This window comes from Streptomyces sp. P9(2023) (assembly GCF_032436795.1).
Classification (GTDB): Bacteria; Actinomycetota; Actinomycetes; order Streptomycetales; family Streptomycetaceae; genus Streptomyces.
This window is the reverse complement of record NZ_JAUPWM010000020.1, coordinates 56,142-113,350: the sequence shown is the minus strand read 5'-3', so window position 1 is coordinate 113,350 and position 57,209 is coordinate 56,142. Positions and strand designations below refer to the sequence as shown.

Genomic DNA, 57,209 nt, shown 5'->3' with positions numbered 1-57,209 from the left:
CCGGCCGGGGGCCGCCGACGAGCCCCGCGTGCCGCCCGATCCGCTCGGCCAGGACGGGCTCGGCAGGTTGCTGGCCGGGCTCACCGCCGTCCGCGACGGGGACCTCTCCGTCCGGCTCCCGGAGTCCGCCGGGGGCATCCTCGGCGAGATAGCGGCCGTCTACAACGACATGGTCGACCGGCTCTCCCTGGTCACCTCCGAGGTCACCCGGGTCGCCAGCGAGGTCGGCGGGCAGGGTCTGCTCGGCGGCCGGGCGCGCGAGCCGCGCGTCAGCGGCGTGTGGCGTGAACTGACCTCCGGCGTCAACACCATGGCCGACAACCTGACCTCCCAGGTCCGCTCCATCGCCCAGGTCGCCACCGCCGTGGCTCAGGGCGACCTCAGCCGGAAGATCAGGGTCGACGCCCGGGGCGAGATCCTGGAGCTGAAGGAGACCATCAACACGATGGTCGACCGGCTTTCCTCCTTCGCCGAGGAGGTCACCCGGGTGGCCCGTGAGGTCGGTACGGAGGGCAAACTCGGCGGCCAGGCCACCGTCCGGGGAGTCTCCGGTACCTGGAAGGACCTCACGGACAACGTCAACTCCATGGCCGACAACCTCACCAACCAGGTCCGCAACATCGCCCAGGTGACCACGGCCGTCGCCCAGGGCGACCTCACCAGCCGTATCGACGTCTCGGCGCGCGGCGAGATCCTGGAGCTCAAGACCACCATCAACACCATGGTCGACCAGCTGTCCTCGTTCGCCGCCGAGGTCACCCGGGTGGCCCGCGAGGTCGGTACGGAGGGCAAACTCGGCGGCCAGGCCGAAGTGGAGGGCGTCTCCGGCACCTGGAAACGGCTCACCGAGAACGTCAACGAACTCGCCGGCAACCTGACCCGGCAGGTCCGGGCCATCGCCGAGGTCACCAGCGCCGTCGCCGAGGGCGACCTCACCCGCTCCATCACCGTCGAGGCCCCCGGCGAGGTCGGCGACCTGCGGGACAACATCAACGCCATGGTCGAGTCGCTGCGCGCCACCACCCGCGCCAACGAGGACCAGGACTGGCTCAAGACCAACATCGCCCGGGTCGCCGGCCTCATGCAGGGCACGCGCACCCTGCCCGACATCGCCGAACTCATCATGACCGAGGTGCCGCCGCTGGTCTCCGCCCAGTACGGCGCGTTCTTCCTCGCCCGCCACGACGACCGCGGCACCGAACTCGTCGTGACCGCCTCCTACGGGTCCCCCGACGACCCGGCCGCCCCGCCGCGCCGCTTCCGCCTCGGCCAGTCGCTCGTCGGCCAGGCCGCCCGCGACCGGCGCACCCTCGTCGTGGAGGGCGTGCCGGCCGGCTACGCCACCATCGCCTCCGCCGCCGGATCCGGCGACCCCGCCATGCTGGTCGTCCTGCCGATCGTCGTGGAGGACCAGGTCCTCGGCGCCGTCGAACTCGCCTCGCTCCGGCCCTTCACGGCCCTCCACCGCGACTTCCTCGAACAGTTCGTGGAGACCGCGGGTGCCGTCGTCAGCTCGCTCGTCGCCAACCTCCGTACCGACGAACTCCTCGGCCAGTCCCAACGGCTCACCGACGAACTGCGCTCCAGTTCCCAGGAGTTGCAGGATCGACAGCGCGAACTCCAGCGCTCCAACGCCGAACTGAAGGAGAAGGCGGCCCTGCTCGCAGAACGCAACCAGGACATCGAGTCCAAGAACCTCGTCATCGAACAGGCCCGCCAGGAACTGGAGGCGCGCGCCCAGCAGCTCTCCCGTACCTCCATGTACAAGTCCGAGTTCCTCGCCAACATGAGCCACGAGCTGCGCACCCCGCTCAACAGCCTGCTGATCCTGGCCCGGTTGCTCGCCCAGAACCCGGAGGGCAACCTGACGGAGAAACAGGTCGACTACGCCGAGGTCATCCACTCCGCCGGCTCCGACCTGCTCCAGCTGATCAACGACATCCTCGACCTGTCCAAGGTGGAGGCGGGCAAGATGGACATCCGGCCCGAACGCTTCCCCCTCCACCAGCTCCTGGAGTACCTGGAGGCGACCTTCGGACCGGTGGCCGACGAGCGCGGGCTGACCTTCTCCATCACCGTCTCCTCCGACGTGCCCGAGGAACTCACCACCGACGAGTCGCGGTTGCGGCAGATCCTGCGCAACCTGCTCTCCAACGCCCTGAAGTTCACCGAGGAGGGCGGAGTGGAGTTCGTCATCGAGTACGCCGACGAGGACGAGCCGCCCGTCGCGCTGCGCGGCGGCGGGCCCGTGCTCGCCTTCCGCGTCGCCGACACCGGGGTCGGCATCCCCGCCGAGCGCCTGGACGAGATTTTCGGCGCCTTCCAGCAGGGTGACGGAACCGCGGCCCGCCGCTACGGCGGCACCGGACTCGGGCTCTCCATCAGTCGCGAGGTGGCCGGGCTCCTCGGCGGCGCCCTCGACGTCCGCTCCGCACCCGGGAAGGGCAGCCGGTTCACGTTCTACCTGCCGGCCCCCCGGCCCGCCCCGTCGGTGGTGCGCGGCGGCGAGCCGGGTGCGGGTGCGGGCGTGTCCGCCGCCGACGCCGACCGGGCCGCCGGCGCCGCCGGGACCGTCCCCGACGACGGCCAGGACCCCGTGACGGCCGGCCACACCGTCCTCGTGGTCGACGACGACGTACGCAACGTCTACGCGCTCACCGAGGTGCTCGAAGGCCACGGCGTCCGCGTCCTCCAGGCCGACACCGGCCGGGCGGGGCTCGCCCTCCTGGAGGCGCACGACGAGGTCGAACTCGTCCTGATGGACGTGATGATGGCGGGCCTGGACGGCTACGCCACCACCGGAGCGATCCGCGACCTCCCCAGGCACCATCACCTCCCCGTCATCGCCGTCACCGCGAAGGCCATGCCGGGCGACCGCGCCCGCGCCCTCGCGGCCGGCGCCAGCGACTACGTCGCGAAGCCGGTGGACGCCGACGAACTGATGGCCAAGATCCGCCAATGGCTGACCACGCCGGCCACGTGATCGGGGCGCCCGTCGCCGTACGAGACCGGTCCCGTCACCGTACGCGCACGGCCACGACGCTCGTGTCGTCGTCCGTGTCGCCGGCGGCGGTGTCGAGGAGCCACTCGACCTGCTCGTTCGGCGGGTGGCCACTCAGGGCCTCGGCCTGTGCGGCGAGCTGGGCGAGCCCCTCGTCCAGTCCGTCGTGGCGGCGTTCGATCAGCCCGTCCGTGTACAGCAGCAGGGTGTCACCGGGCCGCAACGCCGTGCGCCGCTCCTCGTACGCGTACGAGGGCACCGCGCCCAGCAGGATGTCGTGCGGCGGGTCCAACAGCCGCGCCTCGCCGTCCCGTACGAGCAGCAGCGGAAGGTGTCCCGCGCTCGACCAGACGAGTTCCCGGTCCGCCGGGTCGTACAGCGCGCAGACCGCCGTCGCCGTCGGGTGGCCGCTCGTGCGCAGCGCCACCTCGTTGAGCCACTCCATCAGCCGCCGCGGCGACTCCCCCGTGCAGGCGAGGCCGCGCTGGGCGTTGTGCAGCGCCACCATGCCGGTCACCGACTCGATGCCGTGCCCGGCCACGTCCCCGACCGCGACGAGGATCTTCCCCGAGGGCAGCGGCTGGACGTCGTACCAGTCGCCGCCCACCCGGTACTCCTCGGCCGCCGGCCGGTACCGGGCCGCCACCACCAGACCGGGGAACTCCTGCAGGTCCGGCACCTCGGGCACGATCGCCTGCTGGAGCTGGAGCGCGATCTGGTGCCGGAGCTCGGCCCGCGTCCGTACGGCCGTCAGCTGGTCGAACGTCGCGTTCAGCGCCGCCTCGACACGACGGCTCGCCGACACGTCCTGGTAGACCCCGGCGAAGCCCGTGACCGTTCCGGCGTCGAGGAGCGGCTCGGCCGCCACCCGCACATGGCGGACCGTTCCGTCGGCGAGCACGATCCGCAGCACCGTCTGCGCCCCGGTGCGCCACTCCGTCAGCGCCCTGAGCAGGTCGGTCAGCGCCGCCCCGTCCTCCGGGTGCACCATCCCGCGCAACCCGAGCAGCGGTACGGGAGGTTCGTCACGGGCCCGGCCGAAGAGCGCGTACGCCTGCTCCGACCACACCGAGCCGCCGTCGCTCAGGCTGTCCTGGAACAGGGCCACGCTCTGCAGCCGCGCCACAGCGCGCTCCGTCGCAAGCCCCGGATCGGTGGCGGCGTGCCACAGCACCACCGTCCGCTCGCTCCCGGCCGGCAGCACCCGTACGTCGAGCAGCGGCGGGGGGTCTTCTTCGCCGGCCCGGTCCTCGGACCCCGGGGGCCCCGACGCCGGGAGCCTGGGCACGCGCTGGGTGCGCGCCGTCCGGTGGGCGCGCCGGGCCAGATGGGCGAGGTCGGCGTGGGCCTGGGGGAAGGCGAGCGCCAGGGACCGGTCCTCGGACGGTGGCGCGCCGCCGAGGGCCGCGACGGCGTACTCGTTGAGGTGCTCGACCGTCGGTCGCGCCGCCGGCGCGACCACCCGGAGCAGCATCGCCGGATGGACCAGGGAGTCGAGGACGTCCACCAGGGCCGGAACGGCCGAGGCCGGCGAGTCGGCCGCGTCGAGGACGGTGCCCGCCACCTCGGTCAGCCCCACCAGGGCCTTTCTCAGGGCCGGGTCGAAGGCGGTCGGCCCCGGCCAGGCGACCAGGGCCAGGCCCACCGTCGCCCCGCGCGACCGCAGGGCGAGGACCGCCCGCGCCGAGCGCCGCGTGGGGCCCGGCAGCACCTCCCCGGCCTCCGCACCGTCGGCCAGCCAGACGGGACCGCCGTCGGAGAGGACCGAGCGGAAGGCGGGCGGGGCGGCCGGGGGGATCCACTGCCAGGCCGCCGCCTCCGCCGCTCCGACGCCGGCGTGCCCGGCCAGGCGCAGACAGCCCCAGGCGTCGCGGCGCCAGAGCCACAGGCTCTCCGCGCCGAGCGGGGCGAGGCCGCCCTCCAGCAGCGCGCGTGCCGCCTCGCCGACGGTGTCCGTCGTCTCGGCCGCGGTGGCCGCCCGCCGTGCCCGCCGCTCGTCGGGGGTGCTGAAGACGACGGGCTCGGCGGGGGCGGGCTCGGCCCGCACGGCGGCGGCCGGGTCCGTCCCCGACATGCCGGCGACGCCGTTGACGATGTCGGCGGAGAGGTCCTCGACGCCGAGGCCGGTGGCATGGGAGAGGGCGGCCAGGTGCTCCGCCGCGTCGGCGGGGGAGGCGCCGAGCTGGGCCGCGAGGACGCCGGTGGCCAGATCGATCAGATGCCGGCGGGTGAGTTCGGCGCGCAGGCGTCTGTTCTCGGCCGCGAGGCCGCTGGTGCCGGGCCCTTCGGGCCCCGCCGCGGACGTCGTCACGACTCCTGCCGTCCCTCCACCGGGTGGGTTGTCCGGGATGATCGTGTCCGCTCCGGATTCTACCGTTCTGGACCGGTGCCGGGTGTGTTCCGCCGCTGCGTGCGGGTACCCGCCTGGGCGGAACGGATCCGGTGCCCGGGCGGGTATGGGATCCAGGTGGGTGTGGGAGGTGTGCGGCGATGGACGAGGCCCGGCTCTCGCAGCGCGAGCGGCGCATCCTGGCCGAGATCGAGCAGGCGCTCAGCGAGGACGTGTCACTGGAGCGCGGAATGCGGACGATGAGCCGGAAGAGGCCGAGAGTCCGCCGGGCCGCCGCTGGTGCCGGCGGCGCCGGCCGCCCGGGCCGCCGCCACGCCCTGGCCCTCTCCGTCTCCCTGCTCGGCATGCTGACCCTCGGCCTGCTGGTCCTGGCGGTCGCCACCGGCGAGCCCGTCCTGATCTGGGCCTTCGCGGCCGCCTGGGTGCTGACCCTGACCGGGCTGCTACGCCTCGTCATCCGCTGGTCCCACCGGCTGCGGCCGAAGTCCTGGCCGAACTGACCCCACACGGAGGAGCGTGTCATGCCCCGCGGATCGAGCTCCAAGCGCGAACGCCAGTACGAGCACATCAAGGAGAGCGTCCTGGAACGGGGCGAGAGCGAGAAGCGCGCCAAGGAGATCGCGGCGCGCACGGTCAACAAGGAACGCGCCCGCTCGGGCGAGTCCGAGACCGCGAGCCGCACGTCGACGGAGGACATGTCCTCCGGGCGGCGCGGCGGGCAGCGCTCGCACAGCGGCGCCGAGGGCCCGACGTACGACCAGCTGTACGCCGAGGCACAGCGGCGCGGCGTTCACGGCCGCTCGTCCATGGACAAGGCGGAGTTGAAGCGCGCCCTCGGGCGTTGAGGCGGTTGCCGGAGGTCTGCCGGTCGTCGGCCAGGGCCCGTTGTCAGTGGTGCCCGGCACGATGGACACCATGACGACGACTCCGGTTCTCGCCGATGCCGCCGCGTACGCGCGTGCGGTCGAGGATGCCACGCACGCCGCTGCCGCCTACTACGCGGGCGGTACGTCCGCGTTGGACGACGACGCCTACGACAGCCTCGCCCGCGCGATAGCGATCTGGGAGGCCGACCACCCCGACCAGGTGCGTGCCGACTCCCCGACCGGCAAGGTCGCCGGGGGCGCGGCGACCGGGGACGTACCGCACACGCGGCCGATGCTCTCGCTGGACAACGTCTTCTCCGCCGAGCAGTTCACCGCCTGGGCCGCCTCGCTGGAGCGCCGGATCGGCCGGACCGTGGAGCGGTGGAGCGTGGAGCCCAAGCTCGACGGACTCGCGATCGCCGCGCGCTACGACCGGGGACGGCTCGCGCGGCTCGTCACGCGCGGCGACGGCACGGCCGGGGAGGACGTGTCGCACGCCGTCGGGACGATCGTCGGTCTGCCCGAGCGGCTCGCCGAGCCCCTCACGGTCGAGGTCCGCGGCGAAGTGCTGATGACCACGGAGCAGTTCGAGGCGGCCAACCCGGTCCGGGTGGCCCACGGCGGCGAGCCGTTCGCCAACCCCCGCAACGCGGCGGCGGGCACCCTGCGCGCCAAGGACCGCCCGTACCGGGTCGAGATGACCTTCTTCGCCTACGACATGCTGCCGCTGGACGCGCCGCGTGCGCCGGGCGGCGACGGGGAGGCGGGCGCGGGCCTGGGCGTGGCCGGCCTCGGCGAGGCGGCCCACAGCGAGCTGCTCGCGCGGGCCGCCGCCCTCGGACTGCACACCTCGGGCGCCACGGCCGTCCCCGGCCGGATGGTGAACGGCGTGGCGGAGGTCCTGGCCCGGGTGGAGGAGATCGCGGCGCTCCGTCCTGAACTGCCGTTCGGGATCGACGGGATAGTCGTCAAGGCCGACCTCGCCGCCGACCGCCGCGAGGCCGGCGAGGGCTCCCGCGCCCCGCGCTGGGCGATCGCGTACAAGCTCCCCGCCGTGGAGAAGGTCACCCGGCTCCTCGCCGTCGAATGGAACGTCGGCCGTACGGGCGTCATCGCGCCGCGCGCCGTCCTGGAGCCGGTGGACATCGACGGCAGCACCGTCACGTACGCCACCCTGCACAACCCCTCCGACATCACCCGGCGCGATCTGCGCCTCGGTGACCAGGTCATGGTCCACAAGGCGGGCGACATCATTCCGCGCGTCGAGGCGCCCGTGGCCCACCTGCGGACCGGCGACGAGCGGCCGATCGAGTTCCCGGAGGCCTGCCCGCAGTGCGGCTCGGAGATCGACCGCAGCGAGCAGCGCTGGCGGTGCGCCCAGGGCCGGAACTGCCACCTCGTGGCCTCTCTCTCGTACGCCGTCGGCCGCGACCAGCTCGACATCGAGGGGCTCGGCGCGACCCGGATCGTCCAGCTGGTCGAGGCCGAGCTCGTCGCCGACGTGGCCGATCTCTTCACCCTCACCCGCGAGCAGCTCCTCGGCCTGGACCGAATGGGGGAGACCAGCACGGACAACCTGCTCGCCGCGCTCGCCACCGCCCGCACCCGACCGCTCTCCCGAGTCCTGTGCGCCCTCGGCATCCGGGGCACGGGGCGCTCCATGTCCCGCCGGATAGCCCGCCACTTCGCCACGATGGACGCCGTCCGCGCGGCGGACGCGGAGGCGATGCGGACGGTCGAGGGCATCGGGACGGAGAAGGCGCCGGTGATCGTCGCCGAGCTGGCCGAACTGGCCGCGGTGGTCGACAAGCTCGTCGCCGCCGGGGTGAACATGACCGAGCCCGGAGCCACCCCGCCTCCCCCGCCGGGAACCACGTCCGGCGCGGACGCCGCCGACCCCGCCGCGGCCTCCAACGCCTCTGCCGACCCAGCCGCCCCGGCCGGCCCGCTCGCGGGGCTGTCGGTGGTCGTCACCGGAGCCATGACCGGACCGCTGGCCGCCCTGAGCCGCAATCAGATGAACGAGCTGATCGAGCGCGCCGGGGGCAGGTCCTCCTCCAGCGTCTCGCAGCGCACCGGGCTCGTCGTCGCGGGCGAGAAGGCCGGCTCCAAGCGGACCAAGGCCGAGGGACTGGGCATCCGCCTGGTGGCCCCGGAGGAGTTCGCCGAGCTGCTCGGAGACTTCCTGCCGGCCTGAAGGGCCTGACCGGAGGGCCCGTCACATCCCGCCGTCGCCCCGCCGGGTCGACCGGCGGCGCCAGAGCCAGAGCGAGAGGGCAGCGCCGAGCGACGCCCCCACCAACGCCAGCGGAAGGCCCGCCCAGGGACCGGAGGGCACGTCGTCGCGGGAGACGGACTTCCGTGGTGCGCTGAGCACGGCCAGGTCCTCGGAGACCGCCGCCGCACCCGTGCGCCGTTCGGTACCCGCGGGCCGGTCCCCGGACCGGCCGGCGTCGCCACGGGCCTCCGGACCCGCCTGGGGAACGGACTCCGCCGCCTTGCTCTCGCGGGGCTTCGCCGCCGGCTTCCCCGTCGCCTTTTTCAACTGCCGGTCCTTCGACCGGCCCAGTACCGGCGTGGGTGCCAGGGAGCCCACCGGCTGGACCCGGCCCGCCGCGTCGAAGCCCCAGTCGAGGAGCGTCCGCGCCTCCTCGTACACCGCGAGCCCTCCGCCCGACTGCGGGTTCATCACGGACACGACCAGCGTCCGTGAGCCCCGTCGCGCGGCGGCGATCAGGGTGTTGCCCGCGTTGCTGGTGTAGCCGTTCTTCACGCCGATCAGCCCCGGATAGCGGGCCACCCCGCCGGCCCCGGTCAGCAGCCGGTTGGTGTTCCGGATGCCGTACGACCAGCCCCCCGCGGGGAAGTTCGCGTACGGCGTGGAGCAGTACCGGACGAACGCCGGATCCTGCAGCCCGGCACGGCCGAAGACCGCCAGGTCGTACGCCGAGGACACCTGGCCCGGCGCGTCGTACCCGTCCGGGGAGACCACACGGGTGTCGCGCGCCCCCAGCGCGCGTGCCTTCTCCTGCATCTGACGGGCCATGGACTCCCAGCCGCCGTTCATCGCCGCCAGCACCCGCACCGCATCGTTCCCCGAACTGAGGAAGACCCCGTTCCACAGGTCGGACACCTTGTACGTGAGGCCGGCCTTGACCCCGACCATGCTGCTGCCGCTGCCGATCCCCGTCAGTTCCGACTCGGAGACGGTGTGCCGCTCCTCCTGCTCGACGCGGGGGAGCGCGGTCACGGCGAACAGGGTCTTCAGCGTGCTGGCGGGCGGCAGCCGCCGGTGCGCGTTCCGCGCCCCCAGGACCTCGCCCGTGGAGGCGTCCGCCACCAGCCAGGACAGCGCGGAGACGGAGTCCGGCGCGGCCGGCGCGCCGGACAAGGGCTGGACCTGGGCGCCCGAGCGGTACAGCCGGGCGGGATCGACGAAGCGTTCGGCAGGAGGCGTGGGTTCGGTGACGGAGGACGCCGTGGCCGCCGGGACGGGCAGCACGAGCAGCAGCGCCGTGGCACCGGCGGCAACATGACGGACAGCTGACATGACGATCATTCAGCCACCGTAGAAAGGGCTGACGGCACCCGCAGATCGAAGTGCGCCGACCGGCGTACGCCGAGTGCCGTATGGGCGTGTCGGGGGAGAGCTGGGGAGTGGTGCGGTGAGGAGTGGCGGGGCGGCGGGCGGTGACTGTCGTCCGCCGCACACCCCACCCCCGCCGCACACCCCAGCCCCGCCGCACACCCCACCCCCGCCGCACGCCCCGCCTCTGCCCCCGGCCCTGCCCGCCGGGGCCCCAGGCGCGCCCTCGTGGGCAGGCGGTGTCCGCGGTGTCCGTGGGGCACGGCATGCTGGTGACGTGTCCTCACTTCCGCACCCGAGCACGCCCGTTCCGCCGGAACCCCAGGAGCGCCGCCCCGCGCCCGATCCACAGGGCACGCCCTTCGGCGTGCCCGCGTTCCGGACCGAACGGCAACCACCCCCCGCCCCCGTCGGCCACATGATCGTCTGCGGGGACGACGCCCTCGCCCACCGGCTGGCCGGCGAGCTCCACGACGTGTACGGGGAGCGGATCACCCTCCTCGTCCCCGCGCGGAGCGAAAGCCCGCAGCAGCTCACCGGCCGCCCCGGCCGTGCCGCCTCGCTCTTCGGCCGGGTCACGGCCGCCGTCACGCGCACGCCCGCGGCCGGCGGGCAGGCGGACCATCTCGGCAGGCCGGAGGGCCGGTCGATCCGGGTGGTGGAGACGACCGAGGTGGACGACACGGTCCTGATCGACGCGGGTGTGGAGCGGGCCGCCGCGCTCGCCCTCGTCCACGACGACGACGAGACGAACATCCGGGGCGCGCTCGCCGCGCGCCGGCTCAACCCGAGGCTGCGGCTGGTCATCCGGCTCTACAACCGCAAGCTCGGCCAGCATCTGGAGACGCTCCTCGACCAGGCCGCCGCCGTCGCCGAACCCGGTCTCGACCCCAAGGAACTCGACGCCGCGACGACCGTCCTCTCGGACGCGTACACGGCGGCCCCCGCGCTCGCGGCCACCGCGGTCGCCGGTACGAGCAAGGTCGTCCAGGCCGGCGGACTGCTCCTGCACGCCGTCGAGCGGACCCCGCCCGCCCGTGGCGAGGTCGCCGACCCGGGACTGTGCACGCTCGCCCTGCTGTCGGCGACCACGAACGACCCGGCCGGCGTCGAGGGCTCGGAACGCAGCGGCCCCCAGGGGCCCCTGCTCCTGCCCGACGACCGGGCCGTCGCCGCCGCCCCAGGCCGCGGCACGGTCGCCCTCGAAGCGATCACGTACGCCGGCCCCACCCTGTCCGCCAAGCGGTTCGGCGCCTCCGTGCTGCCGGTGGGCTCCCTGTTCTCCCGCCGCCTGCGCTGGTCGCTCGCGGGCGTCACCGCCGCCGTCGGGGCGATCGCCCTCGCCACCTGGCTGACCACCGGCCACCACCCGCTGCACGCCGCCTATCTCACCCTCCTCGACCTCTTCGCCATCGGAGATCCGGCCGTCGACGAGACGACCGGCCGGCAGGTGCTCCAGATCCTCGCGGGCTTCGTCGGGCTCCTCCTCATGCCGGTTCTCATCGCGGGCATCCTGGAGGCCCTCGGCACCTTCCGTACCGCCACCTCGCTGCGCCGCCCGCCCCGCGGCCTCTCCGGTCACGTGGTGCTCCTGGGCCTCGGCAAGGTCGGTACCCGGGTCCTCGCCCGGCTGCGCCGGCTGGACATCCCCGTCGTCTGCGTCGAGTCCGACCCCGAGGCCCGCGGTATCGCGCTGGCCCGCCGGCTGCGCGTGCCCACCGTCATCGGAGACGTCACCGACGAGGGTGTCCTGGAGGCCGCCCGGATCCACCGGGCCGACGCCCTGCTCGCGCTGACCAGCATCGACATCACCAACCTGGAGGCCGCGCTCTCCGCGCGGTCCGTCAAGCCCGACCTCCGGGTCGCGCTGCGGCTGTACGACGACGACTTCGCCACCGCCGTCTACCGGACGCTGCGCGCCGCCCACCCCGAGGCCCTGACCCGCAGCCGCAGCGTCTCGCACCTGGCGGCGCCCGCCTTCGCGGGCGCCATGATGGGCCGCCAGATCCTGGGGGCGATCCCGGTGGAGCGCCGTGTGCTGCTCTTCGCGGCGGTCGAGGCGGCGGGCAACCCGCTCCTGGAGGGCCGTACGGTGGCCGAGGCCTTCCGCCCGGGAGCCTGGCGGATCATTGCCCGTGCGACCGGGTCGGCGCCGCTCGGCAGGCACGCGGCGGGCCTGGTCTGGCAGCTGGAGCCGGACCGTGTCCTCGGTGCCGGCGACCGGGTCCTCGTCGCCACCACCCGCCGCGGTCTGGCCGAACTCCTCGGCCGCCACCCCCGGCCGCCGCGTCAGGACCGGCCGGATACCGCCCGTCACGGGATGGATCGGCCGTAGGATCTCGACGCACACGCGCGTCGCTCCGGTCCGTCCTCGCCCCAGGGAGAGCCCGTTGAACGCAACGCCGTACCGCCTCGACCCCACCGGTGGCTGCCCGCACGCGGCCAACGCCCGGCTGCTGGCTCAGGGTGCCGTGACCCCGCTGGTGCTGCCCGGGGAGGTCGAGGGCATGGCCGTGCTCGGTCACGACGCGCTGCGCGACTTCCTCGCCCATCCCGAAGTCGCCAAGAGCGCCGGCCACTTTACCGCCCTGACCGAGGGCCGTATCCCCGACGGCTGGCCGCTGCGTACCTTCGCCACCGTCCAGGGCATGACCACCGCCGACGACGCCGACCACCGCCGGTTGCGCTCCCTGGTCAGCAAGGCGTTCACCGCCCGCCGCGTCGAAGCGCTGCGGCCCCGGATCGAGACCCTCACCGCCGGCCTCCTGGACCGGCTGGCCGAGGCGGCCGACGCGGGCGACGGTGTCGCCGACCTGCGCCGCCACTTCGCCCTGCCGCTGCCTCTCGGTGTCATCTGCGAACTCCTCGGCGTCGATGAGGAGTACCAGGAGCGGCTGCACGACCTCTCCAACCAGGTCGTCGCCACGGACATCGGACCCGAGCAGGCCGTGGCGGCCAACCGGGAGCTCCTGGGTGTTCTCACCGCCATCGCGGCAGACCGCGCCCGCCGACCCGGTGACGACCTCACCAGCGCGCTGATCGCCGCGCGCGACGAGGGCGGCGACCGGCTCAGTCAGCCGGAACTCATCGGCACCCTGGTCCTGATGATCATCGCCGGTCACGAGACGACGCTGAACCTCGTCACCAACGCCGTCCGCGCCCTGTGCGCGTACCGGGACCAGCTCGCCCACCTCGCGGCGGGGCGCGCCGACTGGTCCGACGTGGTCGAGGAGACCCTGCGCTGGGACAGCCCGGTGAGCTACTTCCCGTTCCGCTATCCCACGCGCGACCTGACCGTCGACGGCACGCTCATCCCGAAGGGCACCCCGGTCCTGGCGGGATACTCGGCGGCCGGTCGGGACACGAAGGCCCACGGCCCGGACGCGGACCGCTTCGACATCACCCGCGCCCCCGCCGCCAAACACCTCTCCCTGGGCCACGGCCCCCACTTCTGCATGGGTGCACCGCTCGCCCGCCTGGAGGCGACGATCGCCCTGGAGGCGCTTTTCATCCGCTTCCCCGACCTCGACCTGGCCGTCCCCGAGGAGGACCTGCCCCGACACGCGAGCTTCGTCGGCAACAGCGTCCGCACCCTCCCCGTACGCCTCGCCCGCTAGGGCCTGTCCGACCCTGATCCGCCGGACAGGCCCTACTAGCCCCCGTACGGTTCACCGGCGCCCTCACCCCGCCCGGCCGAGGTCGGCGGTGGGGGAGGCGCGCAGGGCGGAGACGAGGCGCAGCAGCCGGTCCTCGTTCCCGGAGAGGCCCGCCGCGCGGAGTGCCTCGTCGGCCTCCGCCATGGGGTGGGTGAGCATCGCCGCCGCGTAGGGCTCGAGGTGCGGATCGGTCAGCACGGCCTGCGTGGACTCCAGCAGACGGAGGTACGCCTGGGCGGCGGCGCGCTCACGGGCGGTGATCGTGGTCATGTCGGGCTCCCTCTCGACAGGTTGGCGACCTCCACCCTCTCGTACGGGTCTGACAATCGGGCTCAGCCCGTCCCGTCCAGCCTCTGGGAGAGCCGTTCGAGGAAGATCCGCTGGCCCGGCACGAGCAGTGGAGCGGCAGCTTCCGGGGCGAACCAGCCGACCCGGTCGATCTCCGGGAACTCCCGCCGGACCCCCGAACCGCGCGGCCATTCCATGGTGAACGTCCCCGGCACGATCCGGGTCGGGTCGAGATTCGCCTCGACCGCCCAGATCGTGACGGTCTTTCCGGTCGTCTGCCGGGCCTCGCCGAGCGCGATCCGCTCGCCGTCAGGCGCCGGCAGGCCGAGCTCCTCCTCGAACTCACGGCGGGCGGCCGCCTCCGGTGTCTCCTCGGGGCCGTACTCGCCCTTCGGGATCGACCAGGCGGAGACGTCCTTCGACGCCCAGAAGGGTCCGCCCATATGGCCGATGAGCACCTCGAAGCCACCGTCCGACGTTCGGCGGAAGAGAAGGAGCCCTGCGCTGCGCTTGTCCGGCATACCGCCCAGTGTCGCCGAGCGGCTCAGATCCCGCAGCTACTCGCCGACCAGAAGCGGGAGGCGCGGGTGTCCACGTGCGTGTGGTCGCCGTGGCCCGGGTAGCCGGGGCCGAGGATCCCGTTGAAGCCGTGGTTGCGCGCCTGCTTGGCCAGCGTGCACAGCGACGGGGACCCCGTCAGGTCGATGCCGTCGCCGTACAGATGACGGCTGTCGGACGACCCGCCGACCGCCGAGTTGCACGCGTACGAGCGGAAGCCGCTGCTCACGGAGATCGGTACGTCGCCCAGGGCGTGGCGCAGCGCCTCCAGCTTCCACATGGCGCGCAGGGCGTTGGACTTGGCGGTGGCGGCGCTGACGGCGCCTCCGGAGAAGTCGCCGTTGCACTTGTTCAGCTCGGCGTAGGTGAAGTGGATGGGCGTGCAGTCACCGTCCTGGAGCGCGTACAGCTTCGAGAAGGTCGCGGGGCCGGCGACGCCGTCGGCGGCGAGCCCGTACGCCTGCTGGAATCGGGTGACGGCGGCCTTGGTGGCCGGGCCGTAGTCGCCGTCGACGGCGAGCACGGCGCCGTAGCCGGGGTATCCGGCGACACGGATCTGCAGTTGTGTCACGTCCGCCCCGGACATGCCCGAGGACAGCGTGCGGCCCCAGGTGTAGCACGTGTCGGCCTGTGCCGTTCCGGATGTGGCGACCGTGCCCGTGAGGGCGGCGGCCACCACCATGAGCGTGGCGAGCAGCGATCTGATCATGCGCTGGGCCATGACACCTCCGTGTCGGAAGAGAACGGGATCTCCGTCCCCATGTTCCGTCATGAACATGACCACGAGAATGGGGTGAGGTGACGCGCCGGTCAACGGTCCGGGGCACCTGCCAGTGGCCCAGGCCAATGGCGGGTCACACGGTGACCCGCACCGTCACCGGCCCGCCCGCCGGGTCGACCTCGCGCGCCCATCCGGCGGGTACGCGTACCGAGCGGTGCGGCCACGCGGTGCCCAGGAGCCGGCCCCGATGCAGGACCCGTCCGTCCTGTCGTACCTCCACCACCGGACGCGCCAGCGGCTCGCGCACCCGCAGCAGGAACGGTCGTACGGTGACCCCGTCGGCGATCCGGTTGGGCGCCACCCACCCCACCGGGCCCGCCACGGCCAACGGCACCGCCGCGACCGGCCAGGGCGCGCCCGCCAGATGCCGTACGACGGCGTCGGCCGCCGCCCGTCCCTCGGCCGCCGCGGTCCCCGCCGACTCGACGCCCCGCAGGACGTTCCCCGCCGCGAAGACGCCCGGCGTGGCGGTGCGGTGGGCGCCGTCGACCGAGGGTCCGCGCGTGCCGGGGTCGAGGGGCACTCCACCGGCGCGGGCCAGTTCGTGTTCCGGGATCCAGTCGCCGGTGAACACGGCCGTGTCGCACCGGATCGTGCCCTCCCGGCCGTCGGCGTGTCGCACCCGGACGCCCGCGAGCCGGCCCCGGCCAAGGAGTTCGGTCACCGCCGTGTCCGTGAGCAGCGGCGGAGGCGGCAGCGCCCCGAACCGCCGGGGGCCGCGGGGCTGCTCCGTGACCATCGCCACCACGTCCACCTGGGCCCGGCGGAGCGCCCGCACCGCGTGGTGGGCCACCGGCTCGGCACCGATGACGACGGCGCGCCGCCCGAGCCGCTCCCGCCGGATCCCGTAGAGGTGTGTGGACTGCTGGAGCTCGCCGGTCGTGAGCACCCCGGCGGGCCGGGTCCCGGGCACCAGCCGTGCGCTGCGCGGCCGTTCGCGCGCACCGGTCGCCAGGACCACCGCCTGCGCCGCGATCCGCTCCAGTCCGGTCGGGGCCGTGATGTCGAGTGTGAGCGGCCCCGCCCAGCCGGTCACCGACACGCCCGTACGGACGGTGGCGCCGGCCCCGACCGCCGCCCGCGTCAGTCGGCGGGCGTACGCCGGCCCCTCCAGCGGGCGGCCGAAGTCGACCAGTCCGAAGCCGCCGTGCGCGCAGTGGCGCGGTACGCCACCGGCCTCCGGATCGCGCTCCAGGACCTCGACCCGCCACCGGCCCCCACCGACGCCGGCGAGCCGCGCCGCCGCGGCAAGCCCGGCGGGCCCCGCGCCGACCACGAGGACATCCACGAACCGGTTCACCACGGTGACCGCGGGCAGGTCCGCGGGCCGGTACACGACGGTGTCCGCGGCAAGGTCCGCGGGCCGGTTCACCGCTCCAACCACCGGCAGGTCCCCGCCCCCGTTCACCCCTGCGACCACGGGCGTCCCGCTTCCTCGAACATCGACCGGACCGCTGCCCCGCAGGAGAAGCCCTGGCATCGGCCGCCTCGCGCCCGGGTCCGGCGCCGCAGGCCGTCCAGCGTGCCCGGCGGGACCGTAGCGGCAAGTGCGTCCCGGATCTCGCCCCGGGTCACCCGCTCGCAGTGGCAGACGACGGCACCGAACTCCGGGTCGCGGGCGATGAGTTCGGCGTCCCGGTACGGACGCGGGAACGCCTCGCCCAGGTTCGGCATCCGGACCGGGGCGAGCGGCCGCTCCGCCCCCAGCGCGAGGCCGCACTCCGCCAGCAGCTCGACCATGTGCGCCGCGATCGCCAGGGAGGCCGTCAGACCCGTGGACCGGATGCCGCCCGCCGTGACGTACCGCGATTCCGGGTGCGCGGCGCACCGGTAGTCGTCGTACTCCGTCGCTGCCCGAAGCCCGGCGTAGACCGCGGTGACCTCCTCGTCGAGGAGCGCGGGCAGGATCCGGCGGCCCTGGGCGCGGAGGGCCGCCAGCCCCTCGGCCGTGGTCCGGGTGGCCGTCCGGTCGTCGAGGTTCTCCGCCGTCGGGCCGAGCAGTACCTTCCCGTACACCGTCGGCGCGACAAGCACGCCCTTGCCGAGTGCGCCGGGCACGGGCAGCAGGATGTGCCGGATCAGCGCGCGGGCGAACGAGTCGAAGACGATCAACTGGCCGCGCCTCGGCGCCACCGTGAAGTCCCGCCGCCCGAACAGCGCGTCGAACCGGTCCGCGTAGAGACCGCAGGCGTTGACGACATAGCGGGCGCGGACCACCCCGCGCGGGGTGACGAGTCGATGCGGTGTGCCCGGATCGGCCTTCTCCACACGGCAGTTGAGATGAAGGTCGACCCCCGAGCGCACGGCCTGCGTGGCGTACGCGAGGGTCGTCGTCCACGGGCAGATGATCGACTCGCCCGGCACCTCGAGCGCTCCCAGAGCGCCGGGCCCCAAGTGGGGCTCGCGGACCCGCAGTTCCGCCCCGTCCATCAGCCGGGTGGCCCGGTGGCCGTTGCGTACGGCCTTCTCCGCGAGGCGGGGGAGGGCCGCCGACTGTTCTTCGTCCCAGGCGACGAGCAGCGCACCGACCGGCTCGACGGGGATGCCCGCCTCGCGCGCGTAGGCGATGAGCAGGCGCTGACCGTCCCGTACCAGCCGCGCTTCCAGCGAACCCGGCTCGGCGTCGAAACCCGTGTGCAGAATCGCGGTGTTGGCCTTGGAGGTGCCCTCGCCGACGTCGCCGGACGCCTCGACCAGCGCGACCCGCAGCGGCCGGCGGGCCAGCTCGCGCGCGACCGCGCAGCCGACCACCCCTGCCCCCACCACCACGACGTCGTACTCCGTGCCGGGCGCCGAGGTGTCCGGCAGCGCCCCCGCGCGGGTCACCCTCCCGGGCCCGCCGGCCCGCCGCTGTGCCGTCATGCCCGCGACGCCCCCTCGGCTCCGTCGAGGAGCGTCGCCACGGCGGTACGGAACCGGCCCATGCGCTCGGCCGCCTCCGTACCGGACACGGCGGGCTCGTAGACGGCCGACGGCTTCCACTCCGGTACGGCCTCGTGGACGGCGAGGCCCGGGTCGACGCCGAGCCGCGCCACCGCGCCGACCCCGAGCGCCGTGGCGTCCGGCAACGCCGAGACCTCGACCGGGAGTTGGAGCAGATCGGCCTGGGTCTGCATCAGCAGCGCGGAGCGGGTGAGCCCGCCGTCCACGCGCAGGGAGGTGAGCGGTCGGCCGAGGTCGTCCGCCGCGGCGCCCGCCAGCTCCACGACCTGCGCGGCGATCCCCTCGCAGAGCGCCCGCACCAGGTGCCCTGCGGTGGTGTCCAGGCCAAGACCGTGCAGGGAGCCGCGGACGTCGCCGCGCCACCAGGGCGCGGCGAGGCCCGCGAGAGCCGGTACGAAGGTGACGCCGCCGCTGTCCGGCACCGTCCCGCCCACCGTGTCGAGCTCCCCGGCCCCCGAGAGCACCCCGAGGTCGGTCAGCCAGCGCACGGCGGACGCGGCCGTGTACACCTGTCCGTCGAGGCAGTAGTTCGTACGGCCCCGGAGCCGCCAGGCCACACAGCTCACCAGGCCCGAGTCGCCGCGCCGCGGAGTCGCCCCGGTCTGCGCGAGCAGGAACGCCCCTGTGCCGTACGTGCACTTGGCGGCGCCGGGCGCGGTGACGCTCTGCGCGAGGAGGGCGGCCTGCTGGTCCACGAGGAGTCCGGTCAGCGGGATCTCCGGGCCGAACGCGGTCGTGACACCGACGCGCGTGTCCGCGTCGACCACGCGGGGGAGCCGTTCGCCGCCCAGACCGTAGACGTCGAGCGCGGGGTCGGACCACGACACCGTGTCGAGGTCCAGGAGTCCGGTCCGGCCCGCCGTCGCGGCGTCGGTGACGAACGCGCCCGTCAGGCGGTGCACCAGCCACGCGTCACTCGTGGTCACGACGCCCGCGCCGGTGAGATGCCGACGGATCCAGGCCATCTTGGGGGCGGCGAAATAGGGATCGAGCGGCAGCCCGGTCCACCGTCTCAACTCGTCGGCATGGTCGGAGAGTTCGGCGCAGAGCTCGTCCGCCCTGCGGTCCTGCCAGACGAGGGCGGTGGTGAGCGGCTCGCCCGTCGCCGGATCCCAGGCGAGAACGGTCTCGCCCTGGTTGGCCAGACCCACGGCCACGACCGGGGTGCCCGCCTCGGCCAGCGCGGCCCGTCCGGCCGTGACCACGGAGTCGTACAGCTGCGCGGGATCGACCTCGACGAGGCCGCCGGGCAGGTAGCGGGGCCGTACCGGACTCGAACCGGCTCCGATGACGCCGCGTTCGGGGCAGACGACGAGCGCCTTGGTCCCCGACGTTCCCTGGTCGACGGCGAGCACCGGACCCGTCATCTCGTCCTCCCGGTCCCCGAAGGGGGCAGCGCTCCTTGATCGCGGAACCGGCAAGACTGGTGCACGCGCCGCGCCCCGTCAAGCGGTCCGCAGGCCGTCCGTCTGCTCACACGTGAAAGTTGACGCATGCTCATATTCGGTCCGTGGCCGGATAGTTACGGTCAGATCCGAAACTGGATCGAGATCGTCCACGGAACCATATAGTGATCGCCGACCAAAGCCCGGACACCCACCAGGGGGCCGCCGCTCTCATCCACCGAGGAACCATGTCACCCACCGCACGCCCCGCTCCCTGATGGCCGGACACGGCTTCCGGCCCGTCTACCATCCGGCGGGCCACGACCACGCCCTGCGCCACGCCCTCCAGGACCTGCGGACCGGCCGCTGGGTGTCCATGGCCCGATTACTCGACGAGACGCCCGGCTGGGCCGACTGGACGCGGCGCACCCAGGTCCTCGCCACGGTGGCCGCGGGCAGCGACGTCGTGCAGACCTGGCGTACCGAGCAGCCGGACAGCGTCCCCGCGGCCGTGATGCACACCCGCGTCGCCGTCGAACGGGCCGTACGCGCCCACCGCGGCGGCCACCCCCGCACCCGCGAACTGTGGCAGGAGGCCTGGACCGCCTGCCGCGACTCCGCCGAGTGGGCACCCGCCGACCCCGTCCCCTGGATCTGCCTGCTCGCCCTCGCCGCCCTCGACGACCGGCAGCGCATGTCCGAGCACCGGCTCGCCCCGCCCGGGCCCATGCTCCCGCCCGGCCCCTGGGGGCTCCTGGCCGAGGCCGAACGGCGCGACCCGCAGAACCGCGAGGCGCACCACCGGATGCTCCAGTTCCTCTACGCCCGCCGCTCGGGCTCGCTCTCCGAGGCCGTCAACTACGCCCAGTGGGCCGTGGGTTCGGCCCCCACCGGCTCCGCCCTGCACGCCCTGCCGCTCTACGTACGGGTGGAGCGCTACCGCAGGGAACGCGGCCACACGCACGCGCTCGACCTGCACTGGGTCGCCGAGGACGCCCTCCGCGACGCGCAGCACGCCCTGCACGACTGGTTCCTCTTCTGCGGCACCGCAGAGGCCTCCCTCCTCGACCTCAACCACCTCGCGCACGCACTCTTCGGCGCCCAGTGCTTCGCGGACGCCGCCCGCGTCTTCGAGGCGCTCGGGCCCTACTACACGGTGCTGCCCTGGGCCCACCGCACGGACCGGCCGGACGACCGGGGCCTCGCCACCGAGGTCTTCGTCCGCGCCCGGGCCCGTTGCCTGGACCCTTGACGCCCCTTCCCGTCCTCGTTCGCTCAGCCGTGATCGTTCCCTGTTCGTCCCCCTGGAGGTATCGGCATGTCACGCACCGCCCCCGTCGACGAGACACGCAGGCCCCACGCGGGCGGCCTGGACGACGAGGCCCGGCTGAGAGAGCTCGGCTACCAGCCGGTCCTCGCCCGTCGCATGGGCGGCTTCGGCAACTTCGCCATCAGCTTCTCCGTCATCTCCGTCCTCTCCGGATGCATGACGCTCTACGGATTCGGCCTGGGCACCGGCGGTCCCGCCGTCATGCTGTGGGGCTGGGCCGGCGTCGGCCTGTTCGTGCTCTGCGTCGGACTCGCCCTCGCCGAGGTCACCAGCGCCTACCCGACGTCCGGCGCGCTCTACTACATGGCCGACCGGCTGGGCGGCCGGCGCTGGGGCTGGTACACCGGCTGGCTGAACCTGCTCGGCCTGCTCGGCGCGATCGCAGGCATCGACTACGGCGCCGCCCTGTTCACCGGAGCCTTCCTCAACCTCCAGTGGGGCATCGAGCCCACCGCGGGCTCGACCTTCCTGATCTTCCTCGCCATCCTGCTGCTGCACGCCGTGCTCAACCTCTTCGGCGTCCGGCTGGTGAGCGTGCTCAACTCGATCAGCGTCTGGTGGCATCTGGCCGGCGTGGCGGTGATCGTCGGTGCACTGGCGTTCATACCCGACCGTCACCAGTCCGCCGAGTTCGTCTTCACCGAGTTCGTCAACGACACCGGCTGGGCCAACCCGTTCTACGTCGCCGCCATCGGCCTGCTCCTCGCCCAGTACACGTTCTCCGGATACGACGCCTCCGCCCACCTGTCGGAGGAGACCTCGAACGCCTCCGTCAGCGCGGCCAAGGGCATCGTGCGGGCCATCTGGGTCTCCTGGATCGCGGGCTTCGCCCTGCTCGCCGGACTGACCTTCGCCATCCAGGACTACGCGGGCACGCAGAACAGCGCCACGGGCGTCCCGCCGGCGCAGATTTTCCTCGACGCGCTCGGCTCGGGGGGCGCCACCGCGCTGCTGCTGGTCGTGATCGTCGCCCAGCTCTTCTGCGGCAACGCGGAGGTGGCCGCCGCCAGCCGGATGGTCTTCGCCTTCAGTCGCGACAACGCCCTTCCGGGCTCTGCGCTCTGGCGGAAGGTCAGCAGCCGTACGCAGACGCCGGTTCCGGCCGTCTGGCTCGCGGTCGGCGTCGCGGCGCTCATCGCCGTCCCGTCGCTGTACTCCGCCACCGCGTACGGCGCCGTCACCGCGATCAACGTCATCGGCATCACGCCCGCGTACGCGATCCCCATCTACCTGCGCCTGCGCGCGGGGAAGCGGTTCACGCCGGGGCCGTGGAGCCTGGGCCGCTGGAGCCGCCCGATCGGCTGGACCGCCGTGATCTGGGTGGCGCTGGTCACCGTGCTCTTCTGCCTGCCGCAGAAGTCGCCGGTGACGATCGACTCGATGAACTACGCGGTCATCGCGCTCGCGGTCGTCCTGCTGCTGGCCAGCGTCTGGTGGTACGTGGCCCGGCGCTCGTACGGCACGCCGTCGGCGTACGGAACGGCCCACGAGGAGGCGCAGATCGAAGAGGGGATGGTCTGACGGATCCGATGTCCGGGGATCCGCTGCACCCGGGGATCCGATGGATTTCGGATCCTGGCTCCTGGATCCAGGGCCCGGGCGGCGGACTTCGGATATTGGATATCGGAGATCGGACATTGGATCCAGGATATTGGATCCAGGACGGTGGATCCTATATCCCTTCTCAGCCGCTGAACTCGTAGGTCCAGGAGACCCCCTGCGCCGCGCAGTCGATGTCCGTGACCTCCAGCGCGTGCCCGTGCTGGTCGCACACCACCCGGTGGACGACCAGGCGGGGCGCCCCGCCCCCGACCCCCGTCGTGGGCCCCGGCGGCACGCCGATCGACTCCCGTCGGGTGAGCCGGAGTCCGGCCTGGTGCATCCAGTGGTAGAGGAGCCGTAGGTCCGGGCGGAGGACGGAGCCCCTCGTCCGCCGGTACTTGGCGAGTTGCGGGATCTCGGTGAGCGCGGCCCGGGAGAACCAGGACACCGACCGTTGCAGCGGTGTCCCGCCGGGGGACAGGACGACGTGCCGGTGGACGAGGGTCGGTTCGCCGGGGACGAGACCGAGCCGCCCCACCAGGCCGGCCGGGGGTGCCTCCCAGGTGAGCGCGGCGCGCACCAGCGCGTCGGCGGCCTCCGTACCGCCGGGGAAGAGCTGTCGGCGCACCGTCAGGGCCGGTTCGCTCGGCTCGTGTTCGGGGTCCGCGGCGAAGGTGCCACGCCGGTCGGTGACGACGAGCCGCTCTTCGCGCAGCAGTTGGAGCGCGCTGCGGACGGTCTGCCGGTTGACGTGGTAGCGGTGCGCGAGGGACCGCTCGGACGGCAGCCGACTGCCGGGAACGATCTGCCGTTCGGCGAGGTCGCCCCGCAGTGCGGCGGCGACCTTCAGATAGAGCGGGACCACCGCAAGCTGCTCGGGTTCGGGCTCAGTCATGTTCCAACCCCTCTCTTTGCTCAGCGTGACAGTCTGGTCCGCGGGGGTGATCAATTCCTATCATTGGTCTAAACCATTAAGGAAGGGTCGGCGAAGGGACTGTCCGAAAGCCGGACCGCCCCGGAGTGCGCATCGCGCCGTCTGACCTTGTAATGAGGTTCAACCGGAAGCGGCTGCGGAAGAGGCGGGTGAGGCCGGATGACGACACCGGCGGAGCGGGCGGAGGCGGGCCAGGCCGCCCGCAAGAGGGTGCCGCGGTCCTCCCACGGCCGCTGGATACCGTCCTCGCAGCGCCCGGACCCGCTGGGCGTCCTGGAACGGCAGTCCGTCGACCGGGTGCCCGAACTGGTGCCGATCCGGTACGGCAGGATGCTCGTCTCGCCGTTCGCGTTCTTGCGCGGCGCCGCGGCCGTCATGGCCGCCGACCTCGCCGCGCAACGCCACACCGGACTGACCGTCCAGCTCTGCGGCGACGCCCATCTGCTCAACTTCGGCGTCTACGCGTCACCCGAACGGGCGCTTCTCTTCGACGTGAACGATTTCGACGAGACGCTTCCGGGCCCCTTCGAATGGGACGTCAAGCGGCTCGCCGCCAGCGTGGCCGTCGCCGCCCTCCAGAACGGCTCCAGCAAGGCCAAGGCCCACCGCGCAGCCCTCGTCGTCGGCGAGGCGTACCGCACGGCCATGCGCCGCCTCGCCGACCTGGGCGAACTCGCCGTCTGGTACGAGCGGATCGACGCCGACGACCTGGCTCCGCTGGTGCGCCGTGACCGCCGCGCCACGTTCGAGGACAACCTCGCCCACGCCCGGCGCCGCACGAGCCTCCAGGCCTTCGGCAAACTCACCGCCCTCGACGAGAGCGGCACCCGCCACATCGTGGACGACCCCCCGCTCCTCGAACGGGCCACCGACCTCGACCGGGTCACCTTCGGCAAGGTCTTCAGTGACTACCGCAGTTCGCTCTCCGAGGAGCGCCGCCTCCTCCTGGACCGCTTCCATTACGTAGACGCCGCGCGCAAGGTCGTCGGCGTCGGCAGCGTCGGCACCCGCTGCTTCATCCTCCTCCTGGAGGGCCGGGACGACGGCGACCCGCTGATGCTCCAGATCAAGGAGGCCGGCCGCTCGGTCCTGGAGGGGTACCTCCCGCCGAGCGTGTACGGGCACCAGGGCCAGCGGGTCGTCCGCGGGCAGCGCCTCACGCAGGCCGCCAGCGACATCTTCCTCGGCTGGATGACCGGGCCGGAGAAACGGCACTTCTACTGGCGGCAGTTGCGCGACATGAAGGGCTCTGCCGAGGTGGAGACCATGTCCCCGGCGATCCTCCGCGCGTACGCGGGCCTCTGCGGTCGCGCCCTTGCCCGCTCCCACGCCCGCTCCGGCGACCGCATCGCCATCGCCGCGTACCTCGGCTCTTCGGACGTCTTCGACCGCGCCGTCGCCGACTTCGCGATGCGCTACACAGACCAGAACGCCGACGACTACGCGGCCCTGGGCGCGGCGGTCGCCGCGGGCGTCATCGCGGCGGCGCCGGGCGTCTGACGCCCTCGTCGCCGTCCCAACCGCCCGCGTACGCGCCCCGCCGCCGGACCGAACCCCTACGCCCCGCGCCGCACGCCCGGCCCGAACCCCTATGTCCCGCGCCGCACGCCCGGCCCGAACCCCTATGTCCCGCGCCGCACGCCCGGCCCGAGTCCCTATGTCCCGCGCCGCACGCCCGGCCCGAGTCCCTATGTCCCGCGCCGCACGCCCGGCCCGAGTCCCCACGTCCCGTGCCGCACGGCCAGCTGCCCGAACCCCTACGCCCCGCGCCGCAGCGGCGGCTCGGGCGGGGTGTCAAGGACCGGTCCGAAGAGCACCTGCCGGGCCACCGCCGGAGCGAACAGCGCGGTCAGCGGAGCCGTCAGGGTCAGGACCGAGCGGAACGCGCCGCCCACCACAGGGTCCCCGGCAATCCGCGACTGCACCCGCCGCAAGTACCACCCCACCGGCCTGTCCAGCGCGCTCGTGGCGACCGCGTTGCCCGTCGCGCCCGGCATCTTCCGGTCGGCGCCGGCCGCGATGTCCCAGGCCTGCTTCGACGCGCCCAGCAAGGCCTTCTGGACCGCCCGCGTGGTCGGCGTCCGCTTCGGGTCGGCCAGGACCCGGCGCATCGCGACCGCGCCCAGCGCGGCGACGGCCATGCCCTGCCCGTAGACGGGGTTGAAGGCGCACAGCGCGTCGCCGGTGGCGAGGAAGCCGGCCGGCCGGCGGCCCGGACGGTCGTACCGGCGCCGGATGTTGGCGGTCTGACGGAAACCGTGCACCGAGGACTCCGGCGTGGCCTTCGCCATCCACTGGCTCAGGACGGGGTGGGGGAGCTTCGTCGCGAAGGCCTCGAACCCCTTCTCGTCGGTGGGCGGCACGTCGTCCCGGAGCCCGGACAGGGTGACCAGATGCAGCCCGTCGCCGACGGGCAGCAACACACCGCCGTACACCTGCCCGGGGTTGGGGACGAGGTTGAAGCCCAGGGCGTCCATGCCCGAGTCCTCTGGGGCGCGGCAGTGCCACCAAGGCGCCCACCCAGCTCTTCATCGAGAAGATCGAACAGCGCTACTCCGTCGGCGTCGTCGTCGCCACCCTCGCGCTCTTCGCCGTCCCCCTCGCGCTCGGCGCCGACGTCACCTCCACGCTGCTGCGCGCCATGACGTTCATGATCGTCGCCTCGCCCTGCGCGGTCGTCCTCGCCACCATGCCACCGCTGCTCTCCGCCATCGCCACGGCCGGCCGCCACGGCGTTCTGGTCAAGTCCGCCGTGGTGATGGAACGCCTCGGTACGGTCGACCGGGTCGCCCTCGACAAGACCGGCACCCTGACCGAGGGCGCGCCACGCGTCACCGCCGTCCAGGGCGACCCGGCGGCGCTCGCCCTCGCCGCCGCGGCCGAACTGCCCAGCGAACACCCCCTGGCCCGCGCCGTGGTGACCGAGGCACGCGCGCGTGGGCTGCGGATCCCCGAGGCGAGCGACTTCGCCTCGGTGCCGGGCGACGGCGTACGGGCCACGGTCGAGGGCCACGACGTGCGGGTGCGCCGGGCGGACGGCGAGCACGGTGACACCGCCGTCGAGGTCGTCGTGGACGGCGCCCGCGTCGCCGTCCTGACCTTCGAGGACCGGCTGCGCGACGGCGCCCCGGAGGCCGTCGCCGCCCTCACCCGCCTCACCGGCACCCCGCCGACCCTGCTGACCGGCGACAACGCGGGAGCGGCCGGCCGGATCGCCGGAGGGACCGGAATCACCGACGTACGGGCCGGGCTGCTGCCCGAGGACAAGGTCGCTGCCGTACGGGAGTGGGAGCGGGCCGGCTCCCGGGTCCTGATGGTCGGCGACGGCGTCAACGACGCCCCCGCCCTGGCCGCCGCCCACAGCGGCATCGCCATGGGCCGGGCCGGCTCCGACCTGGCCCTGCAGACCGCCGACGCCGTCGTCGTACGGGACGAACTGGCAACCGTCCCCACGGTCGTGGCCCTCTCCCGCCGCGCCCGCCGCCTCGTCGTCCAGAACCTGGCGATCGCCGGCACCTGCATCGGAGCCCTGATCGTCTGGGACCTTGCGGGCCACCTCCCCCTCCCACTCGGCGTGGCAGGCCACGAGGGCTCGACGGTCCTGGTCTGCCTCAACGGACTGCGTCTGCTGCGCGACTCGGCCTGGCGCAAGGCGGCGGCCGCAGGGGAGTGAGGGGTGGGGCGCATTCGAGGGAGCCGGCGTCCGTCCGCCCCGGCGCGCCGGAGGCGCTGCCCGTTCGGTCCAGCGTCCCGCGCTGTACGCCTCCACTGCTCGTAGCGTCGTAACGACAGCCCTCGTATCAAAGGTCGGGAGGCGCGATGAGCTGCCGCAGTGTCGTGGCCGGTATAACCATGGCCTGCGCTTCCGTTGTCCCGTTGGCCGGGACGGCGCAGGCGCAGGATCTCGACTGCCGGAACTTCGCCTTTCGGGAAGACGCGCAGGCGGAGTTCGACAGGGACCGAAGCGACCCGCACCGCCTCGACGAGGATCGGGGTACGGACGACGGCATGGCCTGTGAGTGGCTTCCCAGCCGCAGCGCGGCCACCGTGGTGCCCCTGGACCCCCGGCCGGCGCCACTGGAGCCCACGTCGGCGCCCGTGACTCCAACCCCGGTGCCTCTGACACCCACCCCTGCGCCCCTGACCCCCACCCCTGCGCCCCTGACCCCCACGGCGATGCCTTCGCGTGGTGCCCAGGGCGGTGTCGGCGGGGCCTACGGCCCCTCGGATCTCGAAACCGGACTCGGGCTCGGGCTCGCCGTCGCATCGGTGCTGGCCGGGGGCTACGTGGTGCGCAGGAGCCGGTCCCGGCGGTGACGGTGGTGACGGTGGTGACAGTGGTGCGGGGCACAGCACCGCGACCGCGCCGCTAACCCTCCAGCTCGGCGAGCGCGTGCGTCAGCCACTCCACCCAGAAGCGCTCCAGGTCGATCCCGCCCCGTAGGACGAGATGGCGCAGCCGGTCCGGTTCGGTTTCGCGGCGGGTGGGTGGGAAGTCCCGTTCCTCGATCGCCAGGTACTCCGCCAACTGCCGCTGGTGCAGGTCCAGATGGCGGTGCAGCTCGTCGCGCATGCCGGGCGCCCCGACGACCGCCGCGGCCCGCATGCGCAGCAGGAGGGCGGAGCGCAGCGGTTTGGGGTCCTCGCTCCGGGCGACCCACTCGGCCAGCTCGGAGCGGCCCGCGGGGAGTACTTCGTACTCCTTCTTCTGTCCACGGGCCGGCACCGGAGCGGGCAGGGCGCGGATGTGCCCCGCCTGCTCCAGCTTGCCCAGCTCGCGATAGATCTGCTGGTGCGTGGCCGACCAGAAGTAGCCGATCGACCGGTCGAAGCGGCGCGTCAGCTCGAGACCCGAGGACGGTTTCTCGAGCAGCGCCGTGAGGATCGCGTGCGGGAGGGACATGCACGCATCCTAGGTTCGGGGCGCCGGAACGCTCACGTCGGAACTGTCACGCCGGAAGGATCACACCGGACCGATCACAGGGTCGCGGCGAGGCGCGTGCCCTGGTCGATCGCGCGCTTGGCGTCCAGTTCGGCGGCGACGTCCGCGCCGCCGATCAGGTGCGCCGTACGGCCGGCCGCGATCAGCTCCTCGTACAGACCGCGGCGCGGATCCTGGCCGGTGCAGAGGACGATCGTGTCGACCGGGACCGTCCGCGGCTCGCCGTCGACGGTGAGGTGCAGGCCCTCGTCGTCGATCCGCTCGTACGTCGCGCCCGCGACCATCGTGACGCCGCGGTGCTTCATCTCGGCGCGGTGGATCCAGCCGGTGGTCTTGCCGAGACCGGCGCCGACCTTGGTCGTCTTGCGCTGGAGCAGGTGGACCTGGCGCGGAGGCCGGGGGCGCTCGGGGGCACGCAGACCGCCGCGCGTCTCGTACGAGGTGTCCACGCCCCACTGCTTGAAGTACGTCTCGGGGTCCTGGCTCGCGCCCTCGCCGCCGTCGGTCAGGAATTCGGCCACGTCGAAACCGATGCCGCCGGCGCCGATGATCGCGACCCGCTCGCCGACCGGCGCGCCGTCGCGCAGGACGTCGAGGTAGCTGACGACGCTCGGGTGGTCGACGCCCTCGATCTCCGGGGTACGCGGGGTGACGCCGGTGGCGACGACGACCTCGTCGTAACCGTCCAGATCGGCGGCCGTGACCGGGGTGTTCAGCCGGACCTCGACCCCGCGCTCGTCGAGCTGGACGCGGAAGTAGCGGAGGGTCTCGTCGAACTCCTCCTTGCCCGGCACGCGCTTGGCGACGTTCAGCTGGCCGCCGATCTCGCTCGCCGCGTCGAACAGGGTGACGGAGTGGCCGCGTTCGGCGGCGGAGACGGCGGCGGCGAGGCCGGCCGGGCCCGCGCCGACGACCGCGATCCGCTTGGCGAGCCGGGTGGGGGAGAGGACCAGTTCGGTCTCGTGGCAGGCGCGCGGGTTCACCAGGCAGGAGGTGATCTTCAGGCTGAAGGTGTGGTCCAGGCAGGCCTGGTTGCAACCGATGCAGGTGTTGATGGTGTCCGCACGGTCCGCGGCCGCCTTGGCGACGAAGTCGGGGTCGGCCAGGAAGGGGCGGGCCATCGAGACGATGTCGGCGCGGCCCTCGGCGAGGATCTGCTCGGCGACCTCGGGGGTGTTGATGCGGTTGCTGGTGACGAGCGGGATGGACACCGAGCCCATCAGCTTCTTGGTGACCCAGGTGTACGCGCCGCGCGGGACGGAGGTCGCGATGGTGGGGATCCGGGCCTCGTGCCAGCCGATGCCGGTGTTGATGATGGTCGCGCCGGCCGCCTCGATCTCCTTGGCGAGGGAGACGACCTCCTCCAGCGTCGAGCCGCCGGGGACCAGGTCCAGCATCGACAGGCGGTAGATGACGATGAAGTCCTCGCCGACCTGCTCGCGGATCCGGCGGACGATCTCCAGCGGGAAGCGCACCCGGTTCGCGTAGCTGCCGCCCCAGCGGTCGGTGCGGTGGTTGGTGGCGGCCGCGATGAACTCGTTGATGAGGTAGCCCTCGGAGCCCATGACCTCGACGCCGTCGTACCCGGCGGCCTTGGCGAGCTCGGCGCAGCGGGCGTAGTCCTCGATGGTCTGCTCGACCTCGGCGTCGGTCAGCTCGTTCGGTACGAAGGGGCTGATCGGCGCCTGGATGGCGCTGGGGGCGACGAGCCCGGGGTGGTAGGCGTACCGGCCGAAGTGCAGGATCTGCATCGCGATCCGCCCGCCCTCGGCGTGCACGGCGTCGGTGATGTGCCGGTGCTCGGCGACCTCCTCCTCGGTGGTCAGCTTGGCGCCGCCGTCCCAGGGGCGGCCGGCCTCGTTGGGCGCGATGCCGCCGGTCACGATGAGCCCGACCCCGCCGCGGGCGCGCTCGGCGTAGAAGGCCGCCATGCGCGCGAACCCGTTCTCGGTCTCTTCGAGCCCGACGTGCATGGAACCCATGAGAACCCGGTTGGGCAGGGTGGTGAAGCCGAGGTCGAGCGGGCTCAACAGGTGGGGGTACGGGGTCGAGGTCATCGGGGGCGCCTCCTCGCGCGGAATCGTCACCCCTTGTTCTAAGCGACCCCGACCCGGTTGTGCAACTAGTTGCAGAAGGCTGGCCGAGTGATCTGTACTACTACTCGGTAACCGCTGGGCGCCCATGGCGCGCACGAAGGCGACCCATGGGCGTCGCCGGGCTCAGGGCGTGCGCTGTCGTGGCACCTCCCATGCGGCCAGGTCTTCCGCCGTGCGCGGCCCGCGGGCGTCCGGGGCGATCAGGCCGTGCGCGCGCATCAGGCGCGTGACCGCCATGCCCCAGGGGCGGCGCAGGCGGGCCGCGTCCAGCAGGGCGTCGTCGGCGAGCAGGGCCTCGACCGGGCCCGTCCGCAGACCGTGGGGCGAGAGGACGGCGGCCTCGTCCGCCCAGCGCAGCGCCAGGTCGACGTCATGAGTCGCCATCACGAGCGTCGTGCCCGAATCCCGCCGCCGCCCCAGCACCTCAAGCAGACGCTCCTGGCCGTGCGGATCGAGCCCGGCCGTCGGCTCGTCCATGATCAGGACCCGGGGGCGCATCGCCACGGCGCCCGCGATCGCGGCTCGCTTCCGCTGACCGTACGAGAGCAGGTGCGTCGGCCGGTCCTCCAGTGCGACGATGTCCAGCGCTTCGAGCGCCTCGCGCACTCGGAGCCGTACCTCCTCCTCCGGAAGCCCCAGATCCATCGGCCCGAACGACACGTCCTGCCCGACCGACGCAGCGAAGAGCTGGTCGTCCGGATCCTGGACGACCAACTGCACGGTCGTCCGCAGGCGCGTCAGCCCCTTCCGGTCGTACGACACCTCCTCGCCGTCCAGCCGGAGCGCGCCGCTGACGCAGCGCAGGCCCCCGCTCAGCAGCCGCAGCAGCGTCGTCTTGCCGCCGCCGTTGCGGCCGAGCAGGGCCAGCGCCCGGCCCTCCGGCACGGCGAAGTCGACGCCGTCGAGGACCACCGGGCCGTCCTCGTAGCCGAAGGTGGCCTTCACCAGTTCCACGACAGGGGATGCGGGACTCACGGCAGTGACCTTTCCAGTACGAGAGTGAGGGCGACGAGGCCGGCCGGCAGGCCGGCCGTCGAGGCGAGGAACCGGCCCGAGACCGCGGCCTCGGGCACCAGGACCCGCAGCGTCCCGTCGTATCCCCGTTCCGGCCAGGCCGGCCTGCAGACGCTGCGCCCGGTCGAAGGCGCGGACGAACGCCGTCGCGCCGAGCCCGGCGAGTGAACGCCAGGTCGCCGCCCGCGTGGTCAGCCCCAGCCGGGCCGCCTGTGCCTGTCGGATTTTGGATATCGCATCCAAAAGGAGAAAGCTGATCCGATACATCACCAACGCCACATCCACGACCGGCGCCGGCACCCCCGCCCGCACCAACCGCGGCAGTACATCGGATACGGGCGTGGTGAAGGCGAAGAGCAGCACGCCCAGGGACGCGGACGACGTCCGCAGCAGCAGTTCGCCCGCGTGTACCGGACCGTCCTGCGCGAACACCACCAGTCCCCGGGGCCCGCCCACTTCGGACAGGAGCGGGACGGCGCCCGTGACACAGAAGCTCAGCGGGATGCGGAACGCCCGCCACAGCTGGCGCCCCGGCACCCCGGCCGGACCCAGCAGGACGGCCAGGGTGGCCGCCGCGACCAGCACGGCCCCCGGCCACGCCGGCAGACCGACCGCGCAGAGCGTCAGACCGAATCCGAGCACGGCCTTCTCGGAAGGATGGCGGCGGCACCAGCGACTGCTGTGCGCCGCCGCGTCGATCGGCAGCACCGGCGGCTACTCGTCGCCGGACGCCGGACGCCGGACGCCGGCCGCAGCGCCTTCGCGTCGGCCCGGGCCTCGCCCTGCTTGCGGCCCTTGTGCAGACCGAAGTAGTACGCCAGCACCCCGGTGCCGAGCGCCGCCTGAAGAGAGAAGAGCGCCGACTCGATCTCGCCGGACGGCGGCTCGTAGAGCGGGCTGAACCACGGCTCGTAACCCGGATCGATCTCCGTGATCGCCGTCTCCGCCTCGGCGTCGGCTCCGGTGAACGGCTCCTCCTTGTGGTCGCCGAGCCCCAGGACCAGCGGGAGCACCGCCAGCGCCGCGACGACGAGCAGAAGCAGGCTGTTGATCTTCGCGTTCCGGCTCATCAGGCGCTCGCCTCCGCGGTGTCGGCCTTCTTACGGGACGGGAGCAGGACCCCGAGCCGGGTCAGGTCCCCCTTGCTGGACTGCGACAGCAGCCGCATCACGAGCACGGTCAGCAGACCCTCACTGACGGCGAGCGGGAGCTGCGTCACGGCGAAGATCCCGCCGAACTTGGCCAGCGCCCCGAGCACACCGCTGCCCGGGTCGGGGAAGGCGAGCGCCAGCTGGACGCTGGTCACGCAGTACGTCGATAGGTCGGCGACGAACGCGCCGAAGAACACGCTCACCATCAGCGGCACGTCGAAGCGGCGCAGCAGCCAGTACGTACCGAAACCGGCCCACGGCCCGACGATCGCCATCGAGAACACGTTGGCGCCCAGCGTGGTGAGCCCGCCGTGCGCGAGCAGCAGAGCCTGGAACAGCAGGGTGATCGTGCCCAGGACCGCCATCACCCACGGCCGGAACAGGATCGCGCCCAGGCCGGTACCGGTCGGGTGGGAGCAACTTCCCGTCACCGACGGGATCTTGAGCGCGGAGAGTGCGAACGTGAACGCGCCGGACGCGCCGAGCAGCAGGGTGGACTCGGGGTTGGCCTTGACCTCACGGGTCAGCGCGCGGACACCGTGGACGACGAATGGAGTGGACGCGACGCCCCAGGCGACCGCGTGCACAGGGGGCAGATACCCCTCGGCTATGTGCATGGTCGGGAGACCCTCTCCAGCACCTCGTGGATGGACAACGCACCCTGGCCGGTCTCCTGGCTGACGGGTCATGCCGCCGCGGCTCCGCCTTCCCACACCACCGCGGTCTCCCACGGCGGTCCAGTGGCTTCCCCGGAGGGATGGAGCCGGACTTCCCGATCACAGTGGCGAGGGCCGCACCGGTACCGCACCGGTACCGCACCGGTTTCCCGTACACCAAGGCGCTGTGGCATTAGTGGGTTGACCAGGTACATCACAACACGGGTGCGCCCCCGGACGGTGTGTGACCAATCTCCCGCGCGCCCCCGGCCCGCGCCGCAGGGGTTCCGGGCGCCCCCGGCCCGGGGCCGGGGGCTGCTCCCGGAACGGCTCCCGGACTCACTCCTTCCGGTACGCGTACGCCTCCGTCGCCGCGGCCGCCACCGCGTCCAGGTCGCCGCCCGCACTCGCCGTGACGAGTGCGGCGACGGCGCCCTCGACGAACGGGGCGTCCACGAGCCGCGCCCCCTCCGGCAGCTCGTCGCCCTCGGCGAGCAGCGCCTTGACCGTCAGGACGGCGCTGCCCAGATCGACGAGGAGGGCCACCCCGGCACCCCCGTCGACCGCCTTCGCCGCCTCGACGATCCGCTCCGAGCTGGTGCCGAGCCCCCCGTCGGGGGTGCCCCCGGCGGCGGCGACCGGCGCGGTCGCCCCGCCGCCCGCGAGCCCCCGGGCGAGAGCGGCGACGGAGTCGGCGACGGCCGCGCTGTGCGAGACGAGCACGATGCCCACCTGACCGGTCATCCGGCGGCCACCTCCGCGAGCGCGGCGATCAGGAGCGCCGACGAGGTCGCCCCGGGGTCCTGGTGTCCGACGGACCGTTCGCCCAGGTAGCTCGCCCTGCCCTTACGGGCCCGGAGGGGTACGGTCGCGAGGGCGCCGGCCTCGGCCGCGTCCCGGGCGGCGGCGAAGGAGTCGCCGAGGGCCTCGGCCGCCGGTACGAGCGCGTCCAGCATCGTCTTGTCCCCGACCTGGGCCCCGCCCAGCTGCCCGACGGCGGCGACCCCGGCGGCCAGCGCCGTCGCCAGGTCCTGCCGGGTCACCGACGCGGCCTCGCCGAGCGCCTTGCCGGTGTGGCGCAGCAGCGTCCCGTACAGCGGCCCCGAAGCGCCCCCGACGGTGGAGATCAACTGTCGCCCCGCGGTGGTGAGTACGGCCCCCGGTGTCGCGGGCGGCTCCTTGTCCAGGACCTCGGTCACGGCGGCGAACCCCCGCTTCAGGTTGGCGCCGTGGTCGGCGTCGCCGATCGCCGAGTCGAGCTCGGTGAGGTGGTCTGCCTCCCGGTCGACGGCGGCCCTGGCAGCGGCCAGCCAGCGACGGAAGAACGCGGCGTCGAACTCGTTCACTTCGTTCATCCTTTCCTCACCGGCCCCAGCGCAGAGCAGCCGTCTGCACGGGCGCGTCCCAGAGCCGCAGCAGCTCCCCGTCGGCCTCGCAGAGCGTCACCGAGCATCCGGCCATGTCGAGCGAGGTGACGTAGTTGCCCACCAGCGTGCGGGCGACCGGCACCCCGCGCTCGGCCAGCACGCGCTGCACCTCGGCGTTGAACCCGTACAGTTCGAGCAACGGCGTGGCGCCCATCCCGTTCACCAGGGCGAGGACCGGCCCGGACGGCCGCAGGTCCTCCAGTACGGCGTCGACGGCGAAGTCCGCGATCTCACGCGAGGTCATCATCGCGCGCCGTTCACGCCCCGGCTCGCCATGGATCCCGATACCCAACTCCAGCTCACCCTCGGGCAGTTCGAAGGTGGGGCTGCCCTTCGCGGGCGTCGTGCAGGCGCTCAGCGCGACACCGAAACTCCGCGACCGCTCGTTCACCCGCCGCGCGATCGCCTCCACCCGCTCAAGCGGCGCGCCCTCCTCGGCAGCGGCCCCTGCGATCTTCTCGACGAAGAGCGTGGCGCCGGTTCCGCGCCGCCCGGCGGTGTACAGACTGTCCGTCACCGCCACGTCGTCGTCCACCAGGACCTTGGCGATCTGGATGCCCTCGTCCTCGGCGAGCTCGGCGGCCATCTCGAAGTTGAGGACGTCACCGGTGTAGTTCTTGACGACGAACAGCACGCCCGCCCCGCTGTCGACGGCGGCGGCCGCCCGCACCATCTGATCGGGCACGGGCGAGGTGAACACCTCGCCGGGGCACGCGGCCGACAGCATCCCGGGCCCCACGAACCCGCCGTGCAGCGGCTCGTGCCCGGACCCGCCGCCGGACACCAGCCCCACCTTCCCGGCGACGGGCGCGTCCCGCCGCAGCACGACCCGGTTCTCGACATCGACCGTAAGTTCAGGATGGGCGGCGGCCATGCCCCGGAGCGCATCGGCGACCACGGTCTCCGGGACGTTGATCAGCATCCTCATGGGTACCTCCTGGTGGGGTGAGCAGGCGAGCCGCTGAGCAGGGTTTCTTCTGGCCAGAGCAGGTGAAGCGAATTGTTGATCTCGGCGGTTCGTGACGACTGGGGGCGGTTCTGGGCGGTACTGATGTCGACTCAATGTTGACTCAATGCCGACTCTTCCTGATGATGCATCAGGTTTGGGTCGAGGGAACGAGCATGGCGAATGCGCATCATGGCGCAATTGTCGACGCGCGGTCGTTGGCGCGCACCGGTGCGTCATCGGCCGGATCTGGGGCGATTCTGATTCCAGGGTGCACGGGGAGTCGACGGCTTAGGAAGTGGGTCCCGTCCTATGGGTAGGACCCTCCCGATCGTCGGGCCTCCAGCGCACCCAGCGGCTGGGGCTTTGGAGTCGAGGCTTCTCCGGCCACGCCGGATCATGGGCGGCCGGTGTCAGTGGGGCCTCCTGGACTGCCGCGACCCGATGACCAAGCGCAGCCGAGGGGATCGTGGAGGGTGCAGAGTGTCCTCCCGTGGATCGCAAAGCATCTGCACCGCGTGAGTTAGAGGCAATGCAACGTCAGGCCTGGGCATGCCTCAGTGACGCCGCGATGCCTGCCCACCAGCGGCTGGCGTCGGGATCCCAGGTCCCCGATCGACCTGTTCCCGATGACGCACCACGTGGAGTGCGTGGCGATCCTGGAGCCGGTGAAGAAAGCTGCCTGAGCTGGGGTTTTGCGGGTGCGCTTCATGGGAGGTGTGGGCGTTACGGGCGGCATCTCGACGCTGAGATGACGCTCGTTCTGATGGGGCGTCAGGTGAATTCCGAGGGGGCGGATCGCGGTGCGCACCGATGAACAAGTGCACCCCTTGCTGTGATGTGGCGCGCCGTCTTGGTGCTGGTGCTGGTGCTGACTGCGGCGGATGTGGCGTCGGCGCCACGGGCGCGGTGGCACGGTTGGCCGAGCGGCTCGGGGTCGATCCGGGTGTGATCGGTGCGTACGGGCGTCGGGCGAAGACGCGTACGGAGCATCCATGGTCGGCAACGCGGTGCTTGGGTTGGCGGGTGGCGTCGGCGCTGGAGGAGTTCTTGCTGACGCGGGCGATGGAGCACGACGCGCCGACGCCGTCGTTCCGGCCGGCGTTCGAGTACCTGGTCTCGGCGATGCTGCCCTGCCGGTGGCCGTGCTGACGCGCGCCACGGGCTCCTCGGACGTGGGCTGGGGCGGTGGTAACACCATGCTGATCACCGGTCGCTGCCGCTGTGCTTCCGTCTGGATGCATGCCGAACGGTTACCTCGGTACCTTCGTGCCCGTCATGATCATGACGGAATTCGCGCGAGGAAGGTAACGACATGACCGGATCAGGTCCGCACGAAGCACTGGCGGGAGCCTTCGAACAGCAGCGAGAGCGACTGGTGGCGGTCGCCTACCGGATGCTCGGGTCGCGGGGGGACGCCGAGGACGCGGTGCAGGAGGCGTGGATCCGGCTGGCGCGACAGGACGCGGCTGCGATAGACAACCTGGCCGGCTGGCTGACCACCGTGGTCGGCCGGGTCTGCATCGATGTGCTGCGCTCGCGCAAGACCCGGCCGGAGCTGTCGTACGAGGACCGGCTGCCGGAGCTGGTGGTGTCCGTGGACGGCGGGGCGGCGCCCGAGGACGACGCGATGCTCGCCGAATCGGTCGGGCTGGCACTGCTGGTGGTGCTCGACACTCTCACGCCCACTGAGCGGCTGGCGTTCGTCCTGCACGACATGTTCGCGATGCCGTTCGCCGAGATCGGCGAGATCATCGGCCGGTCCACCGACGCGACCAAGATGCTCGCCAGCCGGGCCCGCCGCAAGGTGCGGGGCACACCGCCGCCGCAGGAGGAGCCGCGACGGCAGCGCGCGGTGGTCGACGCGTTCCTTGCCGCGGCGCGGGGCGGGGACTTCGAGGGGCTCGTGCAGCTGCTCGATCCGCAGGTGACCTGGCGTACTTACCACCCGCAGGGCGTGATGACCTTGGTCGGGGCGGCGGAGGTGGCCGAACCGGTCATGCGCGGCGTCCGGTCGATGACCTCGGTGCTCCCGGTCCTGGTCAACGGGCTGCCCGGGTTCGTGGCCTGGGGTGCGAGGGGCAAGCTGCTCGGCGTGGTGGCGTGCACCGTGGCCGGCGGCCGGATCACCGAGCTCCTAAGCGTGAGCGACCGCAAGCGCCTCGACGCGATGGGGCTGCCCGCGCGACCCGAGTAGCGCACGTCGAGATGTTCAGTGCATGGGGTTGTTACCTCTTGGCGGGGCGCTTCGTCGTAGTGGTGAAAGCAGCCGAAGACGAAGGAGACCGCGATGGAACCCCGTATCAACCCCATGCACAACGAGGTCGGTTCGAAGTGGGCCAGGTGCATCATCTCGTCGAACAAGGCCATCACCGACTCGGCTCTGCCGAAGCCGGTGCAGGAGCTGGTGAAGATACGCGCCAGCCAGATCAACGGCTGCGGCGGCTGCCTCGACATGCACACCAAGGACGCCGCGGCCGCCGGCGAGAGCATGGTGCGGATCAACCTGGTCGGGGCGTGGCGGGAGACGACCGTCTACACCGAGGCGGAGCGGGCGGCGCTGGAACTCACCGAGCAGGGCACCCGCCTCGCCGACTCCAGCGGCGTCACCGATGAGGCGTGGGCGAACGCGGCGAAGCACTTCGACGAGGACCAGCTCATGGCCCTGGTGGCCCTGATCTGCGTGATCAACGCCTTCAACCGGCTGAATGTGATCACCCGGACGCCCGGCGGTGAGTACCAGCCCGGTCAGTTCGGCTGACGCGGACGACGCGGTTCCCCTCAGGCTCTCAGGCGGACCCGGGGCGACCCCCGGGTCCGCCCGCGGCCGCCACCCCCGGACATTGCGCCAAGGACAGGACTCATGAACACCGCACTGTGGATCGCCACCGGACTACTGACCGCCGTCTACCTGTTCTCCGGCCTCGGGAAGCTGTTCGTCCCACGGGAGAAGATGGCCGGGATGGCCGACGCCGCGCGCTGGGTCCTCGACTTCAAGCCCGGCACCCTCAAGGCCATCGGAGCAGTCGAGATCCTCGGTGCCGTGGGCCTGATCCTGCCCGCCCTGCTCGGCATCGCGCCGATACTCGTACCGCTGGCGGCCAGCGGCCTGGCGCTGATCCTGACCGGCGCGACGATCATGCGGATCCGCCGCGGCGAGACCAAAGCCGCGCTGGGGGACGCGGGCTACCTTGCCCTGACCGCCTTCGTGGCGATCGGCCGCTTCGCACTGGAACCCTTCACCGGCTGACGGCCCGTCATCCGGGCGGGATGCGGGCCGCGATCCGCATCCTCCGCGTGGGCGCACTCGCCGAAGGGCAGCGAACAGGACAGGGCGTGCTCGATGAGCGCATCGACGAACGATCTCCACGGCGGCGACGAGATGGGCGCGGCTGTGGCGGCACCTGTCTCATTGGAGCGATGCCGGACTGTACCCGCGATCCGCCCCGCATGTCTGGCACCTACTGCGGCGCTGGAGCCACCTCGCGTCAGCCGCCCCGAACGGGGAAGCAAGCGGGTCTCCACCGACCAGCAGTCGACCGACCGGCAGGACGTCGTCCTCGCCGAGGCCGGGATCGAGGACCCGGTGGAGTTCGAGGAATCGGCCGACACTTCCAGCCGGCTCCACCCGCTCCAGCGCCTGAGGTTCAGCGAACTGCTCGCGTACGCGTGCCCCGGCGACACCGTTCACACCTCCGAGATGTTCCGTCTCGTGCGCGGCGCTGCCACAGGCAGGCAGCCCGTGTGGGAGGGGGCCAGCGGCGGGCAAGGTGAACGGCGGGGGTCAAAGTGTCATCGGTATAAGGGAGTTGTCGAGGCGCTGCGATACGTTGAAGGCGTGACCGACATCGAATCGCGGATCGACACGTCCCGTCCGCACACTGCCCGGATATGGAACTACTGGACCGGCGGTAAGGACAATTACCCGGTCGATCGGGAGGCCGGCGACCGGATCCGTGAGCTGCATCCTGGGATCGGGGAGTACGCGAAGGCGGACCGGCTGTTCCTGGGGCGGGCGGTGCGGTACCTGGCCGAGCAGGAGGGCATCCGGCAGTTCCTGGACATCGGGACGGGGCTGCCGAGCGCCGACAATACGCATGAGGTCGCCCAGCGCGTCGCCCCCGACGCGCGGGTCGTGTACGTGGACAACGACCCGCTCGTCCTTGCACACGCCCGTGCCCTGCTGGTCGGGACGCCCGAGGGCCGCACCGACTACCTGGACGCCGATCTGCGGGACGTCGACACGATCCTGGCCGCCGCGGCGAAGACGCTCGACCTCTCGCAGCCGGTCGCGCTGATGCTGCTCGGGGTCGTCATCTTCGTCGAGAGCGACGAGGAGTCGTACGCGATCGTCCGCCGGCTCATGGACGCGCTCGCCCCCGGCAGCCACCTCGTCCTGTCCCACACGGTCACCCACCCCGACATGCCGGATGTCGACGCGGCGGTGGCGTTCTGGAACGAGCACGGTACGCCGAAGCTCACGCAGCGGACCCCCGCCGCCGTCGCGCGCTACTTCGACGGCCTGGAGCTGCTCGAGCCCGGGGTGGTGTCCTGCTCCGCGTGGCGGCCGGAGACGCCGACGCCGGACGTCGCGATGTACGCGGGCGTCGGCCGCAAGTGAAGGCGGGCGTGGGCGGTCCGTAGGTCCGTACGCCAGGGCCAGTGCGTCGAGCCTCGGTCGCGTACACCAGCGGGAAGGGGCTTTGTCCGGTCCGGTCGGAGTCGACCGGGCCCTTGGTCTGCGTGGCCAGGCCGACCTTGCGCTCCTCCATCGCGCACCGTGCCAGGCGCGTAGTGGCGCTGACGTGGCAGCCAGGTGGCGGCGTACTCGCCGCAGCGCTGCTTGCCCAACGATTCGCTTCATGTCGGCCTGCTGCGCGCGGAGTGCTCCGCTTCTCGCCGCCCTGTCGCCCACGCTCTCAGCAGCGTCGTTCCAGCTCTGAGCCACCGCTCGATCTGGTTGATCCACGACGAATACGTGGGAGTGAAGTGGAGCTGGAACCGGGGATCCGCAAGCAGCCTCTTGTGCCCCACCGGCGCCTTGTGGGCGGAGAGGTTGTCGCAGATCACGTGGACCGTCAGGCCCTCGCCGGTCTGGCGGTCGATCTCGTCGAGGAAGTCCCGGAGGTCCACCGCCCGGTGCTGCGCGGACAGTTGCGTGATCAGCCACGGTGCGGACCGCCACTTCCTCCACCTGGGCGTTGTTGACGGTCCGCGGCACCCGGGCCGCGGCTCATCAGGCAGGCCGTCCAGTCGGTCCCGCAGGAACCGCGTCCCCCATCTGGCCACCGTCTTGCGCTCAGCCGCGCGGCCACGACTGTGTTGGCGCCGGCCGGGGCCGACCCCTGGCCTTCGCGATCACCGGCGGGAACGTGAACGACTGCACCCAATTCGAGGTCGTCAGGCAACGGATCCGCGTCGGACGCAACGGGCCGGGTCGGCTCCGGCCCCGGCCCCGGCCGGTCGTCGCGGACAAGGGCTACCCCGCCCGCAGCCCCTTCCATCGGTGCAAGAATTTTGCGAGTCTCTGACCATATTTTGCGGCCATGCTTTACCGTGGGCTCATGAACAAGAAGCTGACCGAGGTCTCACGGTTCGCGGGTGTCAGTGAGGCGACGGTGCGGCGGGCCCTCAATGGCAGCCCGCTGGTCGCTCCGGCGACGATGGAGCGGGTGATGAGGGCGCTGGACGTGCTGGGGCTGCCCAGGCCGGCGACCGTGAAGGCCGAGCGGAGCCCGCTGATCGGGGTCGTGGTGCCAGACCTGCGGAACCCTGTCTTCCCGGCGTTCGCGGAGGCGATCGCCGGTCGTCTCAACAAGCGCGGTTGGATTCCCGTGCTGTGCACTCGCACATCTGATGGCGTGTCCGAGGCGAACTACATCGACATGCTGCTGGCCCAGGACATCGGCGGGATCGTCTTCATCGGGTCCAGCTACGCCGACGCGGGACCGGAGCAGGGCGCCGCCCTGAAGGAGCGGAAGGTGCCGCTGGTCCTGGTCAACGCGGCCGACGAGAACGCGGACGCGGTGCAGATCAGTGCCGACGACGCGGACGCGGTGGGGCAGTCGCTCACCCACCTGACCGGCATGGGGCATCAGCGGATCGGCTTGCTGGTCGGTCCCGTCGGGCACGTTCCGTCCGCTCGTAAGCTGGCCGCTTTCGCCGCGTTCTGGAAGGCCCGCCAGGTGCCCTCCCGCGACGGGATGCCCCTGGTCGGGAATGCCTTGTTCTCCATGGAGGCGGGAGCTGCTACGGCAGTGGGACTCCTGACGCGCGGAGCGACAGCCATCGTTTGCGGGAGTGACGAGCTCGCGCTAGGAGCGGTCCGCGGTGCCCGCCGCCTGGGTCTGGATGTTCCGGGTGGCGTGTCGGTGACCGGCTTCGACGACTCGCTGTTCATGGGGGCGGTGGATCCCCCGCTGACGACATGTCGGCAGCCCGTGGCCCGGATGGCCGATGCCGCGGTGGAGGCCTTGGCGCAGCAGATGCGGGGGCATCGGGTCGAGTCGGGTGTGACGTTGTTCCAGACGCAGTTGATCGTCCGCAACTCCACGGGGAGGCCGGCTCGCTAGCGCTGTGCGTAGAAGTTTTGCAACTTGTCATTGACTTCTTACGTGACCGACTTCTACCTTCTGCATGTCCGCTGGAGCTGTGGGCGCGGGGTTCACAGGCGCGGGTGCATCGCAGGAAGGCTGATGTGTCATGGCTGTCATGGCTGGTACCAAGAGCCGTCGTCGGTTCATAGCCACGGGCGTGGCCTGCGCCCTCACAGGAGCGCTGGCCGCGTGCGGCGGCGAGTCGTCCTCCGCCGGTAAGGACGGCGTCGTCACGATCTCGGTGAACAACATGCCGCCCAAGACGCAGCCGGTGGACCGCAAGTACTTCGAGGAGGACGTCAAGGCCTTCGAGAAGGCCCACCCGAAGATCAAGATCGATGCCCGCGAGGGGCAGATGGACCCCAAGACGTTCTCCGCGAAGCTGGCCGGCGGCCAGCTGGAAGACGTGTACTACGTGTACTTCACCGACCCGGCCGGTCTGATCCAGCGCCGTCAGGGCGCCGACATCACGCCGTACGTGAAGGACATGCCGTACTTCAAGGACATCAAGCCCGAGTTCCTGAAGGTGTTCACCGGACCGGACGACAAGATATACGGCCTGCCCAACGGCCAGTACTCGCTCGGCCTGGTCTACAACCGCGACCTGTTCCGGAAGGCCGGTCTGGACCCCGACTCACCGCCCAGCACGTGGGACGAGGTCCGCGCGGCGGCGAAGAAGATCGGCGCCCTGGGCGACGGCACCGTCGGGTATGCCGACTACAGCAAGAACAACCAGGGCGGCTGGCACTTCACCGCCTGGGTGTACTCCATGGGCGGCGACATCGCCGTGCAGAAGGACGGCAAGTGGAAGGCCGCCTTCGACAGCGACGCCGGGCGCAACACCCTGCGGATGCTGCGTGACATGCGCTGGACCGACGACACCATGGGTTCCCGCCAGCTCCTCCAGATCGAGGACGCGCAGAAGATGATGGGCGCCGGCAAGCTCGGTATGTACATGGCCGGGCCGGACAACATACCCACCGTCGTCAAGCAGTTCGAGCGCAAGTACGACGAGTACGGGGTCGCCGCGATGCCGGGGCCGGCGACCCTCGGCGGCGGCAACGGGTTCATGTTCAACCCGAAGGCCTCACCGGAGAAGATCAAGGCCGGCATCGAGTGGGTCCAGTGGAAGTACCTCAACCCGGACCGGACCGAGTTCGAGGACAAGCGTGCCTCCGACAGCGACGTGCCCATCGGTCTGCCGCTGGATCGCCTGTTCACCGGGCAGGCGGAGGCGAAGCAGGACGCTGCCCACGCCAAGTACGCCAACGTGCCGACGGAGAACTACAAGCCGTTCGTCCAGCGCAACGCCGAGATCCAGCAGAAGGTCGAGCCGCCGAACGCCCAGCAGATATACACCGTCCTCGACGGAGTGATGCAGGCGGTGCTGACCAAGAAGGACGCCGACCTCGACCAGCTCCTGAAGGACGCGTCGAAGAAGGTCGACGGCATTCTCGCGACGGTCAAGTGACATGGCGGCTCCGACCCTCACCCGGACATCGAAGCATTCCGCCGAGCCGCAGAAGAACAACGCGATACCCCTGCACAGGCGTCGGCGCCGCATCCGTGAGAACGTCACCGCCTATGCCTTCCTGGGCGCTGGGCTGATCTGCTTCGCGCTGTTCTCCTGGTACCCGATCGTGCGGGGGCTGCTGCTCGGCTTCCAGCAGGTCAGCTTCGCCCAGCCCGCCACTTGGGTGGGCTGGGAGAACTACCAACGCCTCGTCGACGACCCGCTGTTCGTCACGGCCTGGAAGAACACCGGCTACTTCACGCTCCTCGCCCTGGTCTTCGGTTTCGCCGTGCCGTTCGTGACCGCCGTGGTCCTCAACGAGTTCCGGCACGCCCGGTCCTATCTGCGGATGACGGTCTACCTCCCGGTGATGCTGCCGCCGATCGTCACCATGCTGCTCTGGCGCTGGTTCTACGACCCGGGCCCGGGCCTGTTCAACAAGGTCCTCGAGGTGTTCCACCTGCCGGCCCAGCAGTGGCTGGAGTCGGAGAACATGGCCATGCTCTCCCTGGTCCTGGTCTCCACCTGGGCGAACATGGGCACCACCACACTCATCTATCTCGCCGCCCTCGGCTCCATCCCGGGCGAGCTGTACGAGGCGGCCGAGTTGGACGGGGCCTCCATCCGGCAGCGGTTGTTCCACGTGACCGTCCCGCAGATGCGGTTCATCCTGATGATCACCCTGCTGCTGCAGGTCATCGGCACCATGCAGGTCTTCGTCGAACCGTACGTCCTGACCGGCGGAGGACCCGACGACGCCACCGTCACCGTCCTGCTGCTGCTCTACCGCTACGCGTTCGTCTACAACGACTTCGGCATGGCCAGCGCCATGAGCACGGTGCTCTTCCTCGTCCTGGGCGCCTTCGCCGCCGCGTACCTGCGACTGAGCCGCGGCAAGGGCTGAAAGGAACGACCATGTCCGCATCGCGTACCCTCATCGCTCCCGGTGAGATGAACCGCCGCGCCGGCCGCTTCCTCTACCGGTTCGTGCTGGGCTCGACCGTCGTCGGCTTCACCATCGCCTTCGTCTTCCCGCTGTACTGGATGGCGAGCGGAGCACTGAAGTCCTCATCGGAGCTGGCCGATCCCAACCCCACCATCTGGCCGCAGAGTTGGCACCCGGAGTCGTACTCCCAGGCGTGGACCAACGTCGGCCTGGGCGACTACTTCCTCAACACCCTGCTGCTGGCGGCCGGCGCATGGCTGCTCCAGCTCATCGTCGACGTGTCCGCCGCCTACGCCCTGTCCAAGCTGCGGCCGGCACTGGGCAACGTCGTTCTCGGCATGATGCTCGCCACGCTCATGCTGCCGGTCTCCGCCCTGCTGGTGCCGACCTACCTGACCGTCACCGACGTCCCTCTGCTCCACGTCAACCTGATCAACACGCCCTGGGCGATCTGGCTGCCGGCCTGCGCCAACGCCTTCAACATCTTCATCCTCAAGCGCTTCTTCGACCAGATCCCGGCCGAGCTGCTGGAATCCGCCCGCCTGGACGGAGCGGGTCCCGTCCGCGTGCTGTGGTCCGTCGTGCTGCCCCTGTCCAGGCCGGTACTGGCGGTGGTGTCCATCTTCGCCGTGGTCGGTGTCTGGAAGGACTTCCTCTGGCCCCTCCTTGTCCTGCCCGACCCGGCCCGGCAGCCGATCACCGTCGCACTGAACCGTCTGGCCGAGTTCATGCCCGCCAACCAGCTCCTGGCCGGGATGGTCATGGCCTCCGTCCCTCTGCTGGTGATCTTCCTCGTCTTCCAGCGGCACATCATCGCCGGTCTGACGGCGGGCAGCCTCAAGGGCTGACAGGGACCGCCCCGCCCCACAGCTCGCAGCCGGCCGGCCCAGCCCAGCGCCTCCACCTCCCCTCCAGACCCGGAAGGACATGCAGCCGTGTCGATCCATACAAGAGCCCCACACACCACAACCTCCGCCATGGCAGCCGCCCTGCTCCTCGCCGTCACCGGCGCCGTCTCCTACAGCGCGGCCGCGTCGCCCCCGGCCTACGCCGCCTCCACCGTCCTGGAGGCCGAGTCGGCGAACCTGTCGGGCGGTGCGGTGGCGGAGAACGAGCACTCCGGCTACACCGGCAGCGGCTACGTGGGCGGGTTCACCGACCCCCACAAGGGCACCGCTTCCCTGACAACCACCGTGCAGTCCGCGCACGCGGGCGCCGGATCGGTGAAGATCCGTTACGCCAACGGCACCGGCTCGGCGAAGACGCTGACGCTGTTCGTCAACGGCACCCCCTCGGGCCAGGTCAGTCTGCCGGCCACCGGCAACTGGGCCGACTGGTCCACGCTGGACGCACCGGTCACCTTCACCAACGGCGCCAACACCCTGGCGTTGACGTTCACCAGCGCGGACAGCGGCAACGTCAACATCGACCACCTCGTCGCGGCCACCCCCGGCGACCCCGGCGACCCCGGCGACCCCGGCGATCCGGGAGACCCGGACCCGGCAGGCGTGGGCGCCTCGCTGCCGTTCACCACGTACGAGGCGGAAGCGGGTCGGACCAACGCCTCGGCCATCGGTCCCGACCGCACCTATCTGTCCCCGGCCTCCGAGGCGTCCGGCCGCAGAGCCGTCAACTTGACCCAGACCGGCGACTACGTCGAGTTCACGCTGACCAAGCCCGCCAACGCGATCAACCTGCGCTACTCCCTGCCCGACAGCGGCGACGGCCGGGGCATCGACGCCTCCCTGAGCGCCTACGCGGACGGCCAGCCTCTGCCCGACCTTCAGCTGACCTCGCGCTACGCCTGGGTCTACGGCGAGTACCCGTACACGAACAATCCCGGCGAGGGAAAGGGGCACCGTTTCTTCGACGAGACCCGCATCAGCCTCGGCCGGACGCTGCCGGCGAACACCGTCCTGCGCCTGCAGAAGGACGCCCTGGACACCGCCGCCCTCTACACCGTCGACCTGCTGGAGGCGGAGGAGACCGGCGCGGCCGGCACCCTGCCGAGCGGCTACGTGTCGGCAAGGGACCTCGGCGTCACACCGAACGACAGCCAGGACGACACCGCCGCCCTCAACAGCGCGCTGCAGAGCGCCAAGAGCCAGGGCAAGGGCCTGTGGCTGCCCGCCGGTACGTACAACATCTCCGACCACATCAACCTCTCCGGGGTGAAGCTGCGCGGCGCCGGCGTGTGGCACACCGTGCTGCGCGGCACCGGGTTGAAGGGCGGCCTTTTCGGCCGGGGCGGCACCAGCAGCGTCGAGGACCTGATGATCGACGGCCAGAACACCGTCCGTGACGACGCGGGCGGGCACGCCGCCATCGAGGGCGACTTCGGCAGCAATTCCACCATCCGTAACGTGTGGATCCAGCACACCAAGGTCGGTCTGTGGGTCACCGCTCCGACCGACGGACTCAAGGCCAGCGACCTGCGCATCCGTAACACCTACGCCGACGGCGTCAACCTGCGCGGCAACGTGCAGAACACCGTCGTCTCCAACAGCAGCATCCGCGGTACCGGCGACGACGGCATGGCCATGTGGTCCGACCCCGGCGCCGTCAGGAACAGCGCCTTCCGTAACAACACCATTCAGCTGCCCACGCTCGCCAACGGCGCCGCCGTCTACGGCGGCAGCGGCAACAGCGTCGAGAACAACCTCATCTCCGACACCGTCACCGCCGCCGCCGGCGTCGCCGTCAGCACCCGCTTCGGCGAGCCGTTCAGCGGCACCACGACCGTCTCCGGCAACGCTCTGCGCCGCACCGGCAGCCTGGAGCCCAACTGGAACGCCAAGCTCGGCGCCCTCTGGATCTTCGCCGAGCCCAGTCGTCACGACATCACCCAGCCCGTCGTCCTGACGAACAACAGCGTGGAGGACTCCACCTACAGCGGGCTGCTCGTCAGCCACCAGAAGCAGGTCACCGACCTGCGCGTGGACGGACTGACCATCAACCGGACCGGCGCCTACGGCATCGAGATCAACGCGGGCGGCAACGGGACGTTCTCCAACACCAAGGTCACCGGCACCGCCGGAGGCGGGCTGAACGTCGCCGGCGGTTTCACCATCCAGCGGGGGAGCGGCAACTCCGGCTGGTGATCCGGGCGGGCCGCCGGCCCGGGAGGCCGTGTCGCCATCCCGACCCGCGGCCGACCGATCGCCCTCACCCCCGACTCCGCGGGCCCGGACCACCAGTCCCCGGCATCCGGGCCCGCGGTACCCACTCCACTCGCTTCGTACAGGAGGCAATTCCCCATGACCCCGCGCACCACCGACTGGTGGCGACACGCAGCCATCTACCAGGTCTACCCGCGCAGCTTCGCCGACGGCAACGGTGACGGCATCGGCGACCTGGCCGGCGTGCGCTCCCGACTGGACTACCTGCAGCGCCTGGGCATCGAGGCCCTCTGGTTCTCCCCCTGGTACCTGACCCCCATGGCCGACGCCGGCTACGACGTCACCGACTTCCGGCAGATCGACCCTCGCTTCGGCACCCTCGCCGAAGCCGAAGCCCTCATCCGCGAGGCCCACGAGCGCAGCATCCGCGTCATCGTCGATGTCGTCCCCAACCACGTCTCCCACGAGCACGAGTGGTTCCTCAAGGCCCTCGCCTCCCCGCCCGGTTCCCCGGAACGCGAGCTGTTCTGGTTCCGCGACGGCCGAGGCGAGAACGGCGAACTGCCGCCCAACGAATGGCAGTCCATCTTCGGCGGCCCCGCCTGGACCCGCGTCCCGGACGGCCAGTGGTACCTGCACCTGTTCGCCCCCGAGCAGCCCGACCTCAACTGGCGTCTCCCCGCGGTCCGTTCCGAGTACGAGGACGTCCTGCGCTTCTGGTTCGACCGGGGCGTCGACGGCATCCGCGTCGACTCCGCCGCCATGTGCAGCAAGGACCCCGCGCTCCCCGACTACGACCACAGCGTCCTCCCCGACCCCCACCCCTACGTCGACCTCGACGAGAACCACGACATCTATCGCGGCTGGCGCGCCGTCGCCGACTCCTACCCCGAGCCGCGCGCCCTGATCGGCGAGGTCTGGCTCGCCGACTCCGCGCGCTTCGCCCGCTACCTGCGCGCCGACGAACTCCACGCCGCTTTCAACTTCGAATTCCTCGGCTGTAGTTGGGACGCCGCCGCGCTGCGCGCCTGCATCGACCAGACTCTCGCCGACCACGCCGATGTCGGCGCCCCCAGCACCTGGGTGCTGTCCAACCACGACGTCACCCGCCACGTCACCCGCTACGGCCGCCCCGACACCAGCACCGCCGCGGGCATCCGCCAGTACAACCCCGTCGTCGACGAAGACCTCGGCCGCCGTCGCGCCCGCGCCACCGCCCTGCTCACCATGGCCCTCCCCGGAGCCGTCTACATCTACCAGGGGGAAGAGCTCGGCCTGCCCGAAGTCGAAGACATCCCCGCCGACCGCCGCGACGACCCCATCTACCACCGCACCGGCGGCACCGACCCCGGACGTGACGGCTGCCGCGTCCCGCTGCCCTGGAGCGGCCACCAGGAGCCCTACGGCTTCAGCCCCGACGGGGCGGCGGCCCGCCCCTGGCTCCCGCAGCCCGCCTCCTGGGCACATCTCAGCGTCGCGGCGCAGGAGTCCGACCCGGCCTCCATGCTGCACTTCTACCGCGAGGCCCTGTCCCTGCGCGCCGGCCATCCCGCACTCGGCGACGGCCCCATGCAGTGGCTGCAGGCCCCCGACGGCGTCCTCGCCTTCACCCGCGGCACGGACTTCACCTGCGTAATGAACCTCTCCGGCACCCCCGTCGCCCTGCCCGAACACCGCACCGTACTGCTGTCCTCACACCCCCTGAACGGCACCCGCCTGGAAGCAGAAGCCAGTGCCTGGCTGCACACCACCTGACCACCGCCGCGCAGCCGCCATCGACGAGGCGAAGCTCCACCGGCTTCACCGGCTCGACCGGCTGGACCCGCTCCCCCCGTAACTCGACGAACTCGCGCTCCTCGACCTGGCGCAGGCCGCGCTGAACGCCTCCCCGGCGGCGTCTACCTCGTCACCGCTGTCAGCCCGAAGTTCACCACCGAGCAGCTTCGGGCGCGCTGACGAGGGGAGCCGGCTGGGCCGGGACGGTGTTCATTTCGTATGTGATCAATTGTGGGACGACGTCCGGATGTGAGGCGTTCGGACCCTCATGGCCTGACATGATCCGGGCCATGACTGACTCGTCCACCGGACCGACGGAAGCACCGTCGTATCTGCCCGAGCGGGCCCGTGTGTTCGTCGCGGGGCACCGCGGCCTCGTCGGCTCCGCGATCGCCCGCGTGCTGAGCGCGGACGGGCACGAGGTGATCACCCGGACCCGCGCCGAGCTCGATCTGCGCGACGCGGCACGGACCGCCGCGTTCCTCGCCGGGACTCGCCCCGACGCCGTCGTGCTCGCCGCAGCCAAGGTCGGCGGGATCATGGCGAACAGTACGAGCCCGGTGCAGTTCCTGGAGGAGAACCTCCAGATCCAGCTCGCGGTCGTGGCCGGTGCGCACGCCGCCGGGGTCGAGCGCCTGCTCTTCCTCGGCTCGTCCTGCATCTACCCGAGGCTCGCCCCGCAGCCGATCTCCGAGGACGCGCTCCTCACCGGTCCGCTCGAGCCGACCAATGAGGCGTACGCGCTGGCCAAGATCGCCGGCATCGTGCAGGTTCAGTCGTACCGGAAGCAGTACGGCGCCGCCTACGTCTCCGCGATGCCCACGAACCTCTACGGCCCCGGCGACAACTTCGACCTGGAGACCTCACACGTCCTGCCGGCGCTGATCCGACGCTTCCACGAGGCCCGTGAGGAGGGATGCGAGGAGATCGTGCTCTGGGGCTCCGGGACCCCGCGCCGGGAGTTCCTGCACGTCGACGACCTGGCAGCCGCCTGCGCCGTACTGCTGCGGAGCTACGACGGCGACGAGCCGGTCAACATCGGCTGCGGCGAGGACCTCTCCATCCGCGAACTCGCCGAGACGATCGCCGATGTGACGGGATACCAGGGCAGGATCGCGTGGGACACGAGCAAGCCCGACGGCACCCCGCGCAAGCTCCTCGACGTGTCCCGGCTGACCGGACTCGGCTGGAAGCCGGCCGTCACACTGCCCGACGGCATCGCCGCCACCTACGCCTGGTGGCGGGAACAGAACTGACGTCGATCCCGCCGCCCGGACCGTGCGATCCCGGTGTCTATGTGAGTGGGCCACCCGGTGCCGGAGCCGCTCGGGAGGAGGAGTCCGCGCTCGGAGGCGGTTCCTGGATGTCGAGCCGATGAGCCGGTGAACGGCCTCACCAGGCATCACCTCGCCTTCGGCCGCCACCGCTGCCCGGGTGCGCCACTGGCCCGTACGAAGGCGGCGGTGGGCGCTGCGCGCGGCAGCCCGCCGCCTACCGGTGCACGTCTCGCGGCGGCGTCGACGCGGATCCCGCGTCCGCCCTGCATCGGTCGCGGTCTCGGAACCGCAACAGCCCCGATGTTCGGCCTGCTGTGCTTCCCGGCCCCCCGCGGGTGCCGGCCGTACGAGGCTGATGAGCCCGCGGGTGCTTCCGTCGCGTCACACGCGGTCGGGGAACGACACGCCGAAGCCGTTGCCGGGGTGCCAGTGGTCGCGCGGCCTGTCGTCGAAGTGCAGGAAGCGACGCTGGCGCTCTTCGGACCAGCGCGCCAGGCACGGCCAGGCATGGCTCCGGCTGGACAGGACCAGCGCGTGCTCGGAGAGCGCCGGGGCCACGGCTGCCAGCTCGGCGTCCTCGTGGTCCGGCCCCACCGAGGTGTCCAGCAGGACCATGTCGACGCCGCGCTCCTGGACCTGCGGGCTGCCCAGGACCTTCACGGAGTCGCCGACGACCTGGTCCACGACGGCCCGGTACGGCCCCCGGATCAGTTCGCCTGCCCGGGGGTCGATGTCGACGGTGGTGAGCCGGCCGCTTCCGTTGCGGAGCAGAGCGGCGGCGATCAGGCTGCTGCTGATGCCACGGTGCGGGCCGGCCTCGACCACGTGCGCGGGGGCGAGCGTGCGCACGAGGGCGTAGTACGCGACGCGTCGGCCGTAGCGCACCTCGCGGTCGCAGGTCCCGGAGCGGACGCTGGTGGCCAGCCCCTCGTTCAGGGTCCTGCGGAGTTCGGCGTCCTCCTCCGCCTCCTGGATGTGCGCGCGCGCCACCTTCACCGGGGTGCCGGTGACCTCGCTCACGAACCAGCAGAGGTGGTCGTGGTTCGAGGGCTCCAGGTCGTAGGTGAAACAGGAGTGCTCGCGGGAACGGACGAGCCAGGCGCCCGACCGCTGGAGCAGGCGGGCGTCGTAGCGGGCGACGGTGGCCAACCGCAGGGGCAGAGCGGCTGCCCGCGCGAGCGGGGTTGCGGCGATCTTCCGGGTCAGGTTCTGCATGGGGGGAGGCTAGGGGCGATGGCTTGGCAATCCGAGAAGAACCAGCCCATGTCGCCCTCCGTCGCCGGTGTGGCCCACGACATTCAGCCGGTCGACCGCGGCTGCGCCGTTCAGAGCCGGTCGACGCCCTCCCCGCGGCATCTGTTGCGGGTGTCGAAGACATAGCGGGCGTGCCGTTCGACGAGCACGTAGTCGAAGCCGTCGTGGTCCGTTGTCACGACGACCGCGTCCGCGGCGCGCAGCTCCTCCTCCGTCAGTTCCACGCGCAGCACGTGGGCCGGGAGATGGGCCGGGGGCGCGTACGGTTCGACGGCCCGCACATGGGCGCCCGCCTCGTGCAGCAGCCGCGCGACCTCGACGGCCGGGGACTGGCGTACGTCGCCGGTGTTCTTCTTGTAGGCGAGACCGAGCAGCAGGACATGTGCACCGGTCAGCTCCCGTCCCAGTCCGGCGGCCACGCGCCGGACGACATGAAGCGGCATGTGCGCGTTGATCTCGTTGGCGAGCGAGATGAACCGGACGTCGTGGCTGAGCTCGCGGCGCACCTGCCAGGCAAGGTAGGTCGGGTCGACGGGCAGGCAGTGGCCGCCCACCCCCGGACCCGGCAGGAACGGCATGAAGCCGAAGGGCTTGGTCGCGGCGGCGCCGACCGCTTCCCAGATGTCCACGTCGAGCGGGCGCGCGCACATCGCGAGCTCGTTCACGAGCGCGATGTTGACCTGGCGGAAGGTGTTCTCCAGAAGCTTGGTCAGCTCGGCGGTGCGCGGGGACGAGACCGGCACGGTGCGGGTGACGATCCGGCGGTAGAAGGAGTCGATCGCGCCGAGGGAGTCCTCGTCGACCCCGGACACGACCTTCGGCGTGTTCTCCAGCCGCCACTGGGTGTTGCCCGGATCGATGCGCTCGGGGCTGTAGCCGAGATGGAAGTCCCTGCCCGCGCGCAGCCCGCTGCCGTGTTCGAGGATGGGCCGTAGGACGTCCTCGGTGGTGCCCGGGTAGGACGTCGACTCCAGGACGACCGTCGCGCCGGGCCGCAGATGAGGCGTGACGGATGACGCGGCGCTCTCGATGTACGAGAGGTCGGGTGCCCCGTCCCGCAGCGGGGTCGGCACCGCGATCACGCAGACGTCGAAGTCCGTGGCGTCGGCGTAGTCATGACTGACCGTCAATCCGCTGTCGAGCGCGCCGAGCAGTCGCTCGGGAGTGATGTCCTCGACGTAGGAGTCGCCCGCCGTCAGCTGCTTGATTCGCAGCTCGTCCGTGTCGAGCCCGGTCACGAGGAAGCCGGCTTCCGCCGCCGCCACCGCGAGTGGCAGTCCTACATATCCGAGCCCGATCACAGTGACGCGGCGAGGCGCCTCGGTTGGTCCCATAAGGGCAATCTCCGATCGAGGAACGACAGAAACAGATCGTGTTTATCACTCGATATCTAGACAAAGGCGGCTAATTTACCCAAGGCGGCCGGGCGCTTCCCCGGTATCACCCCGATACCGCAACGTGGTCCCACGTCGGCCGGGAGAAACTACGGAACGGGCTGCGCAATGGAATCCCTCACGTACTTGGTCACCGGCGGTGCCGGCTTCATCGGATCCCATCTGGCGGAGGCCCTGCTCCACGAGGGTCACTCCGTGGTCGTCCTCGACGACCTGTCCACCGGTGACCTGACGAACCTCGCGGAGGTCAGGGCGCATCCCCGATTTCGCTTCGCCGGCGGCTCCGTCCTGGACGAACGCCTGGTCGACGAGCTCACCGGCCGCTGTGACGCCGTCGTCCACCTGGCCGCGGCGGTGGGCGTCCGCCAGATCGTCGAGCAGCCGCTGAGGTCGTTCACGACCAATGTGCGAGGCGCCGCACATGTCATCGAGGCGGCCCACCGCCACGGCCGCCCGCTCCTGCTCGCCTCCACCTCCGAGATCTACGGCAAGAACGCCTCCGGGCCGCTGACCGAGACCGCGGACCGGGTGCTCGGCGCCACGACCGTCGCCCGCTGGTCGTACTCGACGGCGAAGGCGGTCGACGAGATCCTCGCCTTCGCGTATCACCGGGAGCACGGGCTCCCCGTCACCGTGGTGCGCCTGTTCAACACCGTGGGGCCGAGGCAGTCCCCGGCGTACGGCATGGTCGTGCCCCGCCTGGTCCGCCAGGCGGTCACCGGCGAGCCGCTGACGGTCTACGGCGACGGGCGGCAGCGGCGCTGCTTCGCGCATGTCGCCGACGTGGTGGACGCGTTGATGCGGCTGCTGACGCACCCCGGCGCGGTTGGCCAGGTGTTCAACGTCGGCACCTCCGAGGAGACCTCGGTCGGCGAACTCGCCGCGCGCATCGTCCACCGGGTGGGCAGCGGCTCGCCCGTGCGGCTCGTCTCCTACGAGGAGGCCTACGGGACCGGCTACGGCTTCGAGGACATGGAGCGCCGCGTCCCGGATACGACCCGTCTGCGCGAACTGACGGGCTGGCGCCCGCGGCTCACGCTGGACGACATCCTGGACGCGGCGATCGCCGACGCGAGACGCCGCTGCGCCTCCCCCGAGGACAGGGCTCCGGCGGACGACGCTCTCGCCGGTGACCCCGTCGCCGACCGCACTCCCGCGGACGGCCGCCTTTCCCCCTCCCGCACGCCCGCGATTCCGGACGGCCGGGCGCCCCTCCCGGTGCCCAACACCCGAAGGGTGGAGTCGCCCTCGGTGGCCGATCGCACCACCCCCGCCTCCTCCCAGCCCCATTCCTGACGGGACATCACCGTGATCTTCGGAATCGCGGCCGTCGCCGCGCTGCTGCTCACCGCGGTGCTCGTCGGGCTGCTGCGCGGCTGGGCGCTGCGCCTCGGACTCGTCGACCGTCCCACCGGCCGCAAGGCTCACGCCCGGCCCACCCCCCACCTCGGTGGTGTGGCCGTGGCCGTCGGCACGGTCGCCGTCAGCCCGCTCGCCTGGTGGGGCGACACCCCGGTCGGACCGGCCACCGGAGCTCTCCTTTCGGCCGCCGGAGCCGTCGCCGTCCTCGGCCTGGTCGACGACCTGCGGCCGATGAGCGCGCGCTCCCGGCTCGTCGTGGAGGCATGCGCGGCCGCCCTGGTGGTGCACCACGCCGGATTCGGGCTCCTCCTGGGGGCGTTGGCGGTCCTTTGGATCGTCTTCGTCACCAACGCCTTCAATCTGCTGGACAACTCGGACGGTGCGATGGGCACGGTCGGCGCGGTCACCGCGTTCGGCCTGAGCATCTGCGCGGCGGCGGAGTCCTTGTACGGACTCGCCCTTGTCCTGTGCGCCCTGGCCGCCGCGCTCACCGGCTTCCTTCGGCACAACTGGTACCCGGCCCGGATCTTCCTCGGCGACTGCGGTTCCCTGTTCACCGGCTTCGTCCTGGCCTCGGCCGCCGTGCTGGTGCACGTGGGCCACGAGCCGCTGACGACCGCGGGGGGCGTCTTCGCCCTGTCCGCCGTGGTCGCCGCCGACAGCCTCCTCGTCGTGGTGTCCCGCCGTCGCGCGGGCCGCTCCGTCCTCATGGGCGGCACCGACCACATCGCCCACCGGCTGCGCCGGCTCGGCCTCACCACGCCGGGCGCGGCGGTGGTCCTCGGCATCGCGTCCTGCGTGGGCGTGACCATCGGGCTGCTCCTGCACCGCGGCGTCCTCGGCCCCTCCGCGGCCCTCTGGGTGGCGGCCGGCGTCCTCGCGGCGGTCCTCGGCCTGCTGCGCGTTCCCGTCTACACCCGGCAGGTGCGCACACAGCGGCTGTCCGGCAGCCCGGCCGCCACGGGCAGAACCATCGACATGGCCAGGGGATGACGAGAATGACCACAGCGCCCGCTCTGCCCACGCTCCTCTGCGCCGGGGTGCCGGTCGCGGCCACGACACCCTCGACGGCCTCGGCGTTCGTCGTCGACCTCGCCCGCGCCCGCGTACCGGCCGACGTCCACCTCTGCAACGCCTACACCCTGGCCCTGGCCGACATCGACCCGGACCTGCGGCGCGTCCTGCGCGAGGCCCGGCTCAACCTGCCCGACGGACAAGGCGTGGTGTGGGCCAACCGGCTCGCGCACCGGGGCCACGAGGTGCCGCGCGTCCGCGTCTACGGCCCCGACCTCTTCCTCGACGTCGTCCGCACCGGCCAGGAGGCGAACCTCACCCACTACCTCCTGGGCTCCACCCGCGACGTACTCGACCGCCTCACCTCCGAACTCCTCGCCCGCTTCCCCCGCGCCCGCATCGTCGGCTCGGAGGCCCCGCCCTTCTGCGACGTCACGGACGAGGAGCGCCGGGCACAGGCCGCCCGGATCGCCGCCAGCGGCGCCCAGATCGTCTGGGTGGGCCTCGGCACGCCGAAACAGGACCACGAGGCGGCGCGCCTCGCTGCCCTCCACCCCGCCGTCTACGTGGCCGTGGGCGCCGCCTTCGATTTCGTCTCGGGCAACAAGCCGCAGGCCCCGCTGTGGATGCAGCGCCACGGCCTGGAATGGCTGTTCCGGCTGTGCAGCGAACCGCGCCGCCTGGCCCGCAGGGTGCTGTGGGGCCACCCCCGATTCATCTGGGCGGCGTGGAAGGGGGCCCGCGCATGACCCCACCGCGGAAACTGCGCATCGCCCTCGTCCACAGCTTCTACGGAGGCTCGGTCCCCGGCGGCGAGAACATGGTGCCGCTCGACCAGGCCGAAGCGCTGCGCCGGGCCGGCCACGACGTCCACCTCGTCGCTGCCCGCACCGACGAACTGGCCGGCCGCCCACTGCACCCGCTGCGCTGCGCCGTGACCGTCGCGAGCGGCCGGGGCCGCACCCCGCTCCGCGAACTGCGGGCGCTCGCCCCCGACGTGGTCCATGTCCACAACCTCTTCCCCAACTTCGGCCGCGCCTGGGCGGCCGCCTGGCCAGGTCCCCTCGTCGCGACCCTGCACAACTACCGCCCGCTGTGCGCCTCCGCCGTCCTCTACCGGGACGGCGCCCCGTGCACCCGCTGCCCGGACGGCGACCGCTGGGCGGGGCTGCGCCACGGCTGCTACCGCGGCTCGCGGCTCGCCACGCTCCCGCTGGCATGGGCGTCCCGCGACGGGGTGTCCGGAGATCCACTGTTGCGCCGCGCCGACCGCGTCGTCGTGCTGTCGGATCTGAGCCGCGCAACGTACGAACGGGCCGGGATCCCGCCCCGTCGCATGGCGCTGATCCCCAACTTCGCGCCGGCGCCGGACACCGCGACGGTCCTCTCGGTACCCGCCTGGGTCTACGTCGGCCGGCTCAGCGAGGAGAAGGGCATCCTTGAGCTGCTACGCCGGTGGCCCGCCGGCGTACGGCTCGACGTCATCGGCAACGGAGCGCTGGAGGA

45 protein-coding genes, 4 pseudogenes and 1 riboswitch (2 of these 50 cut by a window edge) are annotated in these 57,209 nt (G+C 72.0%); of the genes and pseudogenes, 27 read left to right on the top strand and 22 right to left on the bottom strand.

Annotated features, from left to right (window positions below):
* Positions 1-2,983, top strand: the 3' portion of a protein-coding gene (locus Q5762_RS23960) for a HAMP domain-containing protein (RefSeq protein WP_315894277.1). It extends 14 nt beyond the left edge of the window; 2,983 of the gene's 2,997 nt are visible here — the last part of the coding sequence; the start codon falls outside the window, past its left edge; it ends in the stop codon at positions 2,981-2,983.
* 34 nt (positions 2,984-3,017) lie between these two features.
* Here the strand turns inward: Q5762_RS23960 and Q5762_RS23955 are convergent, their stop codons facing one another.
* Entirely contained in the window at positions 3,018-5,312 is a 2,295-nt protein-coding gene (locus tag Q5762_RS23955) for a SpoIIE family protein phosphatase (RefSeq protein WP_315894276.1), read from the bottom strand.
* Positions 5,313-5,491: 179 nt separating this feature from the next.
* Here Q5762_RS23955 and Q5762_RS23950 point away from each other — a divergent pair, with 179 nt between their 5' ends.
* The 3 genes from Q5762_RS23950 to ligA all read left to right on the top strand — a co-directional run bounded on the left by Q5762_RS23950 (position 5,492) and on the right by ligA (position 8,414).
* Positions 5,492-5,851 (top strand): hypothetical protein, encoded by a 360-nt coding sequence (locus tag Q5762_RS23950; protein ID WP_315894275.1) that lies wholly within the window; start codon positions 5,492-5,494, stop codon positions 5,849-5,851.
* A gap of 21 nt (positions 5,852-5,872) precedes the next feature.
* Entirely contained in the window at positions 5,873-6,196 is a 324-nt protein-coding gene (locus Q5762_RS23945) for a plasmid stabilization protein (protein ID WP_315894274.1), read from the top strand.
* A 70-nt stretch (positions 6,197-6,266) separates the two neighbouring features.
* Positions 6,267-8,414, top strand: a complete 2,148-nt coding sequence (ligA, locus tag Q5762_RS23940; RefSeq protein WP_399495253.1) for an NAD-dependent DNA ligase LigA — start codon at positions 6,267-6,269, stop codon at positions 8,412-8,414.
* Positions 8,415-8,435: 21 nt separating this feature from the next.
* Here the strand turns inward: ligA and Q5762_RS23935 are convergent, their stop codons facing one another.
* Entirely contained in the window at positions 8,436-9,776 is a 1,341-nt protein-coding gene (locus Q5762_RS23935) for a serine hydrolase (protein ID WP_315894272.1), read from the bottom strand.
* Positions 9,777-10,221: 445 nt separating this feature from the next.
* Between Q5762_RS23935 and Q5762_RS23930 the strand changes: the two genes are divergently transcribed.
* Positions 10,222-12,138, top strand: coding sequence for an NAD-binding protein (locus Q5762_RS23930; RefSeq protein WP_315894289.1), 1,917 nt, complete (start codon positions 10,222-10,224; stop codon positions 12,136-12,138).
* Between the two features lie 55 nt (positions 12,139-12,193).
* A complete protein-coding gene (locus Q5762_RS23925) occupies positions 12,194-13,420 on the top strand; it encodes a cytochrome P450 (protein ID WP_315894271.1) in 1,227 nt (408 codons plus the stop codon).
* A 63-nt stretch (positions 13,421-13,483) separates the two neighbouring features.
* Here the strand turns inward: Q5762_RS23925 and Q5762_RS23920 are convergent, their stop codons facing one another.
* From Q5762_RS23920 to Q5762_RS23895, 6 genes are all read right to left on the bottom strand, one after another.
* Entirely contained in the window at positions 13,484-13,729 is a 246-nt protein-coding gene (locus Q5762_RS23920; RefSeq protein WP_315894270.1) for a hypothetical protein, read from the bottom strand.
* Positions 13,730-13,791: 62 nt separating this feature from the next.
* Positions 13,792-14,268 (bottom strand): NUDIX domain-containing protein, encoded by a 477-nt coding sequence (locus Q5762_RS23915; protein WP_315894269.1) that lies wholly within the window; start codon positions 14,266-14,268, stop codon positions 13,792-13,794.
* Positions 14,269-14,291: 23 nt separating this feature from the next.
* Complete coding sequence (locus Q5762_RS23910; protein WP_315894268.1) at positions 14,292-15,026, bottom strand: D-Ala-D-Ala carboxypeptidase family metallohydrolase; 735 nt, start codon at positions 15,024-15,026, stop codon at positions 14,292-14,294.
* A 133-nt stretch (positions 15,027-15,159) separates the two neighbouring features.
* The gene (locus Q5762_RS23905; protein WP_315894288.1) at positions 15,160-16,386 is read right to left on the bottom strand and encodes an FAD-dependent oxidoreductase; all 1,227 of its coding nucleotides are present in this window, start codon (positions 16,384-16,386) and stop codon (positions 15,160-15,162) included.
* Between the two features lie 104 nt (positions 16,387-16,490).
* Positions 16,491-17,948, bottom strand: a complete 1,458-nt coding sequence (locus tag Q5762_RS23900) for an FAD-dependent oxidoreductase (RefSeq protein WP_315894267.1) — start codon at positions 17,946-17,948, stop codon at positions 16,491-16,493.
* On the bottom strand, positions 17,945-19,396 hold the full coding sequence (locus tag Q5762_RS23895; protein ID WP_315894266.1) for an FGGY family carbohydrate kinase: 1,452 nt from the start codon (positions 19,394-19,396) through the stop codon (positions 17,945-17,947). Before Q5762_RS23895 ends, Q5762_RS23900 begins: the two co-directional genes overlap by 4 nt.
* A 295-nt stretch (positions 19,397-19,691) precedes the next feature.
* On the opposite strand from Q5762_RS23895, the gene Q5762_RS23890 reads away from it, so the two are divergent.
* The gene (locus Q5762_RS23890) at positions 19,692-20,666 is read left to right on the top strand and encodes a hypothetical protein (RefSeq protein WP_315894265.1); all 975 of its coding nucleotides are present in this window, start codon (positions 19,692-19,694) and stop codon (positions 20,664-20,666) included.
* Positions 20,667-20,732: 66 nt separating this feature from the next.
* Positions 20,733-22,265: an amino acid permease gene (locus Q5762_RS23885; RefSeq protein WP_315894264.1), complete on the top strand. Its 1,533-nt coding sequence runs from the start codon at positions 20,733-20,735 to the stop codon at positions 22,263-22,265.
* A gap of 163 nt (positions 22,266-22,428) precedes the next feature.
* Here Q5762_RS23885 and Q5762_RS23880 read toward each other — a convergent pair whose 3' ends face one another.
* Positions 22,429-23,181, bottom strand: a complete 753-nt coding sequence (locus Q5762_RS23880; RefSeq protein WP_315894263.1) for a GntR family transcriptional regulator — start codon at positions 23,179-23,181, stop codon at positions 22,429-22,431.
* A gap of 198 nt (positions 23,182-23,379) precedes the next feature.
* Between Q5762_RS23880 and Q5762_RS23875 the strand changes: the two genes are divergently transcribed.
* On the top strand, positions 23,380-24,720 hold the full coding sequence (locus Q5762_RS23875; protein ID WP_315894262.1) for a DUF2252 domain-containing protein: 1,341 nt from the start codon (positions 23,380-23,382) through the stop codon (positions 24,718-24,720).
* 257 nt (positions 24,721-24,977) lie between these two features.
* Here Q5762_RS23875 and Q5762_RS23870 read toward each other — a convergent pair.
* Positions 24,978-25,700 (bottom strand): annotated as a pseudogene (locus Q5762_RS23870) (monooxygenase); the annotation flags it as partial.
* A 20-nt stretch (positions 25,701-25,720) separates the two neighbouring features.
* On the opposite strand from Q5762_RS23870, the pseudogene Q5762_RS23865 reads away from it, so the two are divergent.
* Positions 25,721-26,893 (top strand): annotated as a pseudogene (locus Q5762_RS23865) (heavy metal translocating P-type ATPase); the annotation flags it as partial.
* 696 nt (positions 26,894-27,589) lie between these two features.
* Here Q5762_RS23865 and Q5762_RS23860 read toward each other — a convergent pair.
* From Q5762_RS23860 to dhaK, 9 genes and pseudogenes are all read right to left on the bottom strand, one after another.
* On the bottom strand, positions 27,590-28,123 hold the full coding sequence (locus Q5762_RS23860) for a helix-turn-helix transcriptional regulator (protein ID WP_315894261.1): 534 nt from the start codon (positions 28,121-28,123) through the stop codon (positions 27,590-27,592).
* Positions 28,124-28,197: 74 nt separating this feature from the next.
* A complete protein-coding gene (locus tag Q5762_RS23855; protein WP_315894260.1) occupies positions 28,198-30,219 on the bottom strand; it encodes an NADPH-dependent 2,4-dienoyl-CoA reductase in 2,022 nt (673 codons plus the stop codon).
* Between the two features lie 162 nt (positions 30,220-30,381).
* The gene (locus Q5762_RS23850; RefSeq protein ID WP_315894259.1) at positions 30,382-31,233 is read right to left on the bottom strand and encodes an ATP-binding cassette domain-containing protein; all 852 of its coding nucleotides are present in this window, start codon (positions 31,231-31,233) and stop codon (positions 30,382-30,384) included.
* A pseudogene (gene cbiQ / locus Q5762_RS23845) lies at positions 31,230-31,980 on the bottom strand (cobalt ECF transporter T component CbiQ). Before cbiQ ends, Q5762_RS23850 begins: the two are co-directional and overlap by 4 nt.
* The gene (locus tag Q5762_RS23840; RefSeq protein ID WP_315894258.1) at positions 31,896-32,342 is read right to left on the bottom strand and encodes an energy-coupling factor ABC transporter substrate-binding protein; all 447 of its coding nucleotides are present in this window, start codon (positions 32,340-32,342) and stop codon (positions 31,896-31,898) included. Before Q5762_RS23840 ends, cbiQ begins: the two are co-directional and overlap by 85 nt.
* Positions 32,342-33,040: an energy-coupling factor ABC transporter permease gene (locus tag Q5762_RS23835; protein WP_315894257.1), complete on the bottom strand. Its 699-nt coding sequence runs from the start codon at positions 33,038-33,040 to the stop codon at positions 32,342-32,344. The genes Q5762_RS23840 and Q5762_RS23835 overlap by 1 nt, the downstream gene beginning before the upstream one ends.
* Positions 33,041-33,068: 28 nt before the next feature.
* Positions 33,069-33,304, bottom strand: a riboswitch (cobalamin riboswitch).
* 114 nt (positions 33,305-33,418) lie between these two features.
* Positions 33,419-33,823: a PTS fructose transporter subunit IIA gene (locus tag Q5762_RS23830; RefSeq protein ID WP_315894256.1), complete on the bottom strand. Its 405-nt coding sequence runs from the start codon at positions 33,821-33,823 to the stop codon at positions 33,419-33,421.
* The gene (gene dhaL / locus Q5762_RS23825) at positions 33,820-34,425 is read right to left on the bottom strand and encodes a dihydroxyacetone kinase subunit DhaL (RefSeq protein ID WP_399495252.1); all 606 of its coding nucleotides are present in this window, start codon (positions 34,423-34,425) and stop codon (positions 33,820-33,822) included. Before dhaL ends, Q5762_RS23830 begins: the two co-directional genes overlap by 4 nt.
* Before the next feature lie 16 nt (positions 34,426-34,441).
* Positions 34,442-35,434, bottom strand: a complete 993-nt coding sequence (gene dhaK / locus Q5762_RS23820; protein WP_315894254.1) for a dihydroxyacetone kinase subunit DhaK — start codon at positions 35,432-35,434, stop codon at positions 34,442-34,444.
* 831 nt (positions 35,435-36,265) lie between these two features.
* Between dhaK and Q5762_RS40025 the strand changes: the two genes are divergently transcribed.
* The 5 genes from Q5762_RS40025 (at position 36,266) to Q5762_RS23800 (ending at position 40,073) form a co-directional block, all read left to right on the top strand.
* Positions 36,266-36,604, top strand: a complete 339-nt coding sequence (locus Q5762_RS40025) for a DUF4158 domain-containing protein (RefSeq protein ID WP_399495251.1) — start codon at positions 36,266-36,268, stop codon at positions 36,602-36,604.
* A 163-nt stretch (positions 36,605-36,767) separates the two neighbouring features.
* Positions 36,768-37,649: a sigma-70 family RNA polymerase sigma factor gene (locus Q5762_RS23815; RefSeq protein ID WP_315894253.1), complete on the top strand. Its 882-nt coding sequence runs from the start codon at positions 36,768-36,770 to the stop codon at positions 37,647-37,649.
* A 93-nt stretch (positions 37,650-37,742) separates the two neighbouring features.
* The gene (locus Q5762_RS23810; RefSeq protein WP_315894252.1) at positions 37,743-38,213 is read left to right on the top strand and encodes a carboxymuconolactone decarboxylase family protein; all 471 of its coding nucleotides are present in this window, start codon (positions 37,743-37,745) and stop codon (positions 38,211-38,213) included.
* A 102-nt stretch (positions 38,214-38,315) separates the two neighbouring features.
* Positions 38,316-38,702 carry a DoxX family protein gene (locus Q5762_RS23805; RefSeq protein WP_315894251.1) on the top strand — a complete coding sequence of 129 codons (387 nt, stop codon included), beginning with the start codon at positions 38,316-38,318 and terminating at the stop codon, positions 38,700-38,702.
* Positions 38,703-39,290: 588 nt separating this feature from the next.
* A complete protein-coding gene (locus Q5762_RS23800) occupies positions 39,291-40,073 on the top strand; it encodes an SAM-dependent methyltransferase (protein ID WP_315894250.1) in 783 nt (260 codons plus the stop codon).
* 239 nt (positions 40,074-40,312) lie between these two features.
* Here the strand turns inward: Q5762_RS23800 and Q5762_RS23795 are convergent, their stop codons facing one another.
* Positions 40,313-40,585, bottom strand: coding sequence for a transposase (locus Q5762_RS23795; RefSeq protein ID WP_315894249.1), 273 nt, complete (start codon positions 40,583-40,585; stop codon positions 40,313-40,315).
* Positions 40,586-40,782: 197 nt separating this feature from the next.
* Here Q5762_RS23795 and Q5762_RS23790 point away from each other — a divergent pair.
* The 8 genes and pseudogenes from Q5762_RS23790 to Q5762_RS23755 all read left to right on the top strand — a co-directional run.
* Positions 40,783-40,935: pseudogene (locus Q5762_RS23790) on the top strand (IS5/IS1182 family transposase); the annotation flags it as partial.
* A gap of 81 nt (positions 40,936-41,016) precedes the next feature.
* The gene (locus Q5762_RS23785) at positions 41,017-42,024 is read left to right on the top strand and encodes a LacI family DNA-binding transcriptional regulator (protein ID WP_315894248.1); all 1,008 of its coding nucleotides are present in this window, start codon (positions 41,017-41,019) and stop codon (positions 42,022-42,024) included.
* A gap of 139 nt (positions 42,025-42,163) precedes the next feature.
* Positions 42,164-43,519, top strand: coding sequence for an extracellular solute-binding protein (locus tag Q5762_RS23780; RefSeq protein WP_315894247.1), 1,356 nt, complete (start codon positions 42,164-42,166; stop codon positions 43,517-43,519).
* Position 43,520: 1 nt separating this feature from the next.
* Positions 43,521-44,465 (top strand): sugar ABC transporter permease, encoded by a 945-nt coding sequence (locus tag Q5762_RS23775; RefSeq protein WP_315894246.1) that lies wholly within the window; start codon positions 43,521-43,523, stop codon positions 44,463-44,465.
* 11 nt (positions 44,466-44,476) lie between these two features.
* On the top strand, positions 44,477-45,355 hold the full coding sequence (locus Q5762_RS23770; RefSeq protein WP_315894245.1) for a carbohydrate ABC transporter permease: 879 nt from the start codon (positions 44,477-44,479) through the stop codon (positions 45,353-45,355).
* Between the two features lie 129 nt (positions 45,356-45,484).
* Positions 45,485-47,608, top strand: a complete 2,124-nt coding sequence (locus Q5762_RS23765; RefSeq protein WP_315894244.1) for a glycosyl hydrolase family 28-related protein — start codon at positions 45,485-45,487, stop codon at positions 47,606-47,608.
* A gap of 156 nt (positions 47,609-47,764) precedes the next feature.
* Positions 47,765-49,381 (top strand): glycoside hydrolase family 13 protein, encoded by a 1,617-nt coding sequence (locus tag Q5762_RS23760; protein ID WP_315894243.1) that lies wholly within the window; start codon positions 47,765-47,767, stop codon positions 49,379-49,381.
* A gap of 311 nt (positions 49,382-49,692) precedes the next feature.
* Positions 49,693-50,658, top strand: a complete 966-nt coding sequence (locus tag Q5762_RS23755) for a GDP-L-fucose synthase (protein ID WP_315894242.1) — start codon at positions 49,693-49,695, stop codon at positions 50,656-50,658.
* 402 nt (positions 50,659-51,060) lie between these two features.
* Here the strand turns inward: Q5762_RS23755 and Q5762_RS23750 are convergent, their stop codons facing one another.
* Positions 51,061-51,894, bottom strand: coding sequence for a class I SAM-dependent methyltransferase (locus Q5762_RS23750; protein ID WP_315894241.1), 834 nt, complete (start codon positions 51,892-51,894; stop codon positions 51,061-51,063).
* Between the two features lie 110 nt (positions 51,895-52,004).
* Entirely contained in the window at positions 52,005-53,267 is a 1,263-nt protein-coding gene (locus Q5762_RS23745) for a nucleotide sugar dehydrogenase (protein WP_315894240.1), read from the bottom strand.
* A 168-nt stretch (positions 53,268-53,435) separates the two neighbouring features.
* On the opposite strand from Q5762_RS23745, the gene Q5762_RS23740 reads away from it, so the two are divergent.
* The 4 genes in view from Q5762_RS23740 to Q5762_RS23725 are tightly spaced (at most 12 nt apart) and all read left to right on the top strand, a layout consistent with a single transcriptional unit that may run on beyond the window.
* Positions 53,436-54,623 (top strand): NAD-dependent epimerase/dehydratase family protein, encoded by a 1,188-nt coding sequence (locus tag Q5762_RS23740; RefSeq protein WP_315894239.1) that lies wholly within the window; start codon positions 53,436-53,438, stop codon positions 54,621-54,623.
* Positions 54,624-54,635: 12 nt separating this feature from the next.
* The gene (locus Q5762_RS23735) at positions 54,636-55,682 is read left to right on the top strand and encodes an MraY family glycosyltransferase (RefSeq protein ID WP_315894238.1); all 1,047 of its coding nucleotides are present in this window, start codon (positions 54,636-54,638) and stop codon (positions 55,680-55,682) included.
* Positions 55,683-55,687: 5 nt separating this feature from the next.
* The gene (locus Q5762_RS23730; protein ID WP_315894237.1) at positions 55,688-56,452 is read left to right on the top strand and encodes a WecB/TagA/CpsF family glycosyltransferase; all 765 of its coding nucleotides are present in this window, start codon (positions 55,688-55,690) and stop codon (positions 56,450-56,452) included.
* Positions 56,449-57,209, top strand: the 5' portion of a protein-coding gene (locus tag Q5762_RS23725) for a glycosyltransferase family 4 protein (protein ID WP_315894236.1). 385 nt of this gene lie beyond the right edge of the window; only the first 761 of its 1,146 coding nucleotides appear in the window; the start codon lies at positions 56,449-56,451; its stop codon lies beyond the right edge, outside the window. The genes Q5762_RS23730 and Q5762_RS23725 overlap by 4 nt, the downstream gene beginning before the upstream one ends.

Excerpts from the sequence above, each read along its gene's own strand:
- Q5762_RS23765 (WP_315894244.1), top strand. The coding sequence starts at position 45,485 with ATGGCAGCCGCCCTGCTCCTCGCCGTCACCGGCGCCGTCTCCTACAGC.
- Q5762_RS23755 (WP_315894242.1), top strand. The coding sequence starts at position 49,693 with ATGACTGACTCGTCCACCGGACCGACGGAAGCACCGTCGTATCTGCCC.
- Q5762_RS23895 (WP_315894266.1), bottom strand. The coding sequence starts at position 19,396 with ATGACGGGTCCGGTGCTCGCCGTCGACCAGGGAACGTCGGGGACCAAG.
- Q5762_RS23935 (WP_315894272.1), bottom strand. The coding sequence starts at position 9,776 with ATGATCGTCATGTCAGCTGTCCGTCATGTTGCCGCCGGTGCCACGGCG.
- dhaK (WP_315894254.1), bottom strand. The coding sequence starts at position 35,434 with ATGAGGATGCTGATCAACGTCCCGGAGACCGTGGTCGCCGATGCGCTC.
- Q5762_RS23805 (WP_315894251.1), top strand. The coding sequence starts at position 38,316 with ATGAACACCGCACTGTGGATCGCCACCGGACTACTGACCGCCGTCTAC.
- Q5762_RS23785 (WP_315894248.1), top strand. The coding sequence starts at position 41,017 with ATGAACAAGAAGCTGACCGAGGTCTCACGGTTCGCGGGTGTCAGTGAG.
- Q5762_RS23920 (WP_315894270.1), bottom strand. The coding sequence starts at position 13,729 with ATGACCACGATCACCGCCCGTGAGCGCGCCGCCGCCCAGGCGTACCTC.
- Q5762_RS23890 (WP_315894265.1), top strand. The coding sequence starts at position 19,692 with ATGGCCGGACACGGCTTCCGGCCCGTCTACCATCCGGCGGGCCACGAC.
- Q5762_RS23780 (WP_315894247.1), top strand. The coding sequence starts at position 42,164 with ATGGCTGGTACCAAGAGCCGTCGTCGGTTCATAGCCACGGGCGTGGCC.
- Q5762_RS23775 (WP_315894246.1), top strand. The coding sequence starts at position 43,521 with ATGGCGGCTCCGACCCTCACCCGGACATCGAAGCATTCCGCCGAGCCG.
- Q5762_RS23875 (WP_315894262.1), top strand. The coding sequence starts at position 23,380 with ATGACGACACCGGCGGAGCGGGCGGAGGCGGGCCAGGCCGCCCGCAAG.
- Q5762_RS23750 (WP_315894241.1), bottom strand. The coding sequence starts at position 51,894 with ATGCAGAACCTGACCCGGAAGATCGCCGCAACCCCGCTCGCGCGGGCA.
- Q5762_RS23885 (WP_315894264.1), top strand. The coding sequence starts at position 20,733 with ATGTCACGCACCGCCCCCGTCGACGAGACACGCAGGCCCCACGCGGGC.
- Q5762_RS23930 (WP_315894289.1), top strand. The coding sequence starts at position 10,222 with ATGATCGTCTGCGGGGACGACGCCCTCGCCCACCGGCTGGCCGGCGAG.
- Q5762_RS23835 (WP_315894257.1), bottom strand. The coding sequence starts at position 33,040 with ATGCACATAGCCGAGGGGTATCTGCCCCCTGTGCACGCGGTCGCCTGG.
- Q5762_RS23910 (WP_315894268.1), bottom strand. The coding sequence starts at position 15,026 with ATGGCCCAGCGCATGATCAGATCGCTGCTCGCCACGCTCATGGTGGTG.
- Q5762_RS23730 (WP_315894237.1), top strand. The coding sequence starts at position 55,688 with ATGACCACAGCGCCCGCTCTGCCCACGCTCCTCTGCGCCGGGGTGCCG.
- Q5762_RS23810 (WP_315894252.1), top strand. The coding sequence starts at position 37,743 with ATGGAACCCCGTATCAACCCCATGCACAACGAGGTCGGTTCGAAGTGG.
- Q5762_RS23840 (WP_315894258.1), bottom strand. The coding sequence starts at position 32,342 with ATGAGCCGGAACGCGAAGATCAACAGCCTGCTTCTGCTCGTCGTCGCG.
- Q5762_RS23770 (WP_315894245.1), top strand. The coding sequence starts at position 44,477 with ATGTCCGCATCGCGTACCCTCATCGCTCCCGGTGAGATGAACCGCCGC.
- Q5762_RS23855 (WP_315894260.1), bottom strand. The coding sequence starts at position 30,219 with ATGACCTCGACCCCGTACCCCCACCTGTTGAGCCCGCTCGACCTCGGC.
- ligA (WP_399495253.1), top strand. The coding sequence starts at position 6,267 with ATGACGACGACTCCGGTTCTCGCCGATGCCGCCGCGTACGCGCGTGCG.
- Q5762_RS23745 (WP_315894240.1), bottom strand. The coding sequence starts at position 53,267 with ATGGGACCAACCGAGGCGCCTCGCCGCGTCACTGTGATCGGGCTCGGA.
- Q5762_RS23830 (WP_315894256.1), bottom strand. The coding sequence starts at position 33,823 with ATGACCGGTCAGGTGGGCATCGTGCTCGTCTCGCACAGCGCGGCCGTC.
- Q5762_RS23915 (WP_315894269.1), bottom strand. The coding sequence starts at position 14,268 with ATGCCGGACAAGCGCAGCGCAGGGCTCCTTCTCTTCCGCCGAACGTCG.
- Q5762_RS23815 (WP_315894253.1), top strand. The coding sequence starts at position 36,768 with ATGACCGGATCAGGTCCGCACGAAGCACTGGCGGGAGCCTTCGAACAG.
- Q5762_RS23860 (WP_315894261.1), bottom strand. The coding sequence starts at position 28,123 with ATGTCCCTCCCGCACGCGATCCTCACGGCGCTGCTCGAGAAACCGTCC.
- Q5762_RS23760 (WP_315894243.1), top strand. The coding sequence starts at position 47,765 with ATGACCCCGCGCACCACCGACTGGTGGCGACACGCAGCCATCTACCAG.
- Q5762_RS23950 (WP_315894275.1), top strand. The coding sequence starts at position 5,492 with ATGGACGAGGCCCGGCTCTCGCAGCGCGAGCGGCGCATCCTGGCCGAG.
- Q5762_RS23900 (WP_315894267.1), bottom strand. The coding sequence starts at position 17,948 with ATGACGGCACAGCGGCGGGCCGGCGGGCCCGGGAGGGTGACCCGCGCG.
- Q5762_RS40025 (WP_399495251.1), top strand. The coding sequence starts at position 36,266 with ATGAACAAGTGCACCCCTTGCTGTGATGTGGCGCGCCGTCTTGGTGCT.
- Q5762_RS23945 (WP_315894274.1), top strand. The coding sequence starts at position 5,873 with ATGCCCCGCGGATCGAGCTCCAAGCGCGAACGCCAGTACGAGCACATC.
- Q5762_RS23740 (WP_315894239.1), top strand. The coding sequence starts at position 53,436 with ATGGAATCCCTCACGTACTTGGTCACCGGCGGTGCCGGCTTCATCGGA.
- Q5762_RS23880 (WP_315894263.1), bottom strand. The coding sequence starts at position 23,181 with ATGACTGAGCCCGAACCCGAGCAGCTTGCGGTGGTCCCGCTCTATCTG.